Source organism: Streptomyces sp. NPDC021020 (genome assembly GCF_044333285.1).
GTDB lineage: Bacteria > Actinomycetota > Actinomycetes > Streptomycetales > Streptomycetaceae > Actinacidiphila.
Genome location: NZ_JBIRQQ010000005.1, coordinates 1 through 56,418 on the forward strand (window position 1 = coordinate 1; position 56,418 = coordinate 56,418).

Annotated in this window: 51 protein-coding genes and 1 rRNA gene (1 of these 52 only partly in view); 24 read left to right on the forward strand and 28 right to left on the reverse strand. The window is 73.3% G+C overall.

The annotated features are described in order from the left end of the window. Positions 1–113 (forward strand): 5S ribosomal RNA (rrf, locus tag ACH4SL_RS15115); the annotation flags it as partial. Between the two features lie 98 nt (positions 114–211). Here rrf and ACH4SL_RS15120 read toward each other — a convergent pair. Then, positions 212–1,009, reverse strand: coding sequence for an NmrA family NAD(P)-binding protein (locus tag ACH4SL_RS15120; protein WP_398445377.1), 798 nt, complete (start codon positions 1,007–1,009; stop codon positions 212–214). Positions 1,010–1,156: 147 nt separating this feature from the next. On the opposite strand from ACH4SL_RS15120, the gene ACH4SL_RS15125 reads away from it, so the two are divergent. From ACH4SL_RS15125 to ACH4SL_RS15165, 9 genes are all read left to right on the forward strand, one after another. Next, positions 1,157–1,597, forward strand: a complete 441-nt coding sequence (locus ACH4SL_RS15125) for a winged helix-turn-helix transcriptional regulator (RefSeq protein WP_398445379.1) — start codon at positions 1,157–1,159, stop codon at positions 1,595–1,597. 56 nt (positions 1,598–1,653) lie between these two features. Next, positions 1,654–2,301 (forward strand): HAD family hydrolase, encoded by a 648-nt coding sequence (locus ACH4SL_RS15130; protein WP_398445381.1) that lies wholly within the window; start codon positions 1,654–1,656, stop codon positions 2,299–2,301. 89 nt (positions 2,302–2,390) lie between these two features. Then, complete coding sequence (locus tag ACH4SL_RS15135) at positions 2,391–3,635, forward strand: MFS transporter (RefSeq protein WP_398445383.1); 1,245 nt, start codon at positions 2,391–2,393, stop codon at positions 3,633–3,635. After that, a complete protein-coding gene (locus ACH4SL_RS15140; protein WP_398445386.1) occupies positions 3,604–4,797 on the forward strand; it encodes an acetoin utilization protein AcuC in 1,194 nt (397 codons plus the stop codon). The genes ACH4SL_RS15135 and ACH4SL_RS15140 overlap by 32 nt, the downstream gene beginning before the upstream one ends. Before the next feature lie 101 nt (positions 4,798–4,898). Then, on the forward strand, positions 4,899–5,720 hold the full coding sequence (locus tag ACH4SL_RS15145; RefSeq protein WP_398445388.1) for a phosphatase: 822 nt from the start codon (positions 4,899–4,901) through the stop codon (positions 5,718–5,720). A gap of 128 nt (positions 5,721–5,848) precedes the next feature. Beyond that, the gene (locus ACH4SL_RS15150) at positions 5,849–6,061 is read left to right on the forward strand and encodes a helix-turn-helix domain-containing protein (RefSeq protein ID WP_031524045.1); all 213 of its coding nucleotides are present in this window, start codon (positions 5,849–5,851) and stop codon (positions 6,059–6,061) included. A gap of 136 nt (positions 6,062–6,197) precedes the next feature. After that, on the forward strand, positions 6,198–6,296 hold the full coding sequence (locus ACH4SL_RS15155; RefSeq protein ID WP_003948845.1) for a 30S ribosomal protein bS22: 99 nt from the start codon (positions 6,198–6,200) through the stop codon (positions 6,294–6,296). Between the two features lie 256 nt (positions 6,297–6,552). Further along, entirely contained in the window at positions 6,553–7,617 is a 1,065-nt protein-coding gene (locus tag ACH4SL_RS15160) for an NAD-dependent epimerase/dehydratase family protein (RefSeq protein ID WP_398445390.1), read from the forward strand. A gap of 53 nt (positions 7,618–7,670) precedes the next feature. Then, positions 7,671–8,753: a lysophospholipid acyltransferase family protein gene (locus ACH4SL_RS15165; RefSeq protein ID WP_398445392.1), complete on the forward strand. Its 1,083-nt coding sequence runs from the start codon at positions 7,671–7,673 to the stop codon at positions 8,751–8,753. 182 nt (positions 8,754–8,935) lie between these two features. Here the strand turns inward: ACH4SL_RS15165 and ACH4SL_RS15170 are convergent, their stop codons facing one another. The 3 genes from ACH4SL_RS15170 to ACH4SL_RS15180 all read right to left on the reverse strand — a co-directional run bounded on the left by ACH4SL_RS15170 (position 8,936) and on the right by ACH4SL_RS15180 (position 12,492). After that, complete coding sequence (locus tag ACH4SL_RS15170) at positions 8,936–10,189, reverse strand: DUF5667 domain-containing protein (RefSeq protein WP_398445394.1); 1,254 nt, start codon at positions 10,187–10,189, stop codon at positions 8,936–8,938. A gap of 193 nt (positions 10,190–10,382) precedes the next feature. Further along, positions 10,383–11,186 (reverse strand): ECF subfamily RNA polymerase sigma factor, BldN family, encoded by an 804-nt coding sequence (locus ACH4SL_RS15175; RefSeq protein WP_398445396.1) that lies wholly within the window; start codon positions 11,184–11,186, stop codon positions 10,383–10,385. A gap of 352 nt (positions 11,187–11,538) precedes the next feature. Further along, a complete protein-coding gene (locus ACH4SL_RS15180) occupies positions 11,539–12,492 on the reverse strand; it encodes an HAD family hydrolase (protein ID WP_398445398.1) in 954 nt (317 codons plus the stop codon). 94 nt (positions 12,493–12,586) lie between these two features. Between ACH4SL_RS15180 and ACH4SL_RS15185 the strand changes: the two genes are divergently transcribed. The 7 genes from ACH4SL_RS15185 (at position 12,587) to hemB (ending at position 19,915) form a co-directional block, all read left to right on the forward strand. Further along, positions 12,587–12,856 (forward strand): glutaredoxin family protein, encoded by a 270-nt coding sequence (locus ACH4SL_RS15185; protein WP_398445400.1) that lies wholly within the window; start codon positions 12,587–12,589, stop codon positions 12,854–12,856. Positions 12,857–12,951: 95 nt separating this feature from the next. Then, a complete protein-coding gene (locus ACH4SL_RS15190; protein ID WP_398445402.1) occupies positions 12,952–13,653 on the forward strand; it encodes an exonuclease domain-containing protein in 702 nt (233 codons plus the stop codon). Positions 13,654–13,784: 131 nt separating this feature from the next. Next, positions 13,785–14,504, forward strand: a complete 720-nt coding sequence (locus ACH4SL_RS15195) for a redox-sensing transcriptional repressor Rex (RefSeq protein ID WP_031524029.1) — start codon at positions 13,785–13,787, stop codon at positions 14,502–14,504. Continuing rightward, entirely contained in the window at positions 14,501–15,841 is a 1,341-nt protein-coding gene (locus tag ACH4SL_RS15200; protein WP_398445405.1) for a glutamyl-tRNA reductase, read from the forward strand. The genes ACH4SL_RS15195 and ACH4SL_RS15200 overlap by 4 nt, the downstream gene beginning before the upstream one ends. Beyond that, positions 15,834–16,874, forward strand: coding sequence for a hydroxymethylbilane synthase (gene hemC, locus ACH4SL_RS15205; protein ID WP_398445407.1), 1,041 nt, complete (start codon positions 15,834–15,836; stop codon positions 16,872–16,874). Before ACH4SL_RS15200 ends, hemC begins: the two co-directional genes overlap by 8 nt. 53 nt (positions 16,875–16,927) lie before the next feature. Beyond that, on the forward strand, positions 16,928–18,598 hold the full coding sequence (locus ACH4SL_RS15210; protein WP_398446619.1) for a uroporphyrinogen-III synthase: 1,671 nt from the start codon (positions 16,928–16,930) through the stop codon (positions 18,596–18,598). Positions 18,599–18,931: 333 nt separating this feature from the next. Continuing rightward, positions 18,932–19,915 carry a porphobilinogen synthase gene (gene hemB / locus ACH4SL_RS15215; RefSeq protein ID WP_398445409.1) on the forward strand — a complete coding sequence of 328 codons (984 nt, stop codon included), beginning with the start codon at positions 18,932–18,934 and terminating at the stop codon, positions 19,913–19,915. A gap of 31 nt (positions 19,916–19,946) precedes the next feature. Here hemB and ACH4SL_RS15220 read toward each other — a convergent pair whose 3' ends face one another. Then, positions 19,947–20,783 carry a DUF4253 domain-containing protein gene (locus tag ACH4SL_RS15220; protein WP_398445411.1) on the reverse strand — a complete coding sequence of 279 codons (837 nt, stop codon included), beginning with the start codon at positions 20,781–20,783 and terminating at the stop codon, positions 19,947–19,949. A gap of 135 nt (positions 20,784–20,918) precedes the next feature. Here ACH4SL_RS15220 and ACH4SL_RS15225 point away from each other — a divergent pair, with 135 nt between their 5' ends. Continuing rightward, complete coding sequence (locus ACH4SL_RS15225) at positions 20,919–21,965, forward strand: sigma-70 family RNA polymerase sigma factor (protein WP_398445413.1); 1,047 nt, start codon at positions 20,919–20,921, stop codon at positions 21,963–21,965. 60 nt (positions 21,966–22,025) lie between these two features. Here ACH4SL_RS15225 and ACH4SL_RS15230 read toward each other — a convergent pair whose 3' ends face one another. After that, positions 22,026–23,261 carry a SpoIIE family protein phosphatase gene (locus tag ACH4SL_RS15230; RefSeq protein WP_398445415.1) on the reverse strand — a complete coding sequence of 412 codons (1,236 nt, stop codon included), beginning with the start codon at positions 23,259–23,261 and terminating at the stop codon, positions 22,026–22,028. Positions 23,262–23,432: 171 nt separating this feature from the next. After that, positions 23,433–25,226, reverse strand: coding sequence for an arginine--tRNA ligase (argS, locus tag ACH4SL_RS15235; protein ID WP_398445417.1), 1,794 nt, complete (start codon positions 25,224–25,226; stop codon positions 23,433–23,435). A gap of 236 nt (positions 25,227–25,462) precedes the next feature. On the opposite strand from argS, the gene lysS reads away from it, so the two are divergent. Both lysS and ACH4SL_RS15245 read left to right on the forward strand, forming a co-directional pair. Then, positions 25,463–27,190: a lysine--tRNA ligase gene (lysS, locus tag ACH4SL_RS15240; protein WP_398445420.1), complete on the forward strand. Its 1,728-nt coding sequence runs from the start codon at positions 25,463–25,465 to the stop codon at positions 27,188–27,190. Positions 27,191–27,362: 172 nt separating this feature from the next. Beyond that, complete coding sequence (locus tag ACH4SL_RS15245) at positions 27,363–28,619, forward strand: hypothetical protein (protein WP_398445422.1); 1,257 nt, start codon at positions 27,363–27,365, stop codon at positions 28,617–28,619. An 11-nt stretch (positions 28,620–28,630) separates the two neighbouring features. On the opposite strand, the gene ACH4SL_RS15250 is transcribed toward ACH4SL_RS15245, so the two are convergent. The 3 genes from ACH4SL_RS15250 to ACH4SL_RS15260 form a co-directional block, all read right to left on the reverse strand. Beyond that, positions 28,631–30,247 carry a DUF2637 domain-containing protein gene (locus tag ACH4SL_RS15250; protein WP_398445424.1) on the reverse strand — a complete coding sequence of 539 codons (1,617 nt, stop codon included), beginning with the start codon at positions 30,245–30,247 and terminating at the stop codon, positions 28,631–28,633. Positions 30,248–30,381: 134 nt separating this feature from the next. Further along, a complete protein-coding gene (locus tag ACH4SL_RS15255) occupies positions 30,382–31,113 on the reverse strand; it encodes a DUF3558 domain-containing protein (RefSeq protein WP_398445426.1) in 732 nt (243 codons plus the stop codon). 94 nt (positions 31,114–31,207) lie between these two features. Then, complete coding sequence (locus ACH4SL_RS15260; protein WP_398445428.1) at positions 31,208–32,074, reverse strand: hypothetical protein; 867 nt, start codon at positions 32,072–32,074, stop codon at positions 31,208–31,210. Between the two features lie 334 nt (positions 32,075–32,408). Here ACH4SL_RS15260 and ACH4SL_RS15265 point away from each other — a divergent pair, with 334 nt between their 5' ends. After that, a complete protein-coding gene (locus tag ACH4SL_RS15265; RefSeq protein ID WP_398445430.1) occupies positions 32,409–33,602 on the forward strand; it encodes an RtcB family protein in 1,194 nt (397 codons plus the stop codon). Between the two features lie 56 nt (positions 33,603–33,658). On the opposite strand, the gene ACH4SL_RS15270 is transcribed toward ACH4SL_RS15265, so the two are convergent. Together ACH4SL_RS15270 and ACH4SL_RS15275 are read right to left on the reverse strand one after the other, a co-directional pair. Continuing rightward, a complete protein-coding gene (locus tag ACH4SL_RS15270) occupies positions 33,659–34,468 on the reverse strand; it encodes a DUF4157 domain-containing protein (protein WP_398445433.1) in 810 nt (269 codons plus the stop codon). Positions 34,469–34,526: 58 nt separating this feature from the next. Then, positions 34,527–35,903: a hypothetical protein gene (locus tag ACH4SL_RS15275; RefSeq protein ID WP_398445435.1), complete on the reverse strand. Its 1,377-nt coding sequence runs from the start codon at positions 35,901–35,903 to the stop codon at positions 34,527–34,529. A 197-nt stretch (positions 35,904–36,100) separates the two neighbouring features. On the opposite strand from ACH4SL_RS15275, the gene ACH4SL_RS15280 reads away from it, so the two are divergent. Next, positions 36,101–36,727: a response regulator transcription factor gene (locus tag ACH4SL_RS15280; protein ID WP_398446621.1), complete on the forward strand. Its 627-nt coding sequence runs from the start codon at positions 36,101–36,103 to the stop codon at positions 36,725–36,727. 82 nt (positions 36,728–36,809) lie between these two features. Here ACH4SL_RS15280 and ACH4SL_RS15285 read toward each other — a convergent pair whose 3' ends face one another. From ACH4SL_RS15285 to ACH4SL_RS15345, 13 genes are all read right to left on the reverse strand, one after another. Continuing rightward, entirely contained in the window at positions 36,810–38,135 is a 1,326-nt protein-coding gene (locus ACH4SL_RS15285) for an NADase-type glycan-binding domain-containing protein (RefSeq protein WP_398445437.1), read from the reverse strand. After that, positions 38,132–38,692: a phage tail protein gene (locus ACH4SL_RS15290; RefSeq protein WP_398445440.1), complete on the reverse strand. Its 561-nt coding sequence runs from the start codon at positions 38,690–38,692 to the stop codon at positions 38,132–38,134. The genes ACH4SL_RS15285 and ACH4SL_RS15290 overlap by 4 nt, the downstream gene beginning before the upstream one ends. Before the next feature lies 1 nt (position 38,693). After that, on the reverse strand, positions 38,694–40,658 hold the full coding sequence (locus ACH4SL_RS15295; RefSeq protein WP_398445442.1) for a putative baseplate assembly protein: 1,965 nt from the start codon (positions 40,656–40,658) through the stop codon (positions 38,694–38,696). Next, a complete protein-coding gene (locus ACH4SL_RS15300) occupies positions 40,655–41,062 on the reverse strand; it encodes a GPW/gp25 family protein (protein ID WP_398192797.1) in 408 nt (135 codons plus the stop codon). Before ACH4SL_RS15300 ends, ACH4SL_RS15295 begins: the two co-directional genes overlap by 4 nt. A gap of 3 nt (positions 41,063–41,065) precedes the next feature. Then, a complete protein-coding gene (locus tag ACH4SL_RS15305; protein WP_398445443.1) occupies positions 41,066–41,338 on the reverse strand; it encodes a PAAR domain-containing protein in 273 nt (90 codons plus the stop codon). Positions 41,339–41,360: 22 nt separating this feature from the next. Next, complete coding sequence (locus tag ACH4SL_RS15310) at positions 41,361–43,220, reverse strand: VgrG-related protein (protein WP_398445444.1); 1,860 nt, start codon at positions 43,218–43,220, stop codon at positions 41,361–41,363. Between the two features lie 3 nt (positions 43,221–43,223). Further along, positions 43,224–44,024, reverse strand: coding sequence for a peptidase M23 (locus ACH4SL_RS15315; RefSeq protein WP_398445446.1), 801 nt, complete (start codon positions 44,022–44,024; stop codon positions 43,224–43,226). Between the two features lie 4 nt (positions 44,025–44,028). Continuing rightward, positions 44,029–44,460: a phage tail protein gene (locus tag ACH4SL_RS15320; protein WP_031525793.1), complete on the reverse strand. Its 432-nt coding sequence runs from the start codon at positions 44,458–44,460 to the stop codon at positions 44,029–44,031. A 33-nt stretch (positions 44,461–44,493) separates the two neighbouring features. After that, positions 44,494–46,182 (reverse strand): hypothetical protein, encoded by a 1,689-nt coding sequence (locus ACH4SL_RS15325; RefSeq protein WP_398445448.1) that lies wholly within the window; start codon positions 46,180–46,182, stop codon positions 44,494–44,496. 39 nt (positions 46,183–46,221) lie between these two features. Continuing rightward, the gene (locus tag ACH4SL_RS15330) at positions 46,222–46,362 is read right to left on the reverse strand and encodes a DUF6760 family protein (RefSeq protein ID WP_199923532.1); all 141 of its coding nucleotides are present in this window, start codon (positions 46,360–46,362) and stop codon (positions 46,222–46,224) included. Beyond that, positions 46,359–46,808, reverse strand: a complete 450-nt coding sequence (locus ACH4SL_RS15335; RefSeq protein WP_398445450.1) for a hypothetical protein — start codon at positions 46,806–46,808, stop codon at positions 46,359–46,361. The genes ACH4SL_RS15330 and ACH4SL_RS15335 overlap by 4 nt, the downstream gene beginning before the upstream one ends. After that, positions 46,808–47,251, reverse strand: a complete 444-nt coding sequence (locus tag ACH4SL_RS15340; protein WP_031525787.1) for a phage tail protein — start codon at positions 47,249–47,251, stop codon at positions 46,808–46,810. The genes ACH4SL_RS15335 and ACH4SL_RS15340 overlap by 1 nt, the downstream gene beginning before the upstream one ends. 78 nt (positions 47,252–47,329) lie before the next feature. After that, a complete protein-coding gene (locus ACH4SL_RS15345) occupies positions 47,330–48,856 on the reverse strand; it encodes a phage tail sheath family protein (RefSeq protein ID WP_398445453.1) in 1,527 nt (508 codons plus the stop codon). A 207-nt stretch (positions 48,857–49,063) separates the two neighbouring features. Here ACH4SL_RS15345 and ACH4SL_RS15350 point away from each other — a divergent pair, with 207 nt between their 5' ends. After that, a complete protein-coding gene (locus ACH4SL_RS15350; protein WP_398445455.1) occupies positions 49,064–52,624 on the forward strand; it encodes a hypothetical protein in 3,561 nt (1,186 codons plus the stop codon). 6 nt (positions 52,625–52,630) lie between these two features. After that, positions 52,631–53,305 carry a hypothetical protein gene (locus ACH4SL_RS15355; RefSeq protein WP_398445457.1) on the forward strand — a complete coding sequence of 225 codons (675 nt, stop codon included), beginning with the start codon at positions 52,631–52,633 and terminating at the stop codon, positions 53,303–53,305. On the opposite strand, the gene ACH4SL_RS15360 is transcribed toward ACH4SL_RS15355, so the two are convergent. The 3 genes in view from ACH4SL_RS15360 to ACH4SL_RS15370 are tightly spaced (at most 60 nt apart) and all read right to left on the reverse strand, a layout consistent with a single transcriptional unit that may run on beyond the window. Further along, complete coding sequence (locus tag ACH4SL_RS15360) at positions 53,295–55,484, reverse strand: ATP-binding protein (RefSeq protein ID WP_398445459.1); 2,190 nt, start codon at positions 55,482–55,484, stop codon at positions 53,295–53,297. The genes ACH4SL_RS15355 and ACH4SL_RS15360 overlap by 11 nt on opposite strands. Beyond that, on the reverse strand, positions 55,481–56,236 hold the full coding sequence (locus ACH4SL_RS15365; protein ID WP_398445461.1) for a DUF4255 domain-containing protein: 756 nt from the start codon (positions 56,234–56,236) through the stop codon (positions 55,481–55,483). Before ACH4SL_RS15365 ends, ACH4SL_RS15360 begins: the two co-directional genes overlap by 4 nt. Before the next feature lie 60 nt (positions 56,237–56,296). Next, positions 56,297–56,418, reverse strand: partial view of an HYR domain-containing protein gene (locus ACH4SL_RS15370; RefSeq protein WP_398445463.1) — the end only. The gene runs 2,008 nt beyond the window's last position; the window shows 122 of its 2,130 coding nt (coding positions 2,009–2,130); its start codon lies off the right edge, out of view; it ends in the stop codon at positions 56,297–56,299.

Sequence of the window (56,418 nt, forward strand, 5' to 3'; positions counted from 1 at the left end):
GTGGTCATAGCGTTAGGGAAACGCCCGGTTACATTCCGAACCCGGAAGCTAAGCCTTTCAGCGCCGATGGTACTGCAGGGGGGACCCTGTGGGAGAGTAGGACACCGCCGAACAATTTTTGAGAAGAGCGTCAGCCCCCGTGCCCAGCACGGGGGCTGACGCTCTTTTGCGTTGACGCTCTTTTGCGTTCAGGGGCCCTACGGCCCCGGGGTCACTTCGCCGCCGCCGCGGCGATCGGCAGCGGGTCCAGGGGCTCGCGGCCGAGGAGGTCGGCGAGGTCCGGGGTGGTGCGGGCCAGGAAGCCGTGGCGGACGGCCGAGGCGATCGAGGCGAGCATCGGGGGCTGGAAGGGGAGCAGCCCCGGCGTCTCCAGCAGCCGGCGGCGGTATTCGGTGAGGTCGAGCTCGCGGTGCGGGGCGCCCAGCTCGGCGGCCACCTGCGCTGCCGTGATCGGCGTGCCGACCAGGTCGTAGACGCGGTTCCGGTGTGCGGCGGGGTCGGCGGCGACCACGGCGGCGGCCTCGGCGAGGTCGTCCCGGGCGACCGCGGCAAGGGCGCCGCCGCCGAAGGGGGAATCGACGCCGCCGTCACCCGACGGCGTCAGGAGGGCGCCGAACAGCTCGGCGTACAGGCCGTTGCGGAGGATCGTCCAGGGCAGCCCGCTCGCCTCGACCAGGCGCTCGGTCGCGCGGTGGGCCAGGGCGAAGCCGAGGTGGTCGCCCGCGGTCGTCAGGCTCGTGTAGACGACGTGGCCGACCCCGTCCCGTACCGCCGCGTCCAGCGCTGCCGAGTGGCGGCGGATCACCACGTCGTCCTCGGCGTACCCGGCGGAGACCAGGACGAGGGTCGTCACACCGGAGAGGTCGAGGGTTGCGGGGGCGTCGAAGTCGAGAGGGCGTATGCCCTCCGCCGGGGTGCGGCTGCCGCCCAGCGCCTTTTCGCCGCGGGCGCGCAGGGCCGCACGCGTGGCCTTGCCGAGGTTTCCGTTCGCTCCGGTCACCAGGATCATGATCAGTCGCAGTCTTCCGTCGTCGTTCTCGGTGGGTCGTGCTCAGCGGTCCCGGCCGTTCTCGGTCGTTCTCGGCCGCCGTGGTTCTCTTCGGTAACTACGCTTGATCCTCGATCGGCCGCCCACCGGCCACAAGGAGGCATTTCGATGTCCGTCACGCACACCGCGGTAACCGCCCCGGTCAGCGAGCCGCTGACGCCCGCCGCCCTCGACCCGTGCGGGCTGCCGGAGCACCCGGACTGCGGTATCCGGGACGTCCTGGACCGGATCGGGGACAAGTGGTCGGTGCTGGTGATCGTCGAGCTGGCGAGCGGGCCGCGGCGCTTCCGGGAGCTGCAGCGGGCGATCGACGGCATCTCGCAGCGCATGCTCACCCTCACCGTGCGCCGGCTGGAGCGCGACGGGCTCGTGCTGCGTACCGTCTACCCGACCGTCCCGGCGCAGGTCGACTACCGGCTGACGGAGACCGGCGCCGGGCTCACCCACCTGGTCAAAGCGCTCGCGGACTGGTCGCTCGCCCACCGCGGTGTCATCGCCGAGGCCCGGCACGCGTACGACGGCGCCCACCCCGACCACGACATCCGCTGAGGCCGACGCGGGTCATCACCGTCGGCCCACGCGCCGGCGCCGCCTAGAGTGGGTCCGTGCAGTATGAACTGATCATCTTCGACAACGACGGCGTGCTCGTCGACAGCGAGCCGATCTCCAACCGCATCCTCGCGCAGTGCCTCACCGAGGCGGGCTACCCGACCACGACCGAGGAGTCGGTCCGGGACTTCATGGGCGCGGCCATGCACCGCGTGCACGACGTCGTACGGGAGCGGCACGGCGGGGTGCTGCCGGAGGGGTTCGACGCGTCCTACCACGGGCGGGTCTTCGCGGCGTTCGAGCGGGAGCTGCGGGCGGTCGAGGGGGCCGGGACGGTGCTGGAGAAGCTGGCGGCGGACGGGGTGCCGTACTGCCTGGCGTCGTCGGCGACGCACGAGCGGATCAGGGTCGCGCTGCGGACGACGGGGCTCTACGGGCGCTTCGACGAGCGGCGGCTGTTCTCCGCGCAGGACGTGGGCCGCGGCAAGCCCGCGCCGGACCTCTTCCTGCACGCCGCCCGCACGATGGGCGTGGCGCCCGAGCGGTGCGTGGTCGTCGAGGACAGCGCGCTCGGGGTGGCGGCGGCGCGGGCGGCCGGGATGGACGTCTTCGGCTACACCGCGATGACGCCGGCCGCGAAGCTCGGGGACGCGACCGCGCTCTTCGGCGGGATGGCCGAGCTGCCCGCCCTGCTCTTCGGCTGAGCGGGCGGCCGTCCCAGGTCAGAGGTGACGCCGGATCGTGACGCCGGACACCTACTCAACCGTAGCTTTCGCGTCTAGCGTGCTCGCTCATGAGCGACGCAAGCGACGTCCGCGACGTCACCCAGCCCGCCCGGCCGCTGCGGCTGGGCCGCGCCGCCCTGGCGGTGAGCTTCTTCGCGCAGGGGGCGCTCTTCGCGCTGCTGGTCACCCGGATTCCGGCGATCCAGGACCGCTACGGGATCAGCGACGGGCTGCTGCCGGCCTTCCTGGCGGCGGTGCCGATCCTGGCAGGCGTCGGCAGCGTCGTGACCGAGCAGCTGGTGCGGCGGGTGCGGCCGAGCGTGGTGCTGCGCTGGGTGCAGCCGGTCGTCGCGCTCGTGCTGGTCGGGCTCGGGGCCGGGGACCGGATGTGGGCGGCCGCGGTGACGCTCGCGCTCTTCGGGGTGTGCGTCGGCGGGCTGGACGCCTCGATGAACATGCTCGGGGTCAGCCTCCAGCGGGCGTACGGGCGCAGCATCATGCTCGGCTTCCACGCCGCCTACAGCCTCGGCGGCATCGTCGGGTCGGTGCTGGCCTGGTCGGGGGCGCACTGGCACATCGAGCTGGTGACGGTCTACGCGCCCTTCACAGCGGTGATGATCCCGCTGACGCTCGTCGCGAGCCGCTGGTACCGCGACGCCGACGACGGGCCCGCCGTGCCGGAGGCCGCACCGGGGAAGGACGCACGCGGCCCGCAGGTCGCGATGCGCGTGCTGCTGCCGCTGTGCCTCGTGATGACCTTCGCCTACATCGGCGACTCGACCGTCTCCAACTGGAGCGCGAAATACCTCCAGGACACCCTGCACAGCTCCGACCAGCTCTCCACCGTCCCCTACGCCGTCTACATGGTCACCACGCTCCTCGGCCGCTCGGTCGGCGACTTCGGGGTGCGGCGGTACGGGGCCGCGCCCGTCGTGCGGCTCGGGACGGTGGTGGCGGTCGCGGGCTTCGCGGTGGTGGCGGCGGCGCCGGGGGCGTGGGTCGGCATGCTGGGCTTCACGCTGCTGGGCTTCGGGCTGTGCGTGATCGTGCCGCAGACCTTCGCGGCGGCCGGGCGGATGTTCCCGCACGCATCGGACGCGGCCATCGCGCGGCTGAACGTCTTCAACTACGTCGGCTTCCTCGTCGGCTCGCCGCTGGTGGGCGCGCTGGGCGACGCCTGGAGCTACCGCGGCGCCATGCTCGTACCGATGGTGCTGGTGGCGGCGACACTGCATTACGCCAGGTCCTTCGGGGCGGCGGGCGGCGGGTACGGTGTCGGCCATGAGCGGCCGAGCACTGTTGATGTGGGATGAGCGGGTCACCGGCTACGACTTCGGTCCCGGGCACCCGATGGACCCGGTACGGCTGACGCTCACCCGGGATCTGGTGCGGGCGGTCGGGCTGGACCGGGCGCTGACGGTGGTGGCGGCGCCGCCCGCGGGGGAGTCGACGCTCGCGCTCGTCCACGACGGGGACTACATGGCCGCGGTGCGGCGCGCGGGCGAGGACCCGGACGCGGTGCGGACCTCCTACGCCGCCTTCGCCGGGTACGGGCTGGGCACCACGGACAATCCCGTCTTCCCGCGGATGCACGAGGTCTCGGCGCTGATCGCGGGCCAGTCGGTCGCGGCGGCGGAGGCGGTGTGGCGCGGCGAGGCACGGCACGCCGTCAACTTCACCGGCGGGCTGCACCACGCGATGCCCGGCGCGGCCTCCGGTTTCTGCGTCTACAACGACGCGGCCCTCGCGGTGGCGCGGCTGCTGGAGCTGGGCGCGGAGCGGGTCGCGTACGTCGACGTGGACGTCCACCACGGGGACGGGGTGCAGGCGGCCTTCTGGGACGACCCGCGGGTCATGACGGTGTCGCTGCACGAGCACCCGCGCACCCTCTTCCCGCACACCAGCGGCTGGGCGGAGGAGACGGGCGGCCCGGACGCGGAGGGCGGCGCCGTCAACGTGGCGCTTCCCGCGGGCACGGGTGACGCGGGCTGGCTGCGGGCCTTCCACGCGGTGGTGCCCGAGCTGCTGGCCGCCTTCCGGCCGCAGGTGCTGGTCAGCCAGCACGGGGCGGACACGCACGTCGAGGACCCGCTGGCGCACCTGGCGGTGACGGTGGACGCGCAGCGGGCGGTGGCCGAGGCCTGCCACGCGCTGGCGCACGAGCACGCGGGCGGGCGCTGGGTGGCGCTGGGCGGCGGCGGGTACGCGGTCGCCGACGTGGTGCCGCGTACCTGGACGCACCTGGTGGCGATCGCCGCAGGGGAGCCGCTCGCGCCGGGCACGCAGGTGCCGGAGGAGTGGCGGCACGAGGTGTACGCGCGGACCCGGCAGCCCGCGCCGCTGCGGATGACGGACGGGCGCGAGCCGCGCTGGACGGGCTTCGAGGAGGCCGGCTACGACCCGGCCGACCGGCTGGACCAGGCCATCCTGGCGACCCGCCGGGCCGCCTTCCCGCTGCACGGGCTGCTTCCGTAACCGGTGCGGGGAAGGGCCGGGGCCGGACCGGACGGGTTTCCGGCGGGTGAATTCGGCCGGTTCCGGGTGCCGCGGGGCGGGCGGGCCGGGACGATCATGGCGTGGTGAGTGTCGGCGCGCTGCGCGCGCATCTGGAGGCGACGGGCCTGGCCGGCAAGGTGGGCACGCCGCGGGAGAAGAGCCTGTCGAGCTACCGGCTGTTCGCCGCGCGGGATCCGCGGCTGACGCTGGGCCTGGATCCGCAGGGGGCCTGGGACGTACCGGAGTTGCTGCGGCTGATGGCGGACCGGTGCGGGGTGTCGCCCGATCCGGCGCACACCTCGGGTCAGGAGGCGATCGATCCGGACTGCACGGTCGCGGCGCTGGACGCGTTCGCCGAGCGGCTGGCGCGGGCCGCACGTGACCGTATTCCGATCCTCTTGGGCACAGGACATCCACACCGTCTCCTCGGTTTCTACGCATCCTTGGCGGCCGCGCTCTCGGCGGCAGGATGTGTCGTCCTCACCCCTGCGTATGGCCCGGGAGTGGACATGCGCACGCAGTTCGGCGTACGCCGCCACCTCCTGCGCTACGTCGGAGGGGTCGCCGTCGTCCGTCCCGCGGCCACGGAGGGTGACGACGGGCCGGTCGAGCCGGGGGCGCACACCCACTCGCCGCTGCCGGTCAGAGCGGCCCTCGCGGCGGCCGCGGAAGACGGCGGAATGCTGCCGGGACTCGTCGTCGGAGATCACGGATTCGTGTGCGGCGCAGGTCAGTTGGGTGTTGAAGCCATCGGGTTGGCGGACTGCGACGACCCCGCTGTTTTCGTCGCCGAGGCGGAGGGCAGCGTCTCGGTGGCGGTGCCGGTGGACGACGCCGTACGGTCCGATTACTACCGGCCATTGACGCGCTACGTGCTCAAACGCGCCTGGCTGTCACAGTAGTCATCCATAGGCAACTCCTCTTCCCCACATACCTCATGCGCCCCTAATCTGGGGGGGAGCGCACATGCCGCTTTGAGTCGCCGGAGGGGAAGCCGGTGCCCGGCGTGTGCGGAAGGTTCAGGTGTGACATGGCTACTACTGAAACGCGCCCTCTGAACGAGGTCGTCTTTCTCACCGTCGCCGAAGTTGCGGCGGTGATGCGGGTCTCGAAGATGACGGTGTACCGCCTGGTGCACAGCGGTCATCTGCCGGCGATTCGCGTGGGCCGCTCGTTCCGGGTTCCGGAGCAGGCCGTCCACGAGTACCTCCGGGAGTCGTACGTGGGGGTGGAATCTGCCTGAGAACGCCCTGGCGGGCAGATGACGGCTTGGATCGGGCCTCGTTTATGCCCCTCCGCTCGGGGCGGGTAGGCTAGGCCGACGAAGGTCGTGTGGGCTCGGACGCCCCGCACCGAGTGAAACCGAAGCGAGGGTAGTCGTGGGCTCAGTCATCAAGAAGCGGCGCAAGCGTATGGCCAAGAAGAAGCACCGCAAGCTGCTCAAGCGCACGCGCGTTCAGCGTCGCAACAAGAAGTAGCAGCCGCCCCCGCCCCCGGCGGGGACGAGCGCGGGCGACCTTCCGGCCCTGCGGCCGCCGTCCCGCTTCCTGCCCTCCCCCACCGCCTCCGGGCGGAGGGGGAGGGCAGTGCGCTGTCCGGGCCCGGACGCTCGGGTCGTACGGGAACGGGAACGGGAACGGGCGCGGGTCGGCGCGGTGACGGGTCTGTGTCGGGGCGGGCGGCGTACGGGCGCAGGGGATACGGTGCGAGTGTTCCCCTGAGGAGGCGCTGAGCGTGAGCGAGGGCAGAGTGGGCGGCGGCGTGGTGCTCGTCACGGGCGCGGCGCGGCAGTTGGGCGGGCGGTTCGTCCGGCGCATCCAGCGCGATCCGGCGGTGGCCCGGGTCGTCGCCGTCGACGCGGTGCCCCCCGAGCACGACCTCGGCGACGCCGAGTTCGTCCGGGCCGACATCCGGCAGCCGATGATCGCCAGGGTGCTGGCCCAGCACGGCGTCGACACCGTCGTCCACCTGGACGTGACCGGCACCCCGCTGGGCTCCGGCGGGCGCACCCAGGCCAAGGAGACCAACGTCATCGGCACGATGCAGCTGCTCGGCGCGTGCCAGAAGGCCCCCACCGTACGGCGGCTGGTCGTGAAGTCGACCACGAGCGTCTACGGCTCCGCGCCGCGCGACCCCGCGGTCTTCCGCGAGACGACCCCGGTCAAGTCGCTGCCCAGCGGCGGCTTCGCGAAGGACGCGGTCGAGGTCGAGGGGTACGTGCGCGGCTTCGCGCGGCGCCGCCCGGACGTCGCGGTGGCGGTGCTGCGCTTCGCGAACATCCTCGGGCCGACCGCCGACACCCCGCTCGCGGAGTTCTTCAAGCTGCCGGTGCTGCCGACCGTCTTCGGCTACGACCCGCGGCTGCAGTTCGTGCACGAGGACGACGTCGTCGACGTGCTGGTGCTGGCCTCCCGCGAGGCCCGCCGCGGCACCCTCAACAGCGGCACGTTCAACATCGCCGGGGACGGCGTGCTGCTGCTGTCGCAGACCGCGCGGCGGCTCGGCAAGCCCACCGTGCCGGTGCTGCTGCCCGCGGTGACCTGGATCGGGCAGCTGCTGCGCACCGTCGCGGTCACCGACTTCTCGCCCGAGCAGATCCGGCTGCTCACGCACGGGCGGGTGGTCGACACCCGCGAGATGCGCCACACGCTCGGCTTCACCCCGACCTACACCACCGCCGAGGCCTTCCACGACTTCGCCCGCGCGCACGGGCCCGGGCTGCTGCCCCCGCGGCTGCTCGCCGCCGGAGTGGACCGGCTCGCGGCGGCGGTCCCGGGCGGTTCGGGCGGTGCGCGGTGAGCGAGGCTGCGCGCAGGGACGCTTCAGGTACGGCGGAAAAAGGAGCAGGGGCCGTGGGCGACGCGAAGGTGATCCCGTTCGACGAGGGGGCCCGCGGGCGGCGCGCCGCCGCTTCCGCTTCCGGCCGGGGAGCGCATTCCGCTTCGGGCGGCGCGGCCGCCGACGGTGCTGCCGCGCCGGGGATCCCCGCGCAGGCCGCGGGCGGGGCGCGTACGGGCGCGGACGCCGGGCAGGAGGACGCGGCCGCGGGCCCGGGCGGCGGGCTGCTCGGGGCGGTCGCGGGACGGCTGCTGGGCGACGACTGGGACCGCAGGGTCGCCTCGGGGCTGGCCTTCCTGCGCCGCCGGGTGACGGGCGACTACGAGGTCGACGAATTCGGCTACGACGCCGAGCTGACCGACCAGGTCCTGATGTCGGTACTGCGGCCGCTGTACGAGTCGTACTTCCGCGTCGAGGTCCGCGGTATCGAGAACATCCCCGCCGAGGGCGGCGCGCTCGTCGTCTCCAACCACTCCGGCACGCTGCCGCTGGACGCCCTCATGACCCAGGTCGCGGTGCACGACCACCACCCGGCCAAGCGGCATCTGCGGCTGCTCGCCGCGGACCTGGTCTTCGTGCTCCCGCTGGTCAACGAGCTGGCCCGGAAGGCCGGCCACACCCTGGCCTGCGCGGAGGACGCGGAGATCCTGCTGGAGCGGGGCGAGGTCGTCGGGGTCATGCCGGAGGGCTTCAAGGGCATCGGCAAGCCCTTCGCCGACCGCTACAAGCTCCAGCGCTTCGGCCGCGGCGGCTTCGTCGCGACCGCGCTCAAGACCGGGGTGCCGATCGTGCCGTGCTCGGTGGTGGGCGCGGAGGAGACGTACCCGATGCTCGGGAACGCGAGGACCGTCGCCCGGCTGCTGGGCCTGCCCTACTTCCCGCTGACCCCGACCTTCCCGTGGCTCGGCCCCGCCGGCGTGATTCCGCTTCCCACGAAATGGGTGATCCAGTTCGGCGAGCCGATCCCCACGGACGGCTACCCGCCGGAGGCGGCGGAGGACCCGATGCTCGTGTTCAACCTGACGGACCAGGTACGCGAAACGATTCAGCACACGCTGTACGAGCTGCTGGTGCAGCGGAGGTCGGTGTTCTTCTGAGGCTGCGCCTCGGCGCCGGGTACGCCCGGGGGCGCGGGGAACTGCGCGAGCAACCAACCACCGGCGGGTGGTCCGGTACGGACCGTACTGCCCCTTCGGGCCGGTGGCGACGTGACGGTACGTCGTGGCTGGTCGCGCAGTTCCCCGCGCCCCTGAAAACGCTCACCCGGCGCGGCAGCGCCTTACTCGTCGTCCTCCGACGTGCCCAGGCCCAGGCCGGGCAGGAGGCCCGGGAGGAGCGGGGGCAGGGTCACGGAGTGGTCGTCGGGCGGGGGGGACGTCGGGGTCGCCGGAGCCGTGAGGCCGGGCAGCGGCCCGAGCGGGTTCGTGCCGCCGATCAGGCCCTGCGGCGAGGTCGTCGTGGACGGCGACGGGGTCGCCCCGGGCGTACCGTCCGCGCCGGGCGCCGCGCCCGACGGCGCCGAGGGCGCGGCGGACGCGCTGCCGGTCGACCCGCCGCCCGTACCGCCGGAGCCGGAGCCGCGGGGCTCCTTCGTCTTCGGCTGGGGCAGCAGCCCCTGGAGCGGCGCGACCTCCTGGTCTATGGCGTCGAAGACCGAGGAGACCTGGTCGGAGACGTCGGTGAGCTGGCTGGGCAGCTTGCCGCGCAGATCCGTCCAGCCCTGGCGGTGGGCCTCCGTGAAGTTGTTGAGCGTCTCGATCGGCTGGAGGTCGCCGTCCTGCTGGTACGCCTGGCTGAGCAGCTTGTGGCCCTCGGTGGCCTCCTGGTGCATGCCCGACAGGGCCTTGCGCACCTCGGCCACCGACTCGTCGTCGAGGTGGCCGCCGCGGCCGCGGTCCATGAGGCGGCGGGCCTCCTGGAGCCGGGTGGACGCCATGTCGAGGTAGAGCTTGCCGCGCGAGGCGTCGCCGCTGGCCATGTCGAGCTTGAGGTCTTCCATACCGCGTTTGAGCGGGTAGAGCGTGTCGCCGGGCAGCGCGTTGGTGCTGGCCGCGGCGACGCCGCCGAAGGCGCCCGCGGCGACGCTGACGGTGAGCCCGCCGACCGCGAGCCGCCGCGACAGCTTGCTGCCCGGGGTGAGCCGGCGCAGCCCGCTCCTGCTGCCCTTGCCGCCCTTGCCGTCGCCGCGCTGCTCGGGCACCCGGGCGGTGACCGGGAAGCTGCCGTCGGCGAGGGCCTGCTCCATGGCGGCGATGAGCTGGGCGCGCTGCACGGCCTTGCGCTCGGGGTCGAGCGTGGGCCGCGGCTGCTCGGCCAGCGCCGTGGCGAGGGCCAGCAGGGCGGCCTGCTCGGGGTCGGCGTGCCGGGCCGCCGAGTGGCTGCCGTGCCCGGCACCGGACGCGCCGGGCCGACGGCCGGCCGCGGTGCCTTCCTGGCCGGCCTCGGCGCCTTCGCGCTCGTCAAGGGCCTCGCGGTCCTCAAGCGCCTGGGCGAAGGCGTTCGCCCGGCGGTGTGCCGTTGCCTGTCCGATCACGCGCGGCACCTCCTCTCGTCATCCACACTCGACTCCCCGCACCGCCCGGGGGTTGCGCGGCCCTTCCGCCTTGCACCCGAACGGGTGAAAAGCGAAGTGCGCGGGGCGGTGCGCGGGTGTCCGCATGGGAAGCAACGAGCACCGCGCCAGTTGGGTTACGCAGGTGTGATGATCGTGCGGTGCCACGGGGGGCTCACCTCGCGTCATCCGGGAGGAGCCTGGCCAGCGTGCGGACGGCGCGGTATTGCAGCGTCTTGATCGCGCCCTCGTTCTTTCCCATGACCCGGGCCGTCTCGGCGACCGAAAGCCCTTGCAGGAAGCGCAGTGTCACGCATTCCTGCTGCTGCGGGTTGAGTTTGCGCACCGCGGTCAGCAGCGCCTCGTTGGACAGCGACTCCAGGACCGAATCCTCGGGACTTCGTTCGACCTCGTTCGCGTCGAGCATTTCGCCGGTGGTCACTTCCAGTCGGAATCGGCTCGACTTGAAGTGGTCGGCGACCAGATTGCGCGCAATGGTGACCAGCCATGCGCCGAAGTCGCGGCCCTGCCAGGTGAAGGTGCCGATACGGCGCAGGGCGCGCAGAAAGGTCTCGCTGGTCAGGTCCTCGGCCGTCGCCTTGGAGCCGACCCGGTAGTAGATGTAGCGGTAGACGGTGTCGCTGTAGTGGTCGTAGAGCCGGCCGAAGGCCTCGGTCTCGCCGTCCTGCGCGCGTTCGACGAGGTCCATCATGCGGCCGGAGTCGGTGTCGGCGGCGGGGCGGCGCGGCTGGGCGCCTGGGGCGGCGGCGTGGGTACCGGCGGAGCCCGAGCTGTTGCGGGTGCGTCTGCCTGCGGCTGTGCTGACTTCGGCCAGCGCGTACGCGGGCCCGGGGACGGTGGGACCTGACGTGGCGAGGGCGGGCACGGCGTGCGCGGGGACGGCGCACACCAGGTGCCGGAGCACCATGGCACGCAGCGCAGCCAGGCCGGAGGTGTCAACCCCGTCGTGTGGGTACACGGGACTCCCAGAGGCAGAACTTCCATCACGAGCAGTACGGGACCGTTCACCCGTCGTGGCGACGTGTGGGTACCGGATTGCGTCTGAGGAGAATAACGCTTCGTACAGGAGACGCTACACCGAGTTGCGCAAATCGTCGTTTACGCCATTTCCTGTGCGGATTGACGATCGATCAATTATCGAACAAGCGGCTGTTGTTGACCACTTCCGTTCGTGAACAGCTCGCGCAGAGGCCGTGATGTGACCGTGTGCGTGCCGTGCGCGCGGGCGCACACCCGCCGGCTCCACGGGGCCGTACGATGGCGGGCCCTTCGCGCGCGCGGCCGTGCGCGGGCGCGGCTACTTGCGGCGGCTACCTGCGGCGGCGGCTGATCGCGACCGCCGCGGCCGTACCGCCCGCGAGCGCGCCCAGGCCCGCGGCGGCCGGGATGCCGACCCGGGCCGCCTTGCGCCCGGTGCGGTAGTCGCGCAGCCGCCAGCCCTCGGCCCGCGCGTGCCTGCGCAGCCGGCTGTCGGGGTTGATCGCGTACGGGTGGCCGACGAGCGACAGTATCGGGATGTCGTTGTGCGAGTCGCTGTACGCGGCGCACGCCGACAGGTCCAGATCCTCGCTCGCGGCCAGCGCGCGCACCGCCTCGGCCTTCGCCGGACCGTGCAGCGGCTCGCCGACCAACCGGCCGGTGTACACCCCGTCCACCGACTCCGCGACCGTGCCCAGCGCGCCGGTCAGGCCCAGCCGGCGGGCGATGATCGTCGCCGTCTCCACCGGCGCGGCCGTCACCAGCCACACCCGCTGGCCCGCGTCCAGGTGCGCCTGCGCCAGCGCCCGCGTACCCGGCCAGATCTTGCCGGCCATGTACTCGTCGTAGATCTCCTCGCCGATCGCCATCAGCTCCTCGACGCGGTGCCCCTTGACGATCGACAGTGCGCTGTCCCGCGCGTCCCGCATGTGCTCGGGGTCCTCGGAGCCGGCCATCCGGAAGTACGCCTGCTGCCACGCGAAGCGCAGCAGATCCTGCGTGTCGAAGAAATGCCGCTTGTACAGGCCGCGGGCGAAGTGGAAGATCGCGGCGCCCTGCATCACGGTGTTGTCGAGGTCGAAGAACGCGGCGGCCCGCGGATCCCCGGCGTCGGGGAAGGCGGCCTCCTCCGTACCGTCCTTCTCCTGCGGTGCGGCACCGTCGGGAGCGGGGTCTTCCGGCCGGGGCGTCGTCGCGAGCGCCGCCTCCGCGGCGGCCTCGCCGGCCTCCACACTCCGCTGCGTGGCGGACTGCCTGCGGGGGGTGAGCCATTTGAGAGCGGCCATGCCGTCGAGCATAACGACCCCGTGCGACAGGCCCGGTTCGCGCACGATGCCGGTGCGTGAACCGGCCGTGTCGGCCAGGAGTCACAATGAGCGGATGAGCGGTACGACGAACGAGGACATGGCGGCCGTCCGGACGGTGACGCTGATCGGCAAGCCGGGGTGCCATCTGTGCGACGACGCCCGCACGGTGGTGCGGGAGGTCGCCGCCGCGACCGGGGCGGTCGTCCTGGAGCAGGACATCACGCAGGACGACGAGCTGTACCGGCGGTACTGGGAGCAGATCCCCGTCGTGCTGGTCGACGGCGAGCAGCACACCTTCTGGCGCGTCGACCGCGCCCGCCTCCACCGCGCCCTCACCTCCTGACCCCTCCCGGCTCGCTCTCCCGCGCATCGCGCGAGGTCGGGTAGGATCGGGGGCGTTTTGTACGGCCGGGGGCGTTTGTGCGAGGAGTGTGCCGAGTGCCCTCGGTGGAAGCAGCCGCGGCGAGCGGATTCGCCGTCGTGGACGTCGAGGCGACGGGCTCGTCCTCGCGGCGGCACCGCGTCGTCGAGGTCGCCGTCGTGCTGCTCGGGCCCGATCTCGCCCCGGAGGGCGAGTTCAGCACGCTCGTCGATCCGCTCGGGCCCGTGGGGCCGACCCACATCCACGGCATCGAGCCCGCCCACCTGAGCGGGGCACCGCACTTCGCCGGGATCGCCGGACGGCTCCTCGCGCTGCTGCGCGGCCGGGTGCTGGTCGGGCACAACGTCGGCTGCGACCGCGCCTTCCTCGCCGCCGAGTACGCGCGGATCGGGATACGGCTGCCGGCCGTACCCGAGCTGTGCACGATGCAGATGGCCGCCGCGTACGCCACCGGCGACACCTACGGGCTGTCGTTGCGCGCGTGTGCCCGCGCGCTGGGGCTCGGTGGTGAGGTCCCCCACACCGCGCTGGGGGACGCCCGGACGGCAGCGGCGCTTTTCGGCCACTTCGTGGCGGAGACGGGTACGGTCGGAGCGGAGTCGGCCGTGCGCGCGCTGCGGGAGCGGTTGTCGCAGGCAGCGGAAGTGCGCTGGCCCGAGGCCGGTGGCCTGCCGCGTCCGGCGGACGCTTTGTGGAAGCGGCGCAGCAACGTTTCGCCGGGGCAGTACGTGCCCAATGTCCGACATGGGAGTGCGTGATGCCCATCACTTCCGCCGGGCAAATCGGACACCATCTTTGTGCACGCGTTCACAAAGACATAGCCTGGCGTGCACGGGGCGGCTCCAACGACCGTGGCCGCTCTCAGCCCAGCTCTACCCGCAGGAGCACCGTGGCAACTGGCCGATCGCACCGACCGGCGACCCGCAGCCGAGGGATCCCCGAGGCCACCGTCGCCAGGCTTCCGCTGTACCTGAGGGCCCTGACCGCTCTGTCCGAGCGCTCGGTGCCCACCGTGTCCTCGGAGGAACTCGCCGCTGCCGCCGGGGTCAACTCGGCCAAGCTGCGCAAGGACTTCTCCTACCTCGGCTCGTACGGGACCAGGGGCGTCGGCTACGACGTCGAATACCTCGTCTACCAGATCAGCCGGGAATTGGGCCTCACCCAGGACTGGCCGGTCGTCATCGTCGGTATCGGCAACCTCGGCGCCGCGCTCGCCAACTACGGCGGCTTCGCCTCCCGCGGTTTCCGGGTGGCCGCGCTGCTGGACGCCGACGCGGGGCTCGCCGGGCGGCTGGTCGCGGGCCTGCCGGTGCGGCACATCGACGAGCTGGAGAGCATCGTCGCCGACAACCAGGTGTCCATCGGCGTCATCGCGACGCCCGCGGGCGCCGCGCAGGAGGTCACCGACCGGCTGGTCGGCGCGGGTGTCACCTCCATCCTGAACTTCGCCCCGACCGTGCTGACCGTGCCGGACGGCGTGGACGTGCGCAAGGTGGACCTGTCCATAGAGCTGCAGATCCTCGCCTTCCACGAGCAGCGCAAGGCCGGCGAGGGCGAGAACGGCCGCCAGGAACCGGACGGGGACGTTCCCGCCGTGATGCCGGCATGAGTTTGCTGGTCGTCGGTCTGTCGCACCGCAGCGCGCCGGTGAGCGTGCTGGAGCGCGCGGCGCTGAGCGCGGACGCGCGCGCCAAGCTGCTCCAGGACACGCTCGCCGCCGAGCCCGCGAGCGAGGCCGTGGCGCTGTCGACGTGCAACCGCATCGAGCTGTACGCGGACGTCGACAAATTCCACGCCGGTGTCGCCGAGCTGTCCACGCTGCTGGCGCGGCACAGCGAGGTCGGCCTCGACGAGCTGACGCCGCATCTGTACGTCCACTACGAGGACCGCGCCGTCCACCACCTGCTGTCGGTGGCGTGCGGCCTGGACTCGATGGTCGTCGGCGAGGGCCAGATCCTCGGCCAGATCAAGGACGCGCTCGCCGTCGGGCAGGAGCTGCACACCGCCGGCCGGCTGCTCAACGACCTCTTCCAGCAGGCCCTGCGGGTCGGCAAGCGCGCGCACTCCGAGACCGGCATCGACCGCGCCGGGCAGTCCCTGGTGACCTTCGGCCTGGCCCAGCTCGCCCCCGCGACCGGCCCGCTGGCCGGCAAGCGCGCCCTGGTCGTCGGCGCCGGCTCCATGTCGTCGCTGGCCGCGGCCACCCTGGCGCGCTCCGGCGTGGCCCGCGTGACGATCGCCAACCGCACCCCCGAGCGGGCCGTACGGCTCGCCGCCCAGCTCACCGAGCAGGGCACGCAGGCGTCCGCGGTGGGCATGGCCAAGCTCACGGCCGCGATCGCGGACGCCGACCTCGTGGTGTCGTGCACCGGCTCGACCGGCCTGGTGCTCACCGCCGACGACCTCGCGGCGACCGGCCCGCTGGCCGTTCTCGACCTGGCGATGCCGCGCGACGTCGACCCGGCGGCGCACGACCTGGACCACGTCCACCTCGTCGACATCGAGTCGCTCGCCGCCGCGTCCGCGGACGCGCCCATGGCCGCCGACGTGGAGGCCGTGCAGGGCATCGTCGCCGAGGAGGTCGCCGCCTTCGGCGCCGCCCAGCGCGCCGCCCGCATCACCCCGACCGTGGTCGCGCTGCGCGCGATGGCCGCCGACGTCGTCGCGGGCGAACTCGCACGGCTCGACGGCCGGCTCCCCGACCTGGACGACAAGCAACGCGCGGAGATCGGCCAGACCGTCCGCCGCGTCGTGGACAAACTCCTGCACGCGCCGACCGTGCGCGTCAAGCAGCTCGCGGGCGAGCCCGGCGGTGCCGGGTACGCCGACGCGCTGCGGGAACTCTTCGACCTCGACCCGCAGGCGGTCGCCGCCGTCAGCCGGGCCGAGACCCCCAGGCCCGCAGCGGCCCGGGTGCCCGACCGAATCGAGAGCGGCGATGACTAACCCGGCGAACACCCCCGCGGACACCTCCGCGAATCCCCCCGCAACCCCGGCGACCACCCCCGCGCCCCCGTCCGGCGGCCCAGGGCGCGCACTGCGCCTGGGCACCCGGCGCAGCAAGCTCGCCATGGCCCAGTCCGGCATGATCGCCGACCGGGTCCGCGCCCTGACCGGCCGGGAGGTGGAGCTCGTCGAGATCACCACCTACGGCGACGTCTCCCGCGAGAGCCTGGCCCAGATCGGCGGCACCGGCGTCTTCGTGTCCGCGCTGCGCGACGCGCTGCTGTCCGGCGAGATCGACTTCGCCGTGCACAGCCTCAAGGACCTGCCCACCGCGCCGCCCGAAGGCCTGGTGCTGGCGGCCGTGCCCGTACGCGAGGACCCGCGCGACGCGCTGGTCGCCCGCTCCGGGCTGACCTTCACCGCCCTCCCGCCCGGCGCGCGGATCGGCACCGGCTCGCCGCGCCGCATGGCGCAGCTCAACGCGTGGGCGCGGTCACACGGCCAGGACATCGAGACCGTTCCGATCCGTGGCAACGTTGACACCAGGATCGGGTACGTTACTTCCGGCAAGCTCGACGCCGTCGTGCTGGCTGCCGCCGGGCTGAACCGTATCGGCAGGATCGCCGAGGCGACCGAGCTGATCTCCACCGACGCCGTACTGCCCGCTCCCGGACAGGGTGCGCTGGCCGTCGAGTGCGCCGCTTCGGACCCGGAGCTGGCCGCACGGCTCGCCGAGCTCGACGACCCGGACACCCGGGCCGCCGTGACCGCCGAACGATCCCTGCTCGCCGCCCTCGAGGCCGGCTGCAGCGCCCCTGTGGGCGCGCTGGCCGACCTTGTGGACGACGGGCAGACCACCGAGCTGCGCCTGCGCGGCGTCGTCGGCACCACCGACGGCACCGAACTGGTGCAGATGTCCATCACCGGCCGCGTTCCGGCGTCCGGCGACGAGGCGCGTGCCCTGGGCCGCGAACTCGCCGCCGAGATGCTCGCGAAGGGCGCGGCGGGTCTTATGGGGGAGCGCTCACTTTGAACCCCGCCGCCGTCGCTACGACCAACCCTGTGACCGGCGCGGCCGGTGCGGCACTGCCGGCCGGCAACGCCGCAAGCCCCGGCCCCGCCGGGCGGACCGTCCACGGTCACGTCACCTTCCTCGGTGCCGGGCCCGGTGACCCCGGGCTGCTGACCCTGCGTGCCGTCGAAGCGCTCGCCCTCGCCGACCTGCTGGTCGGCGACCGCTCCGTGCTCGACGTCGTCCGCACCCACGCCCGTGCGGACGTCGGCACCGCCGAGCCGTCCGGCGACACCGCCGAGGCAGCCGAACCGGCCGCCACCGCCGCGGTGTTGGACACCTCCGCCCTCGCCGATGCCGCTGCCCAGCTTGTCATGGCGTCCGCGCGCACCGGCAAGCGGGTCGTCCGCGCGGTCGCCGGCGACCCCGGCCTGGACGCCTGCGCCGCCGCCGAGATGCTCGCGTGCGCGCAGGCCGGCATCCCCTTCGAGGTCGTGCCGGGTGTCGCCACCGAGGTCGGCGTGCCCGCGTACGCCGGAGTGCCGCTCGACGGCGGGGTGCGCTTCGTGGACGCCCCGACCGCCTCGCAGCGCTGCTGGACCGAGGCGGGCGCCAGCGACGCCACGCTGGTGGTCTCCACCACGCTCCAGACCGTCGCCGCCACCGCCGCCGAGCTGATCGGCGCCGGCCGCAAGCCCGACACCCCGCTGGCGGTCACCGTCGCCGGCACCACCACCCGGCAGCGCACCTGGACCGCGACGCTCGCGACCATCGCCGCCGAGCTCAAGGCCACCAAGGCGCTGCCCACGCCCGAGGACTCGGTCGCGGCCATAGCCGTGGTCGGCGAGCGCGCCGGGCGGCGCGAGCACCTGTCGTGGTTCGAGACCAAGCCGCTGTTCGGCTGGCGGGTGCTCGTACCGCGCACCAAGGAGCAGGCCGCCTCGCTCTCCGACCAGCTGCGCTCGTACGGCGCCGTGCCGCACGAGGTGCCGACCATCGCCGTGGAGCCGCCGCGCACCCCGCAGCAGATGGAACGCGCGGTCAAGGGCCTGGTCACGGGCCGCTACGAGTGGATCGCCTTCACGTCCGTCAACGCGGTCAAGGCGGTGCGCGAGAAGTTCGAGGAGTACGGGCTCGACGCGCGTGCCTTCGCCGGGATAAAGGTCGCCGCGGTCGGCGAGCAGACCGCGCAGGCCCTCGTCGAATTCGGCGTCAAGCCCGACCTGGTGCCCAGCGGCGAGCAGTCCGCCGCGGGCCTCCTGGAGGACTGGCCGCCGTACGACCCGGTCTTCGACCCGATCGACCGCGTCTTCCTGCCGCGCGCCGACATCGCGACCGAGACGCTCGTCGCGGGCCTCGTCGACCTCGGCTGGGAGGTCGACGACGTCACCGCCTACCGCACGGTGCGCGCCTCGCCGCCGCCGGCGGACACCCGCGAGGCGATCAAGGGCGGCGGCTTTGACGCGGTGCTCTTCACGTCGTCCTCGACGGTACGCAACCTCGTCGGCATCGCCGGGAAGCCGCACAACGTGACCGTCATCGCCTGCATCGGGCCGGCGACGGCCAAGACCGCGGAGGAGCACGGGCTCCGGGTCGACGTGATGGCCCCGGAGCCGTCGGTGCACGCCCTCGCGCAGGCCCTCGCGGACTTCGGCGCGTCGCGCCGCGACGCGGCGGTCCTCGCGGGCGACCCCGTCACGAGGCCGAGCGAACGCCGTCCCGGCGCGCGCCGCCGCCGCGTCTGACCTGCGGTCGGCTTGAGGGCACCGGATCCGCGTCCGGGCGAGCGATTGCGCTGCGGCGCCGGGCAACCACCAGGGGCGCGGGGAACTGCGCGAGCAACCACCCACCGGCCGGTGGTCCGGTACGGACCGAACTGCCCCTTCGGGCCGGTGACGACGTGCACCACGGTGGTGGGCTGGTCGCGCAGTTCCCCGCGCCCCTAAAAACGCTCGCCCGGCGCGGCAGGCGCGGCCCCTCGCGGAGGCCGCCCCGCGCCCCCGGGGGCGCACCCCGTAGCCGCGAGCCCGACTTCGCGTCGGGAAGAGCACGGCGCGCGCGGGCGTACCGTGGATCGTATGGCTAGGTATGGGGAATTCCCCGGGGCGCGGCCCCGGCGTTTGCGGACGTCCGCGGCGATGCGCCGCCTGGTCGCGGAGACCAGGCTGGACCCCGCGCAGATGATCCTGCCCGCCTTCGTCCGGGAAGGCATCAGCGCGCCGCAGGCGATCTCCTCGATGCCCGGCGTCGTCCAGCACACCCGCGACACCCTGCGCAAGGCGGCCGCGGAGGCCGCAGCGGCGGGCGTCGGCGGCATCATGCTCTTCGGTGTGCCCGAGGTGAAGGACGCGGTGGGCAGCCAGGGCACGGACCCGGACGGGATCCTGCAGCAGGCGATCCGCGACGTCGTCGCGGAGGTCGGCGACTCGATGGTCGTCATGTCGGACCTGTGCCTGGACGAATTCACCGACCACGGCCACTGCGGCGTCCTGGACGCCCAGGGCCGGGTCGACAACGACGCGACGCTGGAGCGCTACGCCGAGATGGCGCAGGTCCAGGCGGACGCGGGCGTCCATGTCGTCGGGCCGTCCGGGATGATGGACGGCCAGGTCGGCGTGGTCCGCGAGGCGCTGGACGAGATCGGCCGGCAGGACGTGGCGATCCTGGCGTACACCGCGAAATACTCCTCCGCCTTCTACGGGCCCTTCCGCGAGGCCGTGGACTCCGGGCTCAAGGGCGACCGCAAGACCTACCAGCAGGACCCGGCGAACGCCCGCGAGTCGCTGCGCGAGCTGGCGCTGGACCTCGCCGAGGGCGCCGACATGGTCATGGTCAAGCCCGCGCTGCCGTACCTGGACGTGCTGACGAAGGTCGCGCAGTCCGTGGACGTGCCGGTGGCCGCCTACCAGGTCTCCGGCGAGTACGCGATGGTCGAGGCCGCGGCGGCGAACGGCTGGATCGACCGGGAGCGGGCGATCACCGAGACGCTGACCTCGATCCACCGGGCGGGCGCGACCATGATCCTCACCTACTGGGCGACCGAGGTCGCGCAGAACCTCTGACGGCGCGGCCCCGGCCGGAGCCCCGGCGGGGTCAGTCCCACCAGAACGTCCACGCGGTGCGGTCCAGCACCTCCTTGGCCGCGTACTCCTCCAGCGAGCCGCAGCCCTGGTCGATGTTGTCCGGGCAGAAGGCGTAGTGCTCGGCGGCCACCGCCGCGGCCTCCTCGGGCGTACGCGGCGGGGCGGCCACCGAGACGGTGAGGGTGTCGAAGCCGAGGCCCACCACGCGTATGCCGAAGCGCTCCTCCCACGAGCGCAGCACCGCGCACAGCCGGGCCACGTCGTTGTCGTGGTTGAGCGGGCCGCACCAGCCGATCGCGGCGGGTATGTCGGCGCTGCGGCGGGCGTGGACGAGGGCGACGCGCGCGGTCGCGGGCGCCGCGGCGGCAAGCTCTCCGGCGATCTCGGCCGCGCGCTCGTCCGGGTCGGCCTGCGGCGGCAGCGCGGGGGCGAGGCCGGGCCAGTCGTGGTGCGCCTCCTCGTCGTCCGCCTCCGCCTCCGCGTCGGCCCCCTCGTCTGAGTTGTCCTCCTCCTCGTCCTGCCACGCCTCGCCCGTCCAGTACCCGGCGAGCACCTCCTCGGCGTCGTGGTCGCCGGGGTAGGACATCGTCGCGGGGGACAGCTCCCAGCCCACGAGCGGGGATCCGTCGAGATTCAGCAGCACCGGGAGGAGCCCCACCGCCCGTGCGGGCAGCGCGTCCGCCCAGGACTGCGGCCCCGCCGCCAGCTCGGCCATCCACAGCAGCGGCTCGGAGGCCGGGCCGTCCTCCGTGTCGTGCACGAGCCGGCCGGGCGGCAGGGTCAGGCCGAGGGAGGAGCCGGTCGGGTCGGCCGCGAGGGCCGGGAGCGGGTTGGGAAGCATCGCCATGCCCCGACTGTAGGGGGCGGGTCCGACAGCGGGTCACAATGGGCGGCGCGGACCGCCCAGTTCGCGGCCCGGCCGGTGTCGGTACGGGTGGCGGCGGGAAGCGCCCGGCGCGGTGGGGGAGAAGGCGAGCGGCACATGACGGTGAAAACGGTGACATCGGCGGCGTCCGACCTGCTGACCCGGGCGCGCGGCGGGGACGGCGACGCCTTCCGCGCGCTCACCGAACCGCACCGGCGCGAGCTGCTGGTGCACTGCTACCGCATGCTCGGCTCCCTCCAGGACGCCGAGGACACCCTCCAGGACAGCCTGCTCGCCGCCTGGCAGGGCCTCGACGGCTTCCAGGGGCGGGCCTCGCTGCGCACCTGGCTCTACCGGATCGCCACCAACCGCTGCCTCAACGCCCTGCGGTCGCAGGCCCGGCGGCCCGCCCAGGAGTGGAACGCGCCGGGGCTGAACCCGCCGGAGCCCTCGCGCATGGGCGAGGCGGTCTGGTTGGAGCCCTTCCCCGACGCGCTGCTCGCGGGCGCGATCGACGTGCCGCTCGGGCCCGAGGCCCGCTACGAGCAGACCGAGTCGATCTCGCTGGCCTTCGTGACCGCGCTGCAACTGCTGCCGCCGCGCCAGCTCGCGGTGCTCGTGCTGCGGGACGTGCTGGGTTTCCGGGCGAGCGAGGTCGCCGGGATGCTGGACACCACCGTCGAGTCGGTGACGAGCGCTCTCAAACGGGCCCGCGCGGGCCTCCAGCGCCACCGCGCCGCCGACCCCGGCGACGTGCCGCCGCCGGCCGCCGGATCGCCCGCCGAGGAGGAGATCCTGGCGCGCTTCGTGAGCGCGTACGAGGCCGCGGACATGGACGGGCTGATCGCGCTGTTCACCGACGACGTCTTCATGTCCATGCCGCCGGTGCCGTTCGAGTACGTCGGCGTGGACGCCGTGGGCCGCTTCTGCGCCGCGCTCTTCGGCGGCGGCCGCGCCTTCGACCTGGTGCCGAGCCGCGCCAACGGCCAGCCGGCCTTCGGGGTGTACCTGCGGGCGGCGGCGGGCGGCGAGCGGTACGGGATCGGCGTGATCGTGCTGGGGCTCAGCGGCGGCCGGGTGTGCGCGCTGAGCCGCTTCGAGGGGACCACCTACCCGTGGTTCGGGCTGCCGCCGTCGCTGCCGGCCGCCCCGGCGGGGCGCTGAGCGCGCGCCGGGTGCCCGTACGGGGGCGGGCATCCGGCGCGTCACGCACCGCGCCGGCCGTCACAGCCGCAGGACGACCAGGGCGGTGTCGTCGGTGGCCCCGTCGGGCGGGAGCAGTTCGTCCAGCAGCGCGTCGGCGAGCGACTCGGGGTCGGCCTCGCGGTGCCGGGCCAGCGACGTCGCGAGGCGGCCGAGGCCGACGTCGATGTCCTCGCTGCGGCGCTCGATGAGCCCGTCGGTGTAGAGGACGAGCGTCGCGCCCGGCTCGAAGCCGACGACGGCCTCCGGGCGCGGCTCGGGCTCGGGATCGGCGCCGATCGGCGGGTCGGTGGCCCGGTCGAGGAATTCCACCGTGCCGCCCGGGTGCACCAGCGCCGCCGGCGGATGGCCGGCAGTGCTGTACGTGATGGTGCGGCCCCTCCAGTCGACGTGCGCCTTGACCACGGTCGTGGACTGCGCGCCCTCGACCGACTCGGCGTACAGGCCCAGCGCGTCCAGCGCGGCCGCGGGCCCCTCGGTGACCCGGGCGGCGGCGCTCAGCGCGCTCCTGAGCTGGCCCATCACGGTCGCGGCGCGCAGGCCGTGGCCGACGACGTCGCCCACCGCGACGGTCGTGCGCTCGCCGGGCAGGTCCGCCATGTCGTACCAGTCGCCGCACACGTTGAGCGCGCTGACCGCGGGCTGGTAGCGCACCGCGGCCCGGTGGCCGATCGGGCGGGTGGCGGGCAGCAGCGCCGACTGGAGGGTGAGGGCGACCTCCCGCTCGTGGGCGTGGGCGCGGCGCAGCCGCATGTTGAGTTCCTGCAGCTCGCGGGCCCGCATGTACAGCTCGGCCTCCAGCTTGTTGTGGCTGGCCGGGCCGCCGTCGCGGGCCTTCATGAAGGCGGTGACCTCCTCCGCGCGGTGCACGATGAGGGCGACCTCGCCGTCGGCGTCGAGGACCGGGGTGTTGATCGTGCTCCAGTAGCGCTCCTCGAAGACGCCGGGGCGGCCCGGGCGCTCCACGTCGTAGCGCTGGAGGGGGAGCGCGTCGCGCTCGCGGGTCGCGAGGACGTGGCGCAGCGAGGCGCCGAGGTTGGCGGGGCCGTTCGCGGTGTCGGCGCGCTCGGGGCTGTCCGGGAAGACGTCGAAGATGTAGCGGCCGACCAGGTCGGCGAGGGACTTGCCGGACTGGCGCTCGTAGGCGTCGTTGACGTCGAGGTAGTGCAGCCCGGGGTCGAGCAGGGCGATGCCCGCCGGGAGCCCCTTGTAGACCGCCCGGTAGTCGATCTCCGGATCGCCGCCGTCACCTGACACGTGCCCGTCCGTCCGCCCTCGGTGCCGCCGCTGACCCCACCATCGGACCACGGGCGGCGTCCGGCCGCCCGCCGAGCGGGGCCCGGCGTACGGCGCCCGGGTGCGGGGTCGTGCGGGGCCGCACCCGGGCGCGGGGTCGGCGGCGGCCGGCGGCGGCCTGCCGGGGGTCGGTCAGAGGCGGTCGGGGGTGCGGATGCCCAGCAGGGCCAGGCCCTGGCGCAGCGTGCGGGCGGTCAGCTCGCACAGCAGCAGCCGGTTCTCCACCTGGGCGGCGCCGCCGTCCGCGGTCAGCACCGGGCACTGCTCGTAGAAGGTCGTGAACAGCGACGCGAGCTGGTACAGATACGCCGCGAGCCGGTGCGGCTCGTACACCTCGGCGACCTCGGCGAGGGTGTCGCCGAACGCGTCCAGATGCAGGCCCAGCGCGCGCTCGGCCTGCTCCAGCGGCAGCTCCGGGTGGGCGGCGGGCCGCTGGTCGGCGGTGGCCTTGCGGAAGATCGACTGCGTGCGGGCGAAGGCGTACTGGACGTAGACGCTCGTGTCGCCGTTGAGCGAGACCATCCGGTCCAGGTCGAAGACGTAATCCCGGCCGAGCGAGGTCGACAGGTCGGCGTACTTGACCGCGCCGACGCCGACCTGCACGCCGTTGGCGAGGATCTCCTCCTCGGTCAGGCCGATCTTCTCGCCCTTCTCCCGCACGACCGCAGTGGCCCGCTGGACCGCCTCGTCGAGCAGCGCCTCCAGCTTGACGCTCTCCCCGGCCCGGGTCTTGAACGGCTTGCCGTCCTTGCCGAGCAGGGTGCCGAACGGCAGATGCCGGGCGGTGACCGCGTCGGTCAGCCAGCCGGCCCGGCGGGCGGCCTCGAAGACCATCTTGAAATGCAGCGACTGCCGGACGTCCACGACGTAGAGGAGCGTGTCGGCGTGCAGCTCGCCCGTCCGGTTGCGGATCGCCGACAGGTCGGTGGCCGCGTAGCCGAAGCCGCCGTCCGACTTGCGGACGATCAGCGGGACCGGTTCGCCGTCCTTGCCCTTGACGTCGTCGAAGAAGACGCACAGCGCGCCGTCGGACTCGACCGCGACCCCGGACTTCTCCAGCAGCTCGCACGTCTCGGCGAGCATGTGGTTGTAGCCGGACTCGCCGACGATGTCCTCGTCGCGGATCTGGATGTCGAGCTTGCTGTAGACGGAGTCGAAGTAGATCTTCGACTCGTCGACGAAGCGCTGCCACAGCGCGACCGTCTCCGGATCGCCCGCCTGGAGATCCACCACCCGGCGCCTGGCCCGCTCCTTGAAGGCCTCGTCGGACTTGAACAGCGCGCCCGACGCCTTGTAGAGCCGGTCCAGCCGGGACATCGAGGCCTCGCCCGCGTCCGCCTCGTCGGCGGTGTGGTCCAGCTCGTGCGGGTGCTCGATCAGATACTGCACGAGCATGCCGAACTGCGTGCCCCAGTCGCCGATGTGGTGCCTGCGGACGACCTGCTCGCCCCCGAACTCCAGGATCTTCACGATCGCGTCGCCGATCACGGACGAGCGCAGGTGGCCGACGTGCATCTCCTTCGCCACGTTCGGCTGCGCGTAGTCCACGACGGTGACGCCGGGGTGGGCCTTGAGCGGCACGCCGAGCCGCTCGTCGGCGGCGCGGGCCGCGACATTCCGGGTGATCGCGGCGTCTGCGACCGTGATGTTGAGGAAGCCGGGGCCGGACACCTCGACGGCCGCGATCGGGTCGTCACCGGACTCCGCGGCGGCGAGCCCGGGCAGCGCGTCGGCCACCTGGGCGGCGAGCGCCTGCGGGTTGGTCTTCTGCCGCTTGGCCAGGCCCAGCACTCCGTTGGCCTGGAAGTCGGCCCGGTCGCTACGTCGCAGCAGCGGGTCGGCACCGGCGGCCGACGGCACGGCCGCCGCGAGGGCGGCCGAGACACGCTGCTGGAGCGAAGCGGAAAGGGAAGCGACCGAGGCCATGAAAGGTGCCGTTTCGTGTGTCGGGATCGTGGGCGGCTCAAGAACCGGGCTCTGACTCCTGATTTCGAGCAACCCCAGTCTCCCACGGCCACCGGAATCGGCGAGCAGGTTATCCACAGGGGTGGCGGCGGGTCCGGGTTGTCCACAGGGCGGCCCGGCGGGGCGCGCGGGTCTGGGAGAATCGAGGGAGCGGGACGCCTCCTGGGCGACCCCCTTCGCAGGGAAAGGACAGAGCAGTGGCTGCCAGCACCGAGACCGACTGGGTCTCCCGTTTCGCGGACGACGTCATCGCCGAGTCGGAGCGTCGCGCCCCCGGGAAAACCGTCGTCGTCGCGTCCGGGCTGAGCCCCTCCGGCCCGATCCACCTGGGCAATCTGCGCGAGGTCATGACGCCCCACCTGGTCGCCGACGAGATCCGCCGCCGCGGTCACCAGGTGCGCCATCTGATCTCCTTCGACGACTTCGACCGCTACCGCAAGGTGCCGAACGGGGTGCCGGGCGTCGACGCGTCGTGGGCCGAGCACATCGGCAAGCCGCTCACCTCCGTGCCCGCCCCCGAGGGATCGGCCTACCCGAACTGGGCGGAGCACTTCAAGGCGCAGATCGTCGCCTCGCTGGCCGAGCTGGGCGTGGAGTACGACCCGATCAGCCAGACCGAGCAGTACACGTCGGGGGCCTACCGCGAGCAGGTGCTGCACGCGATGCGGCACCGCCGGGAGATCGACGCGATCCTCGCGCAGTACCGGACGAAGAAGGCGCCCGCCAAGCAGCAGCAGAAGCCGCTCGACGAGGCGGAGGTCGCCGCCGCGGAGGGCTCCGGCGCGGCCGCGGAGGACGACGGCAGCGGCAGCGGCGCGGAGTATTACCCGTACAAGCCGTTCTGCTCGGAGTGCGGCAAGGACTTCACCACGGTCACCGCGTACGACGACGAGACGACCGAGATGACGTACACGTGCACGTGCGGGCACGGCGAGACGGTGCTGCTGCGCGAGTTCGACCGCGGCAAGCTGGTCTGGAAGGTCGACTGGCCGATGCGCTGGGCGTACGAGGGCGTCGTCTTTGAACCGTCCGGTGTCGACCACTCCTCGCCGGGGTCCTCCTTCCAGGTCGGCGGGCAGATCGTCGGGCCGATCTTCGGCGGGGAGCAGCCGATCGGGCCGATGTACGCCTTCGTGGGCATCTCCGGCATGGCGAAGATGTCCTCCTCCAAGGGCGGGGTGCCGGTGCCGGCGGACGCGCTGCGGATCATGGAGCCGCAGATCCTGCGCTGGCTGTACGCGCGGCGCCGCCCCAACCAGTCCTTCAAGATCGCCTTCGACCAGGAGATCCAGCGGCTCTACGACGAGTGGGACGCCCTGACGCGCAAGGTCGAGGAGGGCACCGCGCTGCCGGCCGACCTCGCCGCGTACAGCCGCGCGGTCGGCACCGCGGCGGGCGAGCTGCCGCACACCCCGCGGCCGCTGCCGTACCGGACGCTGGCCTCGGTCGCCGACATCACCGCGGGCGCCGAGCAGCAGACGCTGCGGATCCTGTCGGAGCTGGACCCGGAGCGCCCGATCGCGACGCTGGACGAGGTGCGCCCGCGGCTGGACCGGGCGGAGGCCTGGATCACCACGCAGGTGCCCGCCGAGCAGCGCACCGTGGTGCGGGCCGAGCCGGACGAGGCCCGGCTCGCCGCGCTGGACGACGCGGGGCGCGGCGCGCTGAAGCTGCTGCTCGACGGGCTGGCGTCGCACTGGTCGCTGGACGGCCTGACGACGCTGGTCTACGCGGTGCCGAAGGTCCAGGCGGGCCTGGAGCCGGACGCCAAGCCGACGCCCGAGCTGAAGGTCGCCCAGCGGGCCTTCTTCGCCCTGCTCTACGAGCTGCTCGTCGGCCGCGACACGGGCCCCCGGCTGCCGACCCTGCTCCTCGCGGTGGGCCAGGACCGCGTCCGCACCCTGCTGGGCGCGTCCGCGGCCTGACCCCCGCCCCGGCTGGTGCCCCGCCCCCGCCGCCGGACCCCGGTGGCGGGGGCCGCGCGGCCGGGGGCAAGGCCGTCAGGGTGACTTTGGTGGGGTGGGGCGTCGGCGGGGGTGGCGCCGGGGGATCCATGGGAGGCGCTAGCTGCGCCCGATCCCGATGGGAGCCCCACCGATGCCCCGTCTTGCCGCGCGGTTCGCCGCGTCACTCACCGCCGCCGCTGTCGCGGCCGCCCCCGCCGTCCTCGCCTGCGCCGCACCGGCCCGTGCGGCCGACGCCGTGCACCAGCCGGTCACCGCGGCCGACCTCGGGCCGCAGGGCCCCTGGCTGCGGCTGCAGGACGACCCGGGGAACGCCGGGCGGCCGTTCGGCACGCAGGAGGTCTCGCCCTTCGCGGACCCCGTCCGCTTCAACGGCAGCCTGCACCTGGCCGTGACCGGCGCCGCCGAGGCCCAGCAGTCGCAGGCCGCCCACTACTTCACCGCACCCGTGGCATTCGGCGACATCGCCGCGGCGCCGCTGTCGTACGACCTCTACGTGCGCGGCTCCTCCACCCCCTCCGCGATCGCCGGCGGCGCGAACCTCCAGCTGCCGGGCTTCTGCGGGGGCGCGTTCACCACGCTCAGCTTCCAGCCGCAGCTGGCCACCGACACCCAGGGCAGGACCGGCGCGGTCGCCGACATCTGGCGGCACTTCGACGCCGGGGGCGCCGCGCTGTGGCGCACCTCGCGCGCGGTGGGGTCCTTCGCGGCCGGCAGCGACCACCCGTTCGGCGACTACGTGGCGGCCTGCGGCGGCGCGGACAGCGGCGCGATCGGCGTGATCGCCAACGTCGGGCGGCTCGGCGACGCGAGCGCGAACCTGGACACCTACGTCGACAACCTCACGGTGGACGGCACGGTGTACGACTTCCTGGTGGACGGCGCCGCGACCGGCAGCATCCACCTCGCGCCCACTGCCCCGGGCGGCCCCGGCCACCCCGGCACGTACGACGTCGGCGGCACGCCCGCGCGCGTCGGCGCCCTCCCGGCGTCCGTGCGCGGCGGCGGCGGTCACGGTGGTGGTGACGGGTGCGGTGACGACACCTGCTCCCTCGCGGGCGAGGTCGTCTTCACGAGCCCGGCGGACGGCCCGTACTTCACCGAGGTCGGCACCCGCCTGGTGCTCTCCCGTCCCGGCGGCCTGCACCCGGACGACGTGACGGTGACCGCGGGCGGCGAGCCGGTGACCCTGACCGAGGGCCCGGACGGCACCCTCGTCGCCGTCGTCACCCCGGCGGCCGCCACCGACCTGGCCCCGGGCGGCACGTACCGCACGTCCCTCACCGTCACCTGCGCCGACGGCTCGACGGGCCCGGTCACGGTGACCGCCGAGCTGCTGGCCCGCGGCTACGAGCCGCTCCAGCCGACGGGCGTCCTGGCGCGTCCGTAGGGAGCGCGCGTTTACGGGATGTGCTCGATGTCCGACTCGGACTGGAAGCGGTAACGCATGTCCCGGATGACCGCGACGAGGGTGCGCTCCTCCGGCGCGGTGCCGCCGTACACCGTCGGGAGGTAGCGGGAGAAGTGCCGGGCGTTGGGGAATTCGCCCTTCTCGCGCACGTACTGGCGGTAGGCAGCGAAGTAGGCCTCCTCGACGGAGATCCCCTCGGGGAGGTTGAACGTCGCGGCGGGCTCGGCCCCAACGACGGGCTCCGGCCCGCTCTCCGGCACCGGCTCGGGCACCGGCTCGGGGGCGTACTCCTCGGTGCGCGGGCCCGGGAAGGGGAGCGGGCCGCCGCCGTTGACGCCGTTGGCGCCGTTCAGGGGCGTGCCGACGCCGAGCGGGCGGTCGCGGCCCGGGGCGATGGGGATGCGGGGTCCGTCCACCGCGGGTTCGGGCTCGGGCTCGGGGGCCGGGGCGGGCTGCGGGCGCTCCGGCAGTCGCTGGGCATGGAACCAGGGGCTGCCGGGCTGTTCCGCCTCGCCCCCGCCTTGCGGCTGCGGCGGGACGTCCGGCTGCGCGTACGGTCCCGGCGGCCCCACCTCGGCGTACCGCGGGTCGAAGCGGGGGTCGAACCTCGGGTCGTACGCCGGGCCGTACTGCGGGTCGTACGGGGCGCCGTACCGGGGATCGAGGCGCGGGTCGTAGCGAGGGTCGAACCGCGCGTCGTACGCGTGCCCGGCCTGCTCGGCGTACGGCGGCGCCGCGGCCACAGCCGCGGCCTCACCACCCGCGGCCTCGGCCTCGGACGAGGCCCCCGCCGCGCGCTCCGCCGCCGCCGCAGCTCCCGGCGCGGTCGGCGCCGCCACCGCCGCCTCGGCCCCCGCCCCCTCCGCCGCCGGGGCCGGCACCGCGGCCGTCAGCTCCTTGGGCGCGGGCTCCGCGAGGGGTTCGAGGCCCGCCGCGGCGAGCCCGGCCTCCGCGGTGTCGGCCAGCGGCACCCCGTACTTGGCCAGCCGCAGCGGCATGAGGGCCTCGACGGGTGCCCGGCGCCGCCAGGCGACGCCGTAGCGGGCGCGCAGCCTCGCCCGGTAGACCAGCCGGTCCTGCTCGCGCCGGATGACCTCCTCGTACGACCGCAGCTCCCACAGCTTCATGCGCCGCCACAGCCGGAAGGTCGGGAAGGGCGCGAGGAGCCAGCGGGTGAAGCGGACGCCTTCCATGTGCTTGTCGGCGGTGATGTCGGCGATGCGCCCGATGGCGTGCCGCGCGGCCTCGACCGACACCACGAAGAGGACGGGGATGATCGCGTGCATGCCCACGCCGAGCCCGTCGGGCCAGGCGGCGGCGCCGTTGAAGGCGATGGTCGCGGCGGTCAGCAGCCACGCGGTCTGCCGCAGCAGCGGGAAGGGGATGCGCAGCCAGGTCAGCAGCAGGTCGAGGGCCAGCAGCACCACGATGCCGGCGTCCACGCCGATCGGGAAGACGTTCGCGAACCAGCCGAAACCCTTGTCCAGCGCGAGCGAGCGCACCGCCGCGTAGGACCCGGCGAAGCCTATGCCGGCGATGACGACGGCACCCGTGACGACGACCCCGACCAATATCCGGTGCGTGCGGGTCAAACGTATCGCGGCCACCCGCGACCCCTCCTGCGACTGCAATCGGCAACTGGCGGCCCCAGACTGCCATACCGCGGTGAGCGCCCGGCGTTCCCCGGCCCGGACAAACGTACGGATTGCCGTTGCTTTGCGGACGGGCGGGGCGGGGTTTGTTACGCGTTCGCCGCCGCGACCGCCGCGACCGCTTCCTTGGCGGCCCGCAGCGCGCCGGCGTCGACGGTGGCGGCGCTCGGGTTCTTCTTGCCCTCCAGGCCCGCGCCGTTGTATTCGACGATCACCAGGGCATTGCCGGTGCGCACCAGCAGCGTGTCGTTCTGCGAGGTGACCTTCGCGACGGTGGCCTTGCCCGCGAACGAATACGCCTGGTCGCCGAGGCCCGTGACGGGCGACGCCTTCGCGCCCGTCGACGTGCCGAGGTCGGCGGCCTGGTCGGTGAAGCGTTCCTTCGCCTGGTTCTCGGCGGGGGAGGCCGGGGCGGAGGTGAAGCGCTGGAGGGTGACGGACAGCCAGCGGTACTGGTAGCCGTCCGAGCCGTTGCCGGTCCAGGAGCAGCCCGCGCGGTCCTTGGCGTCGTCGGAGGTGGCGGGGGTGCCGGCCGGGACCTTGGCCTTGGGCACGATCGCGGTCACGGTGGCCTTGCCGACCGACAGGCAGGCGTTCGGCAGCGTGGCGAACTTGTCCGGCGCGGGCGCCGCGGTCGTTGCCGGGGCGCTCGCGGCGGTGTCCTTGCCCTTCCCGCCCGCGGTGTCCTTGGCGCCGGATCCCGCGGCGGAGTCCGAGCCGGAGCCGCCGGAGGAGCAGCCGGCGAGCAGCAGCGCGGGCACGGCCGCGGCGCACGCCAGCAGCAGGGCCCGGCGCGGTGCGGTGCGTCGTCGTCGTTCCATGGTCCTGGGTCCAGTCGTCGTGATTCGCGCCTGTGCGGCCGGTCGGCCCTCCACCCTAAGGGGTGACAGGAGCGGCTCCGGCGCGGCCGGAAGCTCAGCTCTCGACCTTGCGCTCCAGCTGCTTGGCGACCTTCTGGGCGCTCTGCTGCACGTCAGAGCTCTGCGGGGCGTCGCCGGCGGGTGCGGAGGCGGCGGCGTAGCGGATGCTCACGACGACGTTCGCGGTGCGGAAGACGAGGGTCACGTCACGCCGGGCCACGCCCTTGCCGCCCTTGGCCGGGGTGAGGGTGTCGTAGATGAATGCGGCGTTGCCCACATCCGTGAGCCGCCGCGGCCCCCAGTTCTGGCCGCTGTCACCGGGGGAGTCCGTACCGGCGCTGTCGCCCGCCCCGGTCCCGCCGGTGGAGTCCGGGCTGCCGCTCGGCGTGCCCGACGCCGTGGGCGTGGTGGTGGCCGACGGGGGAGTGGTCGGCGTGCTGCCGGGCAGCGGCAGCGGCGGGATCGACGCCAGCGCGGCCTGCGCGTCGAAGTCGCCCTTGGCCTCGACCTCGTCGCTCACCGCCGGGTCGTACGACACGACCCGCTCCATGTCGATGGTCAGCGCGTGGTCGGCGCCGTCCGCGTTCTTGGCGTGCCAGCTGCATCCGACCCGGCGGTCGGTGTCGTACGTGAGGGACTCCGTGCCGGCGTAGTCCTTCGCGCCCGGCACCACGGCCTTGAGGGTGTCCAGGTCGACGGCGATGCACGGCTGCGGCAGCGTCTTGTACTTGCCCGGCGGGGCGGGCGAGACGGACTGGTCGGTGGTCAGCGACGACTTGCCGTCGCCGTCCGCGTCGTCCGAGCCGCCGCCCGTGCACGCGGAGAGCGTGCCGAGGCCGCCGAGCGCGACCGCGAGCGCCAGCGCGCCCAGCGCGGCCTGCGGCCTGCGCGTGGAGTGCGCTGTGCGGAGCCCTTGCCTCACGTGCCGCCTCTCGGTCCGGTGTGTCGCAGATGCGTGCCGTCATGGTCCCGGCGCGGTAATTCCTTGGCGCGCTTGAGCGAACCCTGGACACAATGTCTACCGCACGCGGCGCGGAAAGCGCCCGTGGGGGTGGGTTTATCGGGTGACCCGTTGGTCTATTCGACGAATCAGACGTTTCATGCCGTATGGGTGTGAAGCTGGCGTGTTGTGTGCCATTGATCCGGGATGTCCGGGATGTTCGTGGCGTCCGGCCCCGCCAGGCGCGGTCGTGCCGTCGTCCCGCTCGTTCGTCCCGCTCGTTCGTTCCAGTCGGTCTATGTCCCGGGGGGCAGCCATGTCGTACACCGAAGTACCCGGGGTCCGGGTCCCGATCCGCATGTGGACCGATCCGGCCGCGGTCGAGAGCGGCGCGATGCAGCAGCTGCGCAACGTCTCGTCGCTGCCGTGGATCAAGGGCCTCGCCGTGATGCCCGACGTCCACTACGGCAAGGGCGCCACGGTCGGCTCCGTCATCGCGCTGCAGGGCGCGGTCTGCCCGGCGGCGGTCGGCGTCGACATCGGCTGCGGCATGAGCGCGGTGCGGACGTCGCTGACGGCGAACGACCTGCCCGGTGACCTGTCGCGGCTGCGGACGCGGATCGAGCAGGCCATCCCGGTCGGCCGCGGTCTGCACAGCGACCCGGTCGCGCCCGGTGACGTGCACGGCATGCCGACGTCCGGCTGGGACGACTTCTGGGCGCGCTTCGACGGGCTCACCGAGTCGGTGCACTGGCGGGCCGAGCGCGCCGCGCAGCAGATCGGCACGCTGGGCAGCGGCAACCACTTCATCGAGGTGTGCCTGGACGAGTCCGGCGAGGTGTGGCTGATGCTGCACTCCGGGTCGCGCAACATCGGCAAGGAGCTGGCCGAGCACCACATCGGCGTGGCCCAGGGCCTGCCGCACAACAAGGGCCTGGTCGACCGCGACCTCGCCGTCTTCGTCGCGGACACCCCGCAGATGGCCGCGTACCGCAACGACCTGTTCTGGGCGCAGGAGTACGCCAAGCGCAACCGCGCGCTGATGATGGGCCTGCTGCAGGACGTGGTGCGCAAGGAGTTCAAGAAGGCGCGGGTCACCTTCGACCAGGTGATCTCCTGCCACCACAACTACGTGGCCGAGGAGCGGTACGACGGTGTCGACCTGCTCGTCACCCGCAAGGGCGCGATCCGCGCGGGCGGCGGCGAGTACGGCATCATCCCCGGCTCCATGGGCACGGGCTCGTACATCGTGCGCGGACTCGGCAACGCCGACTCCTTCAACTCGGCCTCGCACGGCGCCGGGCGGCGGATGAGCCGGAGCGCGGCGAAGAAGCGCTTCTCCACGCGGGATCTGGAGGAGCAGACGCGCGGGGTGGAGTGCCGCAAGGACGCCGGGGTCGTCGACGAGATCCCGGGCGCGTACAAGCCGATCGAGAAGGTCATCGACCAGCAGCGCGACCTGGTCGAGGTGGTGGCCAAGCTCAAGCAGGTCGTCTGCGTCAAGGGCTGAGCCCCGGCAGGGGCCGCCCTCCCGGGGAGGGGGCGCGGACGGCGGAGGGAGAGGCGTCAGCTTTCGGGCGGCGCCTCTTCCTCTTCGTCCTCCTTCTTCTCCGGCGCCCGCTGGACGGAGGAGGCCGCGTCGTCCTCCTCGCGCTGCACGGCCGCGCCCGCGGGCACGGCAGGGGCGGCTTGGGCAGCGGCCGGTGCGGGCTCGGCGGCAGCGGGGGAGGGCGCGGACATGACGCGTTCGGCGTTGGCCGAGGCCTCCCGCTCGAAGCGGTCGGAGGGGTCGCTCACCCGGATGCCGCCCGCGGTCTCCGTGCCGTCGACCGGGCCCTGCCGCTGCTGCATGACGTGCGTCAGCTCGTGGGCGAGCGTGGTGCGGCCGGCGTCGGAGGCGGTGTCGTAGGCGTCGCGCTGGAAGACGATGTCGTTGCCGACCGTGTAGGCGCGGGCGCCGACCTCGGCCGCCGAGGCGTGCGCACCCGAGTCGGTGTGCACGCGGACGTCGCCGAAGTCCGCGCCGAGCCGGGACTCCATGTCCGTGCGCGTCCCGGCGTCCAGCGGCTCGCCGCCCCCGCCGCCGACGACGTCGTGCACGGAGGAGCGGGGCGCGGGCGCTTCCGCCGGGGCCTCGCCCTCGTGGTCCTCGTGGCCCTGCTGCCGCTCGCGCTGGAGCACCGCGCCGACCCCGCTGTTGCCGACGAGCCGCTGGAGCACCCCGAGCCCCGCGGTGCCGACCACGTCGGTGCGGCCCGCGGCCGCCGCCCTGAGCAGGTGGGGCAGGGCCTGCTGCTGCGCGTCGGCGTCCGCGCCCTGCCGGTGGGCGCCGTCGTGCTCGTGGTCGTTCTCGGGACCGTGGTCGTGCGCTCGCATGCCGGGCTCCTCCCGGAGGGTGCCGTACGGGGTGGTGCGGTCTCGGGTACGCGGCCGGTCAGCTCGTGGTGCTCAGGAGGGTGCCGCCGAGCAGCAGGGACTCCGAGCACTGCGAGGGGACGGGCGCCTTGACCGGGTGGCCGACCTCGCGGCAGCCGGCGGTCAGGGTGATCTTGCCACCCGCCGGTACGACGATCGGCGTGACGAAGTGGTAGTCGGAGGACCGGAAGTCCTCCAGCGCCAGGGTGAGGAGCTGCCCGTCGGAGGTGGCGACCACGAGGGTGCCCGCGTCGCCCTGCGGGTTCTGCACCAGGACGTCCGTGATGTTGAAGCTTTTGCCGGCGGCGACGGTGTAGGAGGCGGACTTGGTGCTCCCGCCGACCGCGTCCTTGACGCTGATGGTGGTGCGCGTCGGTGTCCCGGCCGTGGGGTTCGCGCCGGTGCCCGCGGCGGCGCCGCCCGTGCTGCCCGCCGTCGAGCCCGCGGAGGTGCCGCCCGCGGTGGCCGAGGGGGCGGTCGTGGCGGTGCCCGCGGTGCTTCCGGCTGTCGAGCCCGCCGTGCTGCCCGCGGTGGAACCAGCCGTGGTCCCGGAGGTGCTGCCCGGGGTCGTTCCCGGGGAGGCGGACGCGGCGCTGGCGATGGACTCGGGCGTGACGGCGTCGCGTGCCGCGGACCGTACGGTCGGGCGCAGCAGCCCGTACCAGAGGCCGACCAGGACGCCCGCGAGGAGGACGGTGGTGATGATCGCGCGGGGCAGCCAGCGCGGCAGGACGGCCTGCTGCTCGTAGGTGCCGTCGAGGACGGCGGGCGGGCGGGCGCTGCCGTCCGGGGCGGGTTCGGGCGCGATCAGGATCTGGAAGGTGTGCGTCGCGGGCGCGCCGCGCCAGATCCGGCGCACCGGGCGGGCGTTGAGCCGCGACAGCTTCGTCTCGCCGCAGGGGATGGTGAGTTCGGCGGGCTCCAGCGCGAACTTCACGCGCTCGCTCATGCCCTGGGCGGTCAGCGCGACGGTCAGCGGGGTGTTGCCGCGGTTGTCGATCGCGGCCTCGTGCCGGCCGCGCCACGCGCTCTGCGAGGCGCGCGGCACCAGTTCGGCGGAGACGTCGGTGAACGGCAGGACGTCCAGCGGCCGTTCGGCGACGACCGGCAGATTCGCGTCGCTCGTCGGCACCAGCCGCAGGCCCAGCGTGGTGGTCCCGGGGGCGGTGCCGGGCGCGCGCGGCGGGCGGACGTGCACCTGCGCGCTGCCCGAGGCGCCGGGGTAGAGCGACAGCCGCTCGGGCTCCACCGTCGTCCACCCGGCGCAGGGGCCGACCGGTTCGAGGCGCAGCTCCTCCACGGTGGTACCGGAATTGGCCACCTGGACCAGCAGCGTCACCTCGCCGCCGGGCTCCACGGCGACGGCACCCTCGTCGAAGCTCGCCGAAATACTCATACGCGTCACCGTAGGAGCGGAAGTTTTGCTTCCGGAGGGGCCGTGCAGGAAGTCTTTCGGGCAGGAATGGGTTCGCTTTGAGTCATCGTACGTTGCTTCAGGGAATAGTGGGATGACAGAACGGGAACTCCAGATGCCGACAGTGCACGTCAGGGCTTTGAGACCTGTGCACGAAAGGGGGAGGGACTGTGAAGGAAATGAGCGTCGACCGGATCGCGGTCGATCTTCGCGCCTGGGATCCGATCTCGCAGGCCGGGGTGGCGAGCCAATTGCGGTTGCGGCCCGAGGTCCGCCTGCTCGACCGAGATCCCGAGGCGGCGTCCGTCGTCGTGGCGGTCGTCGACGCGGTGGACGACGAGGTGCTCGGCATGCTGCGCCAGATCCACCGGGCGGGGAGCCCGCGCGGGGTGCTCGTGGTGACCCTCATCGACGAGAATCAGCTGGTCAAAGCGGCCGAATGCGGCTTCATCGGAGTGATCCGCCGCTCCGAGGCCTCGCCCGCGAAGCTCGTGGAGGTCATCGGCGCGGTCGCCCGCGGCGAGGGCTACGTCCCCGCGGACCTGCTGGGCGGGCTGCTGGTGCAGGTCGGGCGCTTCCAGGGCGACCGGACGAATGCGCACGGGCTGAATCTCAGCCGGCTCAACGAACGGGAGATCGAGGTGCTGCGGCTCGTCGCCGAGGGGTGCAGCACCGCGGATATCGCTCTGAAGCTCGCTTATTCCGACCGCACGATCAAGAACATTCTGCACTCGGTGATGACGCGGCTGAATCTCCGGACGCGCTCGCAGGCGGTCGCGTATGCGATGCGGCAGGGCCTGATCTGACGGACCGTTCGCCGGTGATCGTTTTTCCGCGGCCGACCCGGAAAAACGATCACCGGCGGGCGGAAAAGTCCGCCGGAAAGGATCACTGGCGCCCGAAGAACTCCACTTCCGCGATGGCCAGCCGGTGTCCGTCGGACGCGCCGTAGCTGGCGTCGGTGGTGATACGGACCCGGGTCACGTCGGACGCGTGGACGTCGAAGGTCTGCGGGCCCGCCTGGTCGTGCAGGGTGACCGTGTGCGCGGTCGGACGGCCCGCGGTGTCGTAGAAGGTGAGGGTGATCCGGGAGGGGCGGGCCTGCGTGAGGAAGGTGCCGTCGTCCGTGGAGCAGCCGGGGGTGACGATGACCGTCACGAGGTGCACGGCGTGCGGGAAGCCGGCCTCCACGTACTGCCCGGTGCCCGCGCCCGGGGTGGTCGGCGCCCAGTAGCGGTTGGCGTAGCCGTCGAAGGCCATGGCCGCCGGGTGCGCGGGGTCCGCAGTGGACGCGGTCGCGGTGTTCGGGTGCAGCGGGGCCGGCTTCGCCGAGTGGTCCCGGATGTTCGAGGCCAGGTCGGAGAGCTGGCCCCGGACCAGCCAGCCCACGAGCGCGAGCACCACGGCCACCGCGGGCCACACCGCGCGCGGGCGCAGCCTGCGCCGGGTGCGGGTGTGCGGGCGGTAGCCCGCGGCGACCGCGCGCTCCGGCCGCCGCAGCAGCCGCCGCCACCACGGCGGCGGCGCCTCGGGTACGGGCTCGGGCGCCGCCGGGGGCGGGGCCTGCGGGTCGAGCACCGCGCCGCACCGCGCGCACAGGTGCCGGTCCGCCGGGTTGGCGGTGCCGCAGCTCGGGCAGGGCCGGTCCGGCAGCCGCGCGGGCTCGGCGGCGGGCCGCTCCGCGCCGACGTCGAAGAAGCCGGTCACCGGCTGCGGCCGCTCCATCCGCTCCCCGGGCCGCCGCGCCGCGGCCGCGTCCGGCACGATGGGCCCGCTCCGCGGATCGGGCGGCGGCAACGGCACGGCGGTGGGCTGCCCCGCGAGCGTCCCGGCGCTGACCGGCCCCTCCGCGGAGGGCCGCGGCGCGACGGGCGCGACGGGCCCTGCGGGCGGGGGCGGCGGCACCGGTACGGGTGCGGGTGCCTGCGGCGGCGGGGGCGGTACGGGTGCCTGCGGCACCGGCGGCGGTACGGAAGGCGGCACCGGCGGCGGCACGGGCTCGTACGGGCGTGGCGCGGGGCCGAACCCCTGTGCGGGGCCCGGCGGTTGCGCGGGTGGGGGGCCGTATCCGTGCGGGGGCGGGGGCGGTTGCGTGGGGGGCGGCTCCTGAGGGGGCTCGGGGGGCGGGGCGGGGTCCCAGGCGAGGAAGGCCTGGCAGGCGGTGCAGAAGCGGGTGCCCGGCGGGTTGTCGTGGCGGCAGGTGGGACAAATCATGACGGCTCCCCGGCGGGGTCGAGGGGGAGGACCTCGATGCGGTACGTGACGTGCGCGGGCACTTCCGACGCGACGAGCTTGTCCAGCGCCGCCCGGTCGACCCGCGCGGGGTCGGCGACCCGCAGCCGTACCGTCACCCGGGCGCCGGGCGTGCCCGGCAGGGCGGTGCCGGGGCGCGGGGACCACGCGGTGCCGCCGTTCTCCCGGATCTCCGGCTCCGCGCCGGTCGCCCGGCGGACCGCCTGGACCAGGCCGCGCCGGGTCCCGCGGATGCGGTGCTGCCCGACGGCCGCGGCGATGACCTCGCGGCGCAGCGCCTCGGGGCGCTCCTGGTCCTGCTGGACGGCGGCCCACTGGCCCAGCCACAGCAGGAAGTCCGCGGGCGCGGTGCCGCTGCTCAGGTGGGCGGCGAGGTTGTCCAGGACGAGCAGGTCGGGGGCGACCACCTCGTCCAGCGCGGCCAGGAAGCGGTGCAGGAAGTCCTGCTCCTGGTAGACGGCCGGCAGTCGGTCGACGAGCGGGTGCGGGCTGGGCAGCCCGGGAATGGCCGAGCGCATGTCATCCCACCTGCACCTGGACGTCGTGGCTGTAGCTGAACACCAGCGAGTTCGGGGCGAGTTCGAGCCGGTCGACGGGATCGGTGCGCTCGCCGGTGTAGGGGTCGGCGGGGAAGAGCTTGACGTCCTCGACGAGTTCGACGCCCGGCACGCGCTGGAGCACCGCGAAGACCTCGCCGGAGTGGATCGGCCGCCCGAAGGGCCAGCCCTGGTCGTCGGGCCCTCCGGTGAGCGGGCTGAAGTGGTGGTAGAGCGCCGCGAGTGCGGCGTCCCGCAGCGGCCCGGTGGGTGTGCCCGGCACGGCCTGCACCCGCGCGGCCACCGTCATGCCCTGGTAGAAGGGCGGTTCGACGTTGAGCCGGGTGCCGACCGGGCAGCGGTCGTGCAGGTAGGAGGCGATCGAGGAGAGCATGTCGGTGGGCGGCTCCAGCTCGCGGAAGTCGATGCGGCCCTGCGCGTCGCCGCGCCCTGCCGGGACGACCAGCAGCCTTACCCCGCCCGCCGCTTCGGCCGGGTCCTCGCCGGAGGCGGCCGCGGACAGGCAGCGCACCCGGGCGACGCCCGGCGCGATCTCGCGGGCGAGCCGCTCGTAGTCCTCGGCGACGACCGCGCGGTGCAGCGTGCGCAGGGTGAGCGGCCCGCGCACCCGGGCGTTGGCGACGGTCTCGCCGTCGACCCCGCCGACCGCCGCCCGGCGGTTCTCGACCCGGGCGACGAAGGGTACGGAGCTGCGCAGGATCCGCAGCGCCCCGCGCGAGACGTTGCCGCGCCGCCCGCCGCCGGTGCGGTAGCCGCGGACCCGTACCGTCGCGTCCTTCGGCGGCACCGCACCGAACAGCCTTACCGAGCCGTCCGGTTGGTGCACGGCCGGGCCGAAGTCGACCCGCCCGGAGCCGGGGTCGAGGGTGAAGTGCCGGTCGGACCAGGTGGAATGGGCGAAGTCGTCGACCTGCTGCCAGCGCGCCCAGCCGTCGCCCTCGGCGACCTCGACGACGAAGGGCGCCCCGGTCGGCTCGACCGGCGGCCTGGCGATGTGGAAGGTCTGCCCGGGCAACCCCTCGGCCGCGCCCAGCACTTCCGCGGCGACGCTCTCGGCGTGCAGCGCCTCCACCGTCCCGCCGATCGTGAACGCGCCCGCCTGCCGTACGGTCGGCGGCGCCACGTACGTCGGCCGGCCCTTCCCGGCCGCGACCAGCCGGCAGCGCACCCAGCCCGCGGTCACCCCCGCGCGTACCGCGGCCGCGTGCCCCTCGGGGACGTGCAGCACGACCTCACCGGCCTTGTTGAAGCCGCCGGTGTCGTCCTTGTCGACCTCGCACGGCAGCCACTCGTCCCCGCACAGCGCCTCCCAGCGCAGCGGCGGATCGGTCGGGTCGACGCCCACGCCGTGTACCTGGCAGTCCAGCCGCAGCACCACCGCGCAGCCGGGCACCGCCGCCGACAGCCCGACGTACAGGCAGTCGCCGGGCTGCGGGGTGGCCCCGAAGCACGGCACGTCCCGGCCCAGCCGCAGCTCGGCGGTGCGGTCGGTGACCGCGCCGCCCGCCGTGCCCGTCGCCAGGTACGCCCGCTCGCACGGCACGACCGCGAGATCGCGGGCGGTGCTGAAGACCACCGCCTCCTCGGTCTCGGTGCGCACGGTCGCGACCTGGGTGCCCGCCGGGACGCGCACGGTGTCCGGCTGCGGCGCCGACAGCCAGAACGTGACGTCGGCGCGGGCGGCGGTCGGCGGGAAGAGCCGCACCCCGATGAGGTCGAGGAAGGCCAGGTAGTTCTTCTCCGGCACCCTGTTGAGCCGGTAGATGAGCTGGTCGACCATCGTGGCGAAGGCCTCGATGAGCGTCACGCCCGGGTCGGAGACGTTGTGGTCGCTCCATTCCGGGCAGCGCCGCTGCACCAACTGCTTGGCCTGGTCGACCAGTTGCTGGAAGGTGCGGTCGTCCAGGTTCGGGGCCGGCAGCGTCATGCGCCCTCCTGGTGCTGCGGGATCACGTAGAACGGGAAGACGAGGTTGCGCGGGTCGTTCGTGCCGCGCACGGAGTAGCCGATCTCCAGGTAGAGCACGCCCTTGTCGGCCTCGTCGAAGCGCACCGCCACCTCGGCGACGTCGATACGCGGCTCCCAGCGGTCGAGCGCGAGCCGTACCTCGTACGCGAGTTGGCCCGCGGTGCCCGCGTCGGCCGGGGCGAAGACGTAGTCGCCGAGCGCGCAGCCGAACTCGGGCCGCATCGGGCGCTCGCCCGGCGAGGTGGACAGGATCAGCCGGATCGACTCGGCGATCTCCCGGTCGTCGCGGACCAGCGCGATGCCGCCGGTCGCGTCGGTGTGCGGCGGGAAGGCCCAGCCCGCGCCGATGAACTCCTGCCCCATGGCTCAGCCTCCGATCAGCACGGTCGGGCAGCCCGCGACGACGGGCGAGCCGCATCCGGCGGTGTCGCCGACCCGGGCGGCGCGCCGCCCGCCGATGAGCACGGACGTGCTGCCCGGCCCCTGGACCGCGGACGGCGCGTGCAGCGGCGTCCCGCACGTGTGCGGGGTGCCGACGACCGCGGCGGCCTGCCCGCCGATCAGCACGGAGGCCACGCCGGGGCCGCTGATCACCCCGCCGTGCCCGGTCGCGTCGCCCACCCGGGCCGCTGCTCCCATCCGCCCCACACCCCCTGTGACGTCAGTTGATACGGACCATCGGCGCGGTCACCGACAGCGAGCCGCTGCTGCGGACTTCGGTGCGCTCGGTGCCGTCCACCGTCACCTGCCGGCCCTGCACCGAGACCGCCGCGTCCGTGGTGAGCGACACCGCGCCCGATCCGGCCTGGAGCGCCAGCCCCGAGCGCGCGGCGACCTCCACCACGTCCCCCGCGAGCCGCAACCGGCCTTTCCCCGCGTCGAGTTCGACGCCGTTGCCGGCCTTCACCGAGACCTGCGAGCCCGCCTCGATCGCGACCGAGCCGTCGCTGTGCACGGTGATCGCGGTCTGCTGCTTGTCGAGCGTCAGATGCGTCTTGCCGTCGCCGGTGACCAGCCGGACGCCCTGCGGGCCGCCCGCGGTGTCCAGCAGCTCCAGCTTGTTGCCCTCGCGGGAGGCCAGCGCCTTGCGGTTGACGGCGCCGCTGGTCGGGTCGACGGCATGGCCCTGGCCGCCCTGCGCCGCCGCCGGCTTGTCCTTGCCGTTGAACAACGCGCACAGCACGTACGGCGCGTCGAGCCGGCCCTGCTCGAAGCCGGCCAGCACCTCCTCGCCGACCTCGGGGATGAACGCCTCGCCGCCGCCCGTCCCGCCCGCCTGGCCGCAACGCGCCCAGTCGCTGGTGTAGTCGTCCGACAGCCACGGGAAGCGCACCTTGACCCGGCCCAGGCCCTGCGGGTCCTGGGTGTCGGTGACGGTCGCGTTGACCAGCCCGAAGCAGCGGCCGTCCCGCTCGGGGCCGCTCTCGCCGGACAGGCCGTAGAGCGAGCGGTCCTGGTCGCCGGTCACGCCGATCCACGTCTCGTAGCCGCTGGCCGGGTCGAAGACGTGCCGCACCGAGGTGACCGTGTAGCCGCCCTCGAAGGGCGCGCCGACCCCGGCGAGCGTCACCGTGCTGCCCGCGCGGATCTCCGGGTTGCCGCGCACCACCGCCTCCAGCTCCGCGAACGACCCCGCCACGCGGGCCGCGAGCGCTTTCGCGGCCTGGTCGACATGCGCCTGGTCGCCGTACGCGGTGTCGCTGACCAGCAGGCTCGCCGGGCCGAAGGGGCGCGTGACGTCCGCGGCGGTCACCCCGAGCCGCAGCGTGCCGGACGTCCCGGCGTCCGCGTGGCCCACCAGCGGCTGCTTGGTCTGCACGTCCCAGCCGCGCACCTCGACCTCGGTGACCTGCTCGGCCGCCGACACCGACGCCCGGCAGCGCAGCAGGTTGTCGCCCATCTCCAGCACCAGCGGGTCGCGCGCGGCCCGCGCGGTCACCGCGGGCGCCCCGCCCGCGCCGGGCGGCGCCGTCATGTTGAGCCTGCCGTCCTCGACGTAGACCTGCGCGCCCGCCTGGTCGGCGAGCATCCGCAGGAACGCCCAGTCGGTGACGTTCGGCTGCACGACGTGCTCCAGCACCGGCCCCGCGACGTCGATCGACCCCGGGCGCAGCCCCGCCCGCTGGGCGACCTGCGTGCAGATGTCGGACAGCGTCATGTTCTGGTAGCCCGCCACCCGGCGGCCGCGGAAGAGCCGGTAGGACTCGTCGGTGCCGCGCACCACCGTGAAGGTGCCGCCGTCGTCGATCTCCAGCTCCAGCGCCGTGACCGCGCCCGTCAGCAGCGGTTTCGCCGTCGGCGGCCCGCCCGCCGCCGCCCGCAGCCGCACCTGCGTGCCGATCGCGATACCCGCCTTCGCGAGCAGGACGCGGCCCGGGTCGCGGAAGCGCAGCAGGAAGGTGCCGGGCAGCGTGCGGCTGCCGTCCACGTACGCCTCGACGAGCGTGTCACCGAGGCCCGCGGGCAGCGGACGCCCGCCGAACTCCATCACCAGCGTCTTCGCGACGCCCTGATCGACCACGGGTCACACCCCGCCGCTGGTGTCGTACGCGCCGGGCCCGGACTGCCGCAACCGGTCGATCTCCTCGACCGCGGGCAGCAGCAGCTCCCGGCCGTGCGCGAGCCGGATCGGGTCGTCGATGCCGTTCGCCGCGGCGATCACCCGCCAGGCCGCCGGGTCCCCGTACTCCCGCCACGCCAGCACCGCGAGGGTGTCGCCGCTGCTCACCTTGTGCACGCGGTGCGGGTGCAGCGCGCCCGACGTCGGGTTCTGGCCCGGGGTGTCGCCGCTGATCTCCTCCATCGTGACCTGGCAGACGGCCCGGATCGGCACCCCGGAGGTCGTGAAGAGCGTGTAGTTGGCCTGCACCTGGCTGACGTAGCCGGGAAAGCCGGTCAGGCCGCCCCAGTGGAAGACCACCCACGGCGGCGACGCCCGCTTCTGCTGCCGTGTCTGCCCGGTCGGCACGCAGCACGAGAAGAGCTGCTCCACCGTCTTCACCACGCTGGTGTCGTGCGTGTCGCTGGCGTCCAGGAACATCTCGACGGTGAGCTTGCTGGGCTGCGGCCCCTGGTATTCGGGCGGGCCCGCGCTCTTGGCGCCCTTGGCGGGCGTACGGTTCCAGGTCGCCGCCTTGGTGAGGCTCAGCTCCTTGGGGTTGAACTGGAAGTCGATCCGCCCGCACGCCGGGCCCGGCGTGAGGCTGCCGCCCGGCGGCGGGGTGCGCAACTCCAGGTAGGCGTGCTCCAGTTTGGGGCGCGCGCCGCCCGCCGCCCCCGCCGCGGTGCCCGCGCCCGTCGCGCTGAACGCCACCGGACTGCTCATCGCGTCAGCTCCCCATCACATAGCCGTGGTGGGCGATCTCGATCGTCTCCACCGCGACCTTCGGCGACTCCGGACTGAACGACGGCCCGCTCCACCGCACCGGCACCACTTCCAACAGCCCCCACTGCGCCACGACATGGCCGTCCGCGGTGCGCGCCTCGATGTGCGCGGTGCGGCGCTTGATGCCGGTCGTCATGCTCGCGAACCACTTCGCGACCTTCTCGGTGTCGCGCGTCAGCGGCCGGGAGAGCTTGACGTTGGAGTAGCGCAGCCGGGTGGGCAGTTGCCACGACAGGCTGTTGTTGCCGCCCTCCTCGCGCGTCTCCAGCACGACCTCGCAGCCGAGCCCGTCGCAGGTGTTGAACGAGCCCAGCTCGATGCCGTCGACGGTCACGACGAAGCAGACGCTGACCGCGGGGTCGTCGGTGACCGACATGACGTCACTCCTTCTTCTGCCCGTAGGGCCTTGTCAGTGGCGGGTGTTGATGAGGAAGCCCGCGCGTTCGCGGTCGCGCCGCAGCTCGTCCTTGAGCAGGCGGCTCAGTCGTGGGAAGAGGGCGCGGACGAGGGCGTCGTCGACGTGCGGGGCGGCGCCGTCCTCCTTGTCCGGCTGCTGCGCGGGGTCGGCGGGCTTGCTGGTGGTCGTGGCCGCGGGGCCGCCCGGGTCGGGGGAGGAGTCCGCGGAGTCGGCGGCGTCGGACGCGGGGGTGAACTCCGGTTCTGCGGAGACGGGTTCGGGCGCGCGCTGCACGGCGAGGGCGGTGGGGGCGGTGGGCGGCGGTGGGGTGAAGACCACGGAGCCGTCCGCCGCGCGCTGGGCCACACCCGCCGCGATCGCGACCGAACCGGCGTCCGTCCAGGTCCGGTTGGCGGTGGGCCTGCGGGGCTCGGGGCGCGGCGGGGCCTTGTCGGCGGAGGTGGGGGCGCCGGGGGCGGTGGCGGAGGAGCGCTGGACGTAGGGGGCCGCGGGGACGGCGGGGCGGGGGGTGGACCGGCGTACGGGCTCGTCCGGCGACTCGGCGGCCCAGCGTGCGACCACGGGCTGCTCCGGGTCGGGCGCGGGCGTCGTGGTGGTGCCCGGGGCGTCGGTGCGGGCGAAGAGCGGGACGGGGCGCTCGCCGACCAGGCCCGTCAGGCGCTCGGGGGCGGGGGCGGGAGCGGGCGGCGGTGGGGAGTGCGGGAGGTCCGCAGGGAGGCGCTGCACCCCGACCAGGGCCAGGGGGTTGCCGGGAGCTTCGGGGGCCTCCGGGGCTTCGGGGGGCGCGGGGAGCAGGGGGTCGTCGCCGAGCAGCGGGCCGTCCGCGGGGGAGTCCGGCGGGGCCGCGGCCGCGGGGGGCGGGGTGGGCGCGGCGGCCGGGGTCCGCTGGGCGGTGAGCGGCTCGGGGGCCGCGGGCTCGGGGGTCACGGACGCGGGGGTGGAGCGGGCGGCGGGCCCGCGCGCCGTCGAGGGCAGCCCCGCGAGAGGCTCGCCGATGCCCAGGTGCTGGTGGGCGCGGACGCCGGGCTGCTCCGTGGTCCGCTGCACGGGCGCGGTGGCGGGCGGCGCGGTGGCGGGCGGCGGGAGGGGCGGGGGCGCGGGGCGGGTTTCGGTACGGGCCGCGCGCTGGGCGGTGGGCGGGGCCGGGTGCTCGGCGCCGTCGGTCGGTACGAGGGGCGGGGCGGGCAACTCCCGTACGGGGGAGGGCTCGTCCGCCGCGGGCCCGGTGTCCGGCGGGGTGAGCGGCCGTACGGTGACGGGCCCGGCCTCCTCGCCGGGCGCGGCCGCGGACGTCAACGGCCCGCCGTCCAGGACGCGTTGCAGCGCGACCGCCGGGTGCGTACCCGAACTCGGCGGCTCCCAGGAGCGCGTGCCCGGCTCGGGGGTTGCCGCCCGCGGCGGTTCGGGTGCGGCGGACGCGACGTCGTACAGCATCCCGGACGGCGCCTCGGGGCTCACGAGGTGACCGAGCGGGCGGGACAGCGAGACGTCCTGCCAGGTGCCGAGGGACGCGCGGAAGCCGCCGGGGTCGGTGACCAGGCCGAGGTCGCCCGTCGTGCGCTGGATCGGCGGCAGGTCCCGCCACGCCTCTCCGCCGCTCCCCCCGGCGGGCGCGGCCTCCGCGGGCCGCGCGTGCGGCCGGTCGCGGCGTCCGCCGCCGAGCCATGACAGCAGTCCCACCCCGTCCCCCTCCCTTCCGGCTCAGTGCCGATCGGCCGATCAGCCGCTGAGCTGCGCCGCGTGCCGGACGTACCGGAGCCGGTCGGCGTGCTCCAGATCGAGGATCTGGTCGAGCGGCCAGTGCAAGTGGTAGGCGAGGTACGCGACTTCCTCGTGGATGCGGTCGGCCGCGTACGTCACGATTCCCCCAGGCGACCACCGCCGCCGGACAGTTCCACCGCGAAGTCCTCCCGGCAGGCCGGGCAGGTGACGCGGGCGCGGGTGTGGCCCTCGGAGTTGATCCGCCGGTAGAAGTCCTGGAGGAAGGCCAGGTCCGAGGCGAAGAGATCCTCGACGACGCCCGGGTGGATGTCCTCGACCGTCCCGATCCGTACGACGACCCGGGAGATCAGCACCACCGACAGGTACGCCGAGTTCTCCCGCACCCGGTCGTCGCGCAGCGGCACCAGCTCGTCCCGGGCCGTCGCCAGCCGCATCACGCCCGAGCGGTGCACCGTGCCCGACTCGTCCACGTAGCCGCGCGGCAGCTCGAAGGCGAACTCCGTGCGCAGCCCGGCGCCTTGGCCCGTGTCCGGCGAAGCCGCAGCCGAAGCCGGGGCCGGAGCCGCGGCCGTGATCCGGCGCATCAGTCGAGTTCCACGCTCTCGTAGGTGATCGACAGCTTCTCGGTGAGGACCGAGGTGTCGCCCGCCTTGAGGGTGCTGATCTCCAGCGACTTGGGCCACGCGTTGATCAGCTTGTAGCGCTTGATCGGCAGGCCCTCGTAGTCGTAGACGATGATCGACCCGTTGCGCCGGGCGTTCGTCATCTTCCCGAACCGCGAGTCCTTGATCCACTTCTCGAAGCTGTTGTCCTCGGTGAGACCGCGGGTGACCGTGACCTCGCCCGCCTTGGGGCGGCCCGGCAGCTTCTTGATCGCGTACTTGCCGTCCGCGGTGTTCTGCTTCAGCTCGATGACGTCCTGCTCCATCTTCAGACCACTGACCTCGGTGATCCGCTTGATGAGGACGCTGTCGAACTCCAATCCGAACGAATGCCCGACAGAAGCGTCGAGTTCGGGCAGCGGCATGTCTCCGGCCTCCTGTGATCGCCTTCCGGCTGCTTCCGGCTACGGGACTTGGGGCGGTGTGCGCGTCGGGCCGGCGTCCTACTCGTCGACGGCGCCGGAACCGGCGGACATCTGCGCGAGCCGGAAGACGACGAACTCCGCCGGCTTCACCGGGGCCACCCCCACCTCGCACACGACCTGCCCCGCGTCGACGGCCTCCGGCGAGTTGGTCTCCGCGTCGCACTTGACGTAGAAGGCCTCGTCCGGCGTGAGGCCGAACAGCGCCCCCTTGCGCCACTCGTTGACCAGGAAGGCCGAGATCGTGCGGCGGATCTTCGCCCACAGCGCGTCGTCGTTCGGCTCGAACACCGCCCACTGGGTGCCGCCGAGGATCGACTCCTCCAGGTAGTTGAAGAGCCGGCGCACGTTCAGATACCGCCACGACGGATCCGACGAGAGCGTGCGCGCGCCCCACACCCGGATGCCGCGCCCCGGGAAGACCCGCACGCAGTTGACGCCCGCCGGGTTGAGCAGGTCGTGCTCGCCCTTCGTGATCTGCGTCTGGAGCGCGACCGCACCCCGTACGACCTCGTTCGCCGGGGCCTTGTGCACCCCGCGCGTCTCGTCGCTGCGGGCCCACACGCCCGCGATGTGACCGCTCGGCGGCACGAAGCCGTCCCGGCCCACCGACGGGTCGAAGACCTTGATCCAGGGGTAGTAGAGCGCCGCGTACTTCGAGTCGAACGCCGCCGTCCGCTCCCGCCACACCTTCACCTGCTGCGGGCTCAGCGCGGGCGGCGGATCCAGGATCGCCACCCGGTCGCCCATCAGCTCGCAGTGCGTGACAAGCGCCTGCTGCACCGAGATCAGCTGCTCGCCGTCGATCCTGCCCGCCTGGTACGCGCTCATCAGGTCCGGCGCGGCCACCATCGTGACCTCCTCGACCGCCTCCAGCCCCGCCACGCCCGTACGCTGCTCCGGGTCGCCGGTGTACGACGCCGCCGTCACCTCCAGCGGCCCCGGCGCGGCCGCCGGCACCGCCACCTGCTGCGCCTCCGGCCGCTGCGGCGCCGGCCCCTGCTGGCTCTCCGCGAGCGCGATGAACTGCGAGCGGGAGCGCACCTGCGTCGCCGCGTTGTCCTTGCTGCGCTTGGTGGTCAGCTTGGGGTACGTCTCCACGACCTCGCCGTCCCGCCGCACCACCAGCCCGAAGGTGTCCTGCGGCGGGTCCTCGCCCTCCGGCTCCGTGACCTCCACCGTGATCTGCCCGGTCACCTGCGGCAGCGCCCGCACCTCGTACGGCCCGACGCGCGCCGCCTCCCCGCCGGTCAGCTCGGCGGGCTCGTCCCGGTCGGCGGAGTCCGGCGCGCCGATACGGACGACGTAGCAGATGCCGCCCCCGTTCGCGAAGAAGCCGTAGACGGCGCCGGGCAGGTACGCTCCCTCGGCGAAGTCGCCGAACACGCTCTTGAACTGCGTCCAGTTGCTGATGGGCGTCGGTTCGTGCAACGGCCCCTTGCGAGCGAACCCGATGAACGCGGCAACCGCGGTCCCGACCCCCTCGATGGGCCTCGACCCGGACTCCACCTCTTCGACGTAGACGCCCGGGGACAGGTACGACGGCATGCCACTCCCCCTCGACCATGAGATACGGGAGGAAATCCTCCGGCGGCCTTTCCTTTGGCGCACAGGATTTGGGCCGTACCGGCGACTCGACCTCGATGACCGACAGGGCAGCCCGAACGGTCGAACCGACCGGGCACATTTCCCTTCCCCCACGGCCTGCCTCGTTGCTTGTGTCGCCGGAGCGGGGCAGGGGTGACCCTGGCGGTCATGGTGTCGACCGCGCGCGGGGACCGCGGAGGAGCCGAGCGGACCGGGAACCGCCCGGCCCCTGCCCACGAGCCCGCGCCCGTACCGGAAGAGCGCGCCGCCGCTCCGGAGGCCCCGCTGAGCCGGGCGTCGGTGCAGCTGCTCGCGGGTGCGGCGGGGAATGCGGCGGTTTCTCGGTTGGTGGCGCAGCGGTTTGTGGCGCCGGTGTCCCCGTCGGTGTCGCAGGCGCCGGGGATGCGGCGGGTGAACGCCGATGTCGCCGCGAAGAAGCAGAAGCTCGCGCACCACCAGCCCGCCGCTACCGAGTCGAAGTCGGCGCAGGATGCGGCGGTGGCGCCGCCGGACGACCGGGAGGCGCAGGGGAAGGTCGCCAACGCGGCGAAGATGGACGCGGCCAAGCCCGGGGTGTTCGACAAGGCGGCGTTCGTCAAGGCCGTCAACGATGCGATTGCGGCGCAGGCGCCGAAGAACCTTGACGAGGCGGACAAGTTCTCGAAGTCCGGCAAGGCGGAGAAGATCAAGGGTGCGGTGGACGGGAAGGTCACCGCGGGGAAGACGGCGTCTGCGCATGACATCTCGTCGGCGACGGCTGCGCCGCCGGATACGTCGGCGGCCAAGGACAAGACCGTGGTGCCCCTTCGCCCGGATCAGCCGCATGCGAACCCCGGTGCGCCGTCGGCTGCGGATGCGGCCCCGGCCCCGCAGCCGGCGGCGGTGACGGACTTCTCGCCGGGTCCAAAGCAGACCGACGAGCAGATGAAGTCCGCGGACGTCACCGACGACCAGCTCGCTAAGAGTAATGAGCCGGACTTCACGGGGGCGTTGAAGGACAAGAAGCAGGCCGACGCCCACTCGGCCACCGCGCCGGGCAAGGCCCGCGGTGCGGAGAAGCAGCAGATCGCGGCGGCGAAGTCGTCCGCCGCGGTGACCGGTGCGCAGGCGATGGCGCAGCTGACCGCGACCCGCCACACCGCCGGGAAGGCGGTCGACTCCGGGAAGGGCGGGGCGAAGTCGAAGGACGAGGGCCGGCGTTCCGAGGCGACGGCACGGTTGCAGAAGGTGTTCGACGCGACGAAGAAGGACGTCGAAGCCATCCTGTCCGGCCTGGACAAGAAGGTCGACACCCAGTTCAACGCGGGTGAGGCGAAGGCGCGGGCGGCGTTCGAGGCCGATCAGAAGGCCCGGATGTCGGCGTACAAGCACAAGCGGTATGGCGGCCCGTTCGGTGGGATGAAGTGGGCCAAGGACAAGCTGCTGGGAATGCCCAAAGCGGCGAACGACCTCTTCCAGCTCTCCCGGCAGCTCTACGTCACCCAGATGCAGTCCGTGATCTCCTCGGTCGCCGACACGATCGGTACCGACCTGGGTGCGGCGAAGTCCCGTATCGCCAAGGGGCGCTCCGACCTGGCGGCGGAGGTGAGGAAGCTCCCCGCGGACTTGCGGAAGTTCGGTCAGGACGCGGCGAAGGACTTCGCGGGCAAGTTCGACGACCTGGAGTCGGACGTCGACGACAAGTCCAAGCAGCTCGTGCAGACGCTGGCGACGAAGTACACGCAAGCTTTGAACAAGGTCGACGAGGAGATCAAGAAGCTCCAGGACGCGAACAAGGGCCTGGTGTCCAAAGCGGTCGGGGCGATCGCCGGGGTGATCAAGACCATCACGGAGCTGAAGAACCTCCTGATGGGCATCCTCGCGAAGGCCGCCACCGCCATCTCCAAGATCATCAAGAACCCGATCGGGTTCCTGAACAACCTCGTCCACGCCGTCGGCGCCGGCCTGAAACTCTTCGTCGCCAACATCGCCGACCACCTCAAGAAGGGCCTGGTGTCCTGGCTGCTGGGCACCGCCGTCAAAGCCGGCCTGAACCTCCCCTCCTCCTTCGACCTCAAGGGCATCATCCAGCTCATCACCGGCCTGCTCGGCCTGACCTGGGCCAACATCCGCGCCCGCATCACCGCCAAGGGCATCCCCGACCAGGCCATGACCGAAGTCGAGAAATCGGTGCCGGTCGCGCAGAAACTCGCGAAGGAAGGCCCCGCGGGTGTCGAGCAGGAGATCGTCAAGGAGACCGGCGACCTCAAAGCCACCATCCTCGGCAAACTCACCACCTACCTGATCCCCACCGTCATCATCGCCGGCATCACCTGGATCCTCTCCCTCCTCAACCCCGCCTCCGCGTTCGTCCGCGCCGTCAAAGCGATCGTCGACATCGTCTCCTTCGTCATCAACCAAGGCGCGCAGGTCGTCGAATTCGTCAACGCCGTCCTCGACGCCGTCATCGCCATCGCCAACGGCGGCACCGCCGGCGTCCCCAAAATGGTCGAAACCGCCCTCGCTGCCGCCATCCCCACCCTCCTCGGCCTCCTCGCCTCCCTCCTCGGCATCGGCAACCTCGCCGCCAAAGTCAAATCCGTCTTCCACGCCGTCGCCAAACCCGTCAACCGCGTCATCGACAAAATCGTCACCTTCATCGCCAAGATGGGCAAGAAGATCTGGGCGAAACTCAAGTCCAAGTTCGGCAAGGGGAAGAACAAGGACAAGAAGTCCACAGGAAATGACGGCAAGGACGGTGATGGAAAATCCTCGGTAGAAACGACCGACGCCATCCGTGAGGCAGGGGTCGTCCTCGCGCAACGCCCCACGCGGCAGGATGCGAACGCGAAAATAGGCGCGCTTGCCCACAAGCACGGTGTCCCCCTCCGGGTTGTGGAGGAAGCGAAGACCGAAACAGCGGAGCGGGTGCATGTACAGGCGATGTCCACCGACTCCTACGACCTGCCGACGGACGAGGCTGCCGAGAGCGAGGAAGTCAAACTCCTCGATGACGGCAGAGCTACCGTCCAGGAGCGGCAGCGCATACTCTCCGAGGTGCGCGGTGTCGTACAGAACGATTCGGTCATCGGGACCATCCTGCAGGTGATGCGGGAAGGGGGTATGAGCAAGGCGAAGCGTCTGCCGCTCCTGCAGAAACTCATCTCGCTCGGTGAGAGGGACGGCTACCGCCTGACGCTGCGGGAGCGCGAAGTGGACGGTCGTCCCCAGTTGGACATGGAGTACTTCGGCGTGTTCCGCGAGAGTGCCATCAAGGTGGGAGCCGTGCGGCCGGGCGGGACGCGCCCAGTGGGCGAGGCGTGGGTCGAGGCCAAGTCGGTCGACGAGGGCGACACCCCGGTCAAGGCGCTGGCCGTGGACTTCCTCGTCGATCCGATGATCGAACTGGCGGGGGTCCGCGGACTCGGGTCACGGATGTTCTCGATCGCCGCAGAGCATTTCCGCACCGAATACCGGGCTGTGGCCGGCGAGTGGTACACCCTCACGGGCTACAAGTCGAAGTCGGCCAAGCGCCCTGCGATGTCAAAGAACCTTGTCGACTATCTCGCGGCTCGCAAGAGAGGAGAGGAACCCGAGCAGGCGGTCGCACGAACGTGGACCTATTCTCGGGTGAAGCAGATCTACGGAGGTGTCGATCTCGACGTGCAAGTCTGGGAAATGCCGGGTCTGGATTTCGACCGCCCTCCGGAGGACGAAATGATCGTCAAGTGTCTGATGAAGCCGAGGTAATCAGATTTGGAACTCTACGTCATCGACAGCAAGGGCTCGATGTGCGCCGCCGTCGGGCACGGCGAACCGTCTCAGCGAGTGCTTTTCAAGGCCCTGGATGACGTCGGTCTGGCCCGTCCCGGTTCAGAGCCGGAGCCGGACGTGGAGATCACAGGGGAGCAGTTGCCTCGCGTAGTGGATGGTGTCCGAGAGGCACTGCGGGACCTGCTCGCAGCCACTCCGGTCGGTGACGCGAAGGGGATGTACGACGCTTCCGCCGTCGAGATTCTCGGTGAGCGTGTGTGGATTCGCGTCCGAGACCAGAGCCAGTACGCCCTCAAACGGCTCAACTCTCTCTACCTGGGGCTCGAAGGAGCGGCGAAATCCCAAACCCACGTGACCGTCCTGGCGGTGCCCGTCCTGGACGCTCTCGACAAAGCCACGCTCGCCGTCGCGCATCACGGGGTGGAACGCTCGCGCTTGGCGGCTGCCCTCCGTGAACGGTACGCACATCTGCAGAGCCTCACGTCGGACCCTCAGATGACTGCCGACCTCGCCCGTCACGCCGATGCGGTTTTCGACGACGAGTTGCTCGACCGCCACCTCGCCCGCCTGGCGGCGTGGAAGCTCGTGCGGCTGGAGGCCGACGGCTCCGTCCTCCCGACGCGAAAGCTTCAGCTGGTCCGGCCCCTCACGGCGTGAGCAGGTGGGCGTACTTGCCGAATTCGGAGGGGAGGGTCAGGCGGCCGAGTTTTTGGTATTCGCGCTGCACCGCGTGGATGAGCATCGGCATCGTCAGCGCCGTGCCGGCCTCCGCCGCGAGGTACGCCGCCGTCACGGCGATGGAGCGGATGTTGCCGCCTGCCAGTTCGAAGGACTCCGCGCAGAAGGCGAGGTCGAGGGGGGAGTCGGGGGGGAGGACGGGGCGGAGGGCGCGGTGCCAGAGGAGGTGGCGTTGTTCCGCGTCCGGGAGGGGGAAGTCGACGACGAGGTCGAGGCGGCGGGTGAAGGCGTCGTCGAGGTTGGCGCGGAGGTTGGTCGCGAGGATGGCCAGGCCGTCGAAGGTCTCCATCCGCTGGAGCAGGTACGCGCTCTCGACGTTGGCGTAGCGGTCGTGCGCGTCCTTGACCTCCGAGCGCTTGCCGAAGATCGCGTCGGCCTCGTCGAAGAGGAGGACGCCGTTGACGCCCGCGGCCTCGCTGAAGATGCGCTCCAGGTTCTTCTCGGTCTCGCCGATGTACTTGTCGATGACGGTCGCCAGGTCGACCGTGTAGAGGTCGAGCCCCAGGTCCTTCGCGACGACCTCCGCGGACATCGTCTTGCCCGTGCCGGAGTCACCGGCGAAGAGGGCGGTGACGCCGCGGCCCCGCCCGCCGCCCGGGCGCATGCCCCACGCGCCGAGGACGAGGTCGCGGTGCCGGGCGCGCGCGGCCAGTTCGTGGAGCTGGGCGAGCGGGTCGGCGGGCAGCACGAGGTCGTCCCAGCCGACCGCGGGCTCGATGCGCCGGGCCAGCCGGTCAAGGCCCGCGGCGTTCTGGGCGCGGGCGCCCGCCCGTACGTGGTCGGCGTCCAGCGGCCCGTCCGTGAGCAGCGCGGCCTGCGCGGTGGAGCGGGCGGCCCGGGTGATCTGGTCCGGGGTGAGGAGGAAGGGCGCGAGCGTGAGCCGTACGTCGAGGTCGTCCGGCACCGGGGCCTCGTACGTGCGGGCCCAGAGCGCGGCCCGCGTCGCCGGGTCCACCCGCGGGGCGTGCAGCAGCAGCGGGGGGCGCGCGGACCACGCGGCGTCCCACGGGGTGCGGCCCACCAGGACGGTGAGCGGCGCGGTGTCGGCCAGCAGCCGCAGCGCCTCCGTGCGCTCGGGCGTGAGCGCTTCGAGCGGCGCGCACACCAGGCCCGCGCCGGTGAGCCGCGCCTCGCGGGCCAGGACGCGCACGGCCTCCGCGGGGTGCGGGTCCTGGGCCAGGCGCAGCAGGTCGACGCCGAGCACCTGGTGGCCCGAGCGCAGCAGCGCCGCCGCGGCCAGCGCGGTCCCGGCGCCGCCCTGCTCCTCGCGCAGATGGGCGAGGCGGACGCCGTGGGCCAGGGCGCGGGCGAGGACGTCCGGGTCGCCGACGCCGGGGACGTCGTGCCAGGAGGTGAGCAGGTCGGCGAGCCGCGGGTCGGGGGTGTCGTCGCCCAGCAGATGGCCCGCGACCCGGTCGGGCACGCGCAACGACCGTCCCAGGAAGGGGCGTTCTGCCTCCTCGACGACCAGCAGCCCGCCCGCCCGCAACGGCGCCTGCGGCGCGAGCCGGGCCCGCGCCCGCGGGTCGGCTGCCGCCCGCCCGCACAGCCCGAGGGCGAGCCCGACGGTGGGGCGGCAGCGTGCGACATGGTCGTTGAGGTAGCCGTAGAACTGCTCGAAGCGGTCGTCCAGGTCGGGGAGCAGGGCGATGAGCAGGATCTCGGTGTCGAGCGGCGTGAGGCCGAAGGCGCGGGCGAGGTGCCGCAGCCGGGAGGCGCCGCGGGCGGGTGCGGGTGCCTCGTACGTACCACCGCCGGGCGCGCGGGCCGGGGCGCCGTCGAAGGGGGTGCCCTCCAGGGGGGCGCTCAAGCCTCCCGCGAGGGCGCCGCTCTCGGACGCGTCCGCCAACTCCTCGGCCTCCGCGAGGCGTTCCGCGTCGGTCTGGTCGGGCCCGGCGAGCGAGCGGCCCTCGTCCAGCAGCCGCCGCACCGTCTCGTCGCTGAGGTAGAGGCCGCGGAAGGCGTCGTCCGGCTGCGGGTCGACCGCCTGCCGGGCGTCCACCGCGCGCCGCACCCGCTCCTCGACGAGCGCCGCGCGCGCGAGCAGATGCCGCAGGCTGAGGTCGGCGGACCCGGCGCCGTACGGCTCCTGCGTCACCGGTCCTCCGCCACACGGGACGCGATGCCCGAGCGGCGGGCCTCGCGGGCCTCGCGGGCCTCGTGGGCCTCGCGCGGCGGCGGCCCGGGCGCGTTCGGCGTGCGGCCGTAGACGGGGAGTTCGGCCCCGGACGGCGTACGGGCGGGCGGGCGCTCCGGCGACGCCCCGGGCGGCGGGACGCCCTCGGAGAAGCCGAGCCGCAGCCCGTCCTCGCCGACCGGCGGACCCGCCGCGTACACCGGCGACTCCGTCACCGGCACGCTGATCACCAGGTCCAGCGACGGCTTCAACTCACCGCCGAGCGCGCTCCACACGTCCGCGAACGACCGGTCCTCCGGCGGCGGCAGCGCCACGCTCATCGGTACGGAGATGCCCAGTTCGGACAACGTGCCGCTGAACCGCTCGGGCGACAGCGCCTCGTAGCGCAGCAGGCACAGCAACAGCGAGGACAGCAGCCGGTGTTCGTCCTCCGGGCGGCGCGTCCAGGCGGTGATCAGGTACGAGAGCTTGAAGTAGCGCGGCGGGCGGCGGCGGGCCGTGACGGTGCCGTGCTCGTCGTATTCGTTGAGCAGGCCGCGTTCGCGCCGCCGCATGTCCTCGCGGATGTCGTACAGGTAGAGGTTGACGGTGGGCGCGTTGACCTTCGCCGCCCAGTCGCGCGTGGGGGCGTCGAAGACGACCGCGACCTGCCCGCCCGCGAGCGGATCCGCCCGGAAGAGGGCGCGCAGGGCCTCGTCGACCTCGTGGATCATGTGCCTGCCTCCTGCCGTGCCTGCTCGTACGGATTCAGCCGCGGGTCCTTGCTGCGCGCCTCAGCCGCGGGCCGCGAAGTCCGGTGGCTGCACGGTCTGTTGCACCACCAGCACCGGCAGCGGCTTCGGCGGGTCGTAACCGGTGGGTGTGGCCCGCAGGTCGCGGGCGCCGAGCAGGTCGC

Excerpts from the sequence above, each read along its gene's own strand:
- ACH4SL_RS15120 (WP_398445377.1), bottom strand. The coding sequence starts at position 1,009 with ATGATCCTGGTGACCGGAGCGAACGGAAACCTCGGCAAGGCCACGCGT.
- ACH4SL_RS15125 (WP_398445379.1), top strand. The coding sequence starts at position 1,157 with ATGTCCGTCACGCACACCGCGGTAACCGCCCCGGTCAGCGAGCCGCTG.
- ACH4SL_RS15135 (WP_398445383.1), top strand. The coding sequence starts at position 2,391 with ATGAGCGACGCAAGCGACGTCCGCGACGTCACCCAGCCCGCCCGGCCG.
- ACH4SL_RS15140 (WP_398445386.1), top strand. The coding sequence starts at position 3,604 with ATGAGCGGCCGAGCACTGTTGATGTGGGATGAGCGGGTCACCGGCTAC.
- ACH4SL_RS15150 (WP_031524045.1), top strand. The coding sequence starts at position 5,849 with ATGGCTACTACTGAAACGCGCCCTCTGAACGAGGTCGTCTTTCTCACC.
- ACH4SL_RS15180 (WP_398445398.1), bottom strand. The coding sequence starts at position 12,492 with ATGGCCGCTCTCAAATGGCTCACCCCCCGCAGGCAGTCCGCCACGCAG.
- ACH4SL_RS15185 (WP_398445400.1), top strand. The coding sequence starts at position 12,587 with ATGAGCGGTACGACGAACGAGGACATGGCGGCCGTCCGGACGGTGACG.
- ACH4SL_RS15200 (WP_398445405.1), top strand. The coding sequence starts at position 14,501 with ATGAGTTTGCTGGTCGTCGGTCTGTCGCACCGCAGCGCGCCGGTGAGC.
- hemC (WP_398445407.1), top strand. The coding sequence starts at position 15,834 with ATGACTAACCCGGCGAACACCCCCGCGGACACCTCCGCGAATCCCCCC.
- hemB (WP_398445409.1), top strand. The coding sequence starts at position 18,932 with ATGGCTAGGTATGGGGAATTCCCCGGGGCGCGGCCCCGGCGTTTGCGG.
- ACH4SL_RS15220 (WP_398445411.1), bottom strand. The coding sequence starts at position 20,783 with ATGGCGATGCTTCCCAACCCGCTCCCGGCCCTCGCGGCCGACCCGACC.
- ACH4SL_RS15225 (WP_398445413.1), top strand. The coding sequence starts at position 20,919 with ATGACGGTGAAAACGGTGACATCGGCGGCGTCCGACCTGCTGACCCGG.
- argS (WP_398445417.1), bottom strand. The coding sequence starts at position 25,226 with ATGGCCTCGGTCGCTTCCCTTTCCGCTTCGCTCCAGCAGCGTGTCTCG.
- ACH4SL_RS15245 (WP_398445422.1), top strand. The coding sequence starts at position 27,363 with ATGCCCCGTCTTGCCGCGCGGTTCGCCGCGTCACTCACCGCCGCCGCT.
- ACH4SL_RS15255 (WP_398445426.1), bottom strand. The coding sequence starts at position 31,113 with ATGGAACGACGACGACGCACCGCACCGCGCCGGGCCCTGCTGCTGGCG.
- ACH4SL_RS15265 (WP_398445430.1), top strand. The coding sequence starts at position 32,409 with ATGTCGTACACCGAAGTACCCGGGGTCCGGGTCCCGATCCGCATGTGG.
- ACH4SL_RS15270 (WP_398445433.1), bottom strand. The coding sequence starts at position 34,468 with ATGCGAGCGCACGACCACGGTCCCGAGAACGACCACGAGCACGACGGC.
- ACH4SL_RS15275 (WP_398445435.1), bottom strand. The coding sequence starts at position 35,903 with ATGAGTATTTCGGCGAGCTTCGACGAGGGTGCCGTCGCCGTGGAGCCC.
- ACH4SL_RS15280 (WP_398446621.1), top strand. The coding sequence starts at position 36,101 with ATGAGCGTCGACCGGATCGCGGTCGATCTTCGCGCCTGGGATCCGATC.
- ACH4SL_RS15285 (WP_398445437.1), bottom strand. The coding sequence starts at position 38,135 with ATGATTTGTCCCACCTGCCGCCACGACAACCCGCCGGGCACCCGCTTC.
- ACH4SL_RS15290 (WP_398445440.1), bottom strand. The coding sequence starts at position 38,692 with ATGCGCTCGGCCATTCCCGGGCTGCCCAGCCCGCACCCGCTCGTCGAC.
- ACH4SL_RS15295 (WP_398445442.1), bottom strand. The coding sequence starts at position 40,658 with ATGACGCTGCCGGCCCCGAACCTGGACGACCGCACCTTCCAGCAACTG.
- ACH4SL_RS15300 (WP_398192797.1), bottom strand. The coding sequence starts at position 41,062 with ATGGGGCAGGAGTTCATCGGCGCGGGCTGGGCCTTCCCGCCGCACACC.
- ACH4SL_RS15305 (WP_398445443.1), bottom strand. The coding sequence starts at position 41,338 with ATGGGAGCAGCGGCCCGGGTGGGCGACGCGACCGGGCACGGCGGGGTG.
- ACH4SL_RS15315 (WP_398445446.1), bottom strand. The coding sequence starts at position 44,024 with ATGAGCAGTCCGGTGGCGTTCAGCGCGACGGGCGCGGGCACCGCGGCG.
- ACH4SL_RS15320 (WP_031525793.1), bottom strand. The coding sequence starts at position 44,460 with ATGTCGGTCACCGACGACCCCGCGGTCAGCGTCTGCTTCGTCGTGACC.
- ACH4SL_RS15335 (WP_398445450.1), bottom strand. The coding sequence starts at position 46,808 with ATGCGCCGGATCACGGCCGCGGCTCCGGCCCCGGCTTCGGCTGCGGCT.
- ACH4SL_RS15340 (WP_031525787.1), bottom strand. The coding sequence starts at position 47,251 with ATGCCGCTGCCCGAACTCGACGCTTCTGTCGGGCATTCGTTCGGATTG.
- ACH4SL_RS15345 (WP_398445453.1), bottom strand. The coding sequence starts at position 48,856 with ATGCCGTCGTACCTGTCCCCGGGCGTCTACGTCGAAGAGGTGGAGTCC.
- ACH4SL_RS15350 (WP_398445455.1), top strand. The coding sequence starts at position 49,064 with ATGGTGTCGACCGCGCGCGGGGACCGCGGAGGAGCCGAGCGGACCGGG.
- ACH4SL_RS15365 (WP_398445461.1), bottom strand. The coding sequence starts at position 56,236 with ATGATCCACGAGGTCGACGAGGCCCTGCGCGCCCTCTTCCGGGCGGAT.